Raw genomic sequence first — 50192 nt, 5'->3', positions numbered from 1 at the left:
GTAGTTATTGAGATCTTTCCAGTCCCAATCCTGATGGTAATAGACAATCTTAGGGAGTTCATCGACTTTGAACTTTTGATATTTGGGAGAATGAGAATCATCGAAAGCCCACTGCTTTAGAGGTATATATCTGCAGATGAAATTAATCAGCCAGCAGTTTTGCTGATAGAGTTGTTGAATGATTTGAAGTAAATAAAGTATAATGTTCACGAGCATTGTCTCCGGGTTATTTTGTGAGTTTGGTCGCTGACATTATACCAAAAAGGGAGGTCAATGCTCTTTTTATTTTGAACTCCCGATAAATCAAGGTTTTAGAACTAAAAATGGGTAGTTAATTTGACACTACCTATAGGTGGAAAGGGGGTAAAATATGATTATATGCGGCAGAGTTGAAGGGAAAATAATAGTTGCTGATAACACAGTTATGTACAACGTACTGCAGGGGCAGGAAAAGCATCATGTCAGATCTGTCGGTGGCCAGGCAGTAAAGGATGCAATTTTCCTGCGAGAGGGACAGAGTATAGAGGTGCAGGGCAGCACTGAAGACAAGATGCTTTTGGCGCAAGAGTCAAAAATAGATATTCGTAGAATAAAGAGCGGGGAATAAAGCTATAAAAGAAATTATAGAAATAGGAATGATATTAAAAAAAGGGATCGGAAAAATGAAAAGAACATCAATGATTTTAAATATTCTAATTTCAGGATTGATATTGGCAGGTTGTGGTGCGGATAAGACGGTGGCGCAGCAAACAGCGGGAGAATCTGCGCCTACGGAATCGGTCAGGGAGGAAATAAATGAGAACGCTTCAGATGATGAATATAATGAAGAGCAGAATGAAGAGTTTTATGAAGAGCCGATTGAAGATACAAATGAAGAAGCTTCTGAGAAAGTGGTACCGGAAGATACCGCAACTATAATTGATGAGATATGGATAAAAAATTTTGACAAAGAGTTCTTGGAAAGTGATGACTATAATCCGCTATTTCCGGAGAGATGCTTCTATGTCAAAGGCGTCAGAGTTCATATACCTACTACAGTTCGTGGATTCGAAAAATTGTTTGGGGTCACTTTTACGTCGAATACTTATACCGGGTATGAAACAGTTTTCAAAGATGATAATGGCATGCAGCTGAAAGTTGAATTTGTTAGTGATGAGAGGGCAAAAATCTGCGGAGATGAGGATTTTGATGAAAAAATAAAAGATCTTCCAATCATAGGTGTTTATAACGACATTACTGAAGGGAGTAAGAAATGGGGATTGCTTGGAGCTAATGACGTGACTTTTGAGGATGTCCCTGATGAAAATGATGACCAACCAGAAAATGACTATGGATATACTAAATGGGGCGGAAAATATGATGAAGGATATCGCTTTTATCCTGATTGCTATCAGGCTTATTATCTATATTTAAACGGAAGGCTTCCGGAAGAGTTCATTGAGGCGGAAACAGAGTATATTTCTGACTATTCTGATATTAAGTATAGTGATATAACGTTGGATGCGCTTGATGAGATGTTCCTAATCGCTGATTGGGGAATATGGGGATATACATATGACAAAAAGGACGCGAAACTGCGGAGAATTTTAACTGATGACAAGCCGGAGAATTATGGATCTCATGAAGGAATACTAATTTATAAAAATGATCCTGAAAGTTTGAAGTCCAGTGAACCGTATAACCATACTGAATATTATGTTTATAATCGGTACGGAGCAAGATGGCTGCTTACAACATTGGAGCGATGGCAGGATGAAAATTATACAGTTCATCATGTTAAGGATGAAGTAGAAATAGATGAAGATGCATATATTGAGGCGAGAAGAATATATGGGGTTGTACCTGTTTTTGAGGAGCGTGTAATCAGCAGTATTGTGTATGGTTTTAGAATGAATAAGGGAATCTATAGAACAATAATGAACCATAAAGATGAAATAGGCCTTGAGTCCATTGGGTACGATCCGGACCTAAAGCCTGATGGAATGGGTACTCCTTTATTCAGTACTGATTCAGAAACTGATTTGGATGATGAGATTGATCCTGAGGGAGGCCCTGATGGCGATTACGAAACTCTTCAGAACGCAATGAATGCTGCAGGGTATAATGTCGATGTGTATAACAATGAGGGCTTTACAGTTGTTGTGGATGCTCCTGACGGATATGTTAATGTCAGGGAAGGCTGTGGCACAGAATATGCCATTGTTGATCAGATTCCCAATAATACAATATTACATATAGGCGAATGCTATGTTGATTCGAACGGGACCATATGGGGAGAGCTTGTAGAGTCTGAAATAATGGGATATATAGCATTATCTCAAGCAAAACAAATAGAATAGCCTGAATAATAATAATCATAACTATAAAGCATACTTTTTGCATTGGAGGCAGAATAGATGAAAACAAGTGAAGAACTACAGCAACTTGTTACCGGATTACAAAATGGCGACAGCGATTCCTTTACCGGAATTTACGAAGATAGCTATAAATATCTTCATACTTGTGTAATCCATATTGTGAAAAACGAAGATGTTTCTCAGGACATCCTTCAGGAAACCTATGCGGAGATATATAAAAGCATAGGCCAATTAAAGGGTCCGGAAGGCTTCCTTTCCTGGGCTGCAACAATAGCCAACAGAAAGGCTTTTGCTTATCTGAAGAAAAATAAAGATGTGTTAGTTTCGTCTGAAGATGCTGAGTCTGATAACGAGTTTTTTGATTCAATACCGGATGACGAAGCAATTATCCCGGAGAATATAGTCGATAATAAGGAAAAAATAGCAATTATTCGTGGAATAATAGATGACTTAACTGATGTACAGAGGGCCTGTGTTATCGGTTTTTACTATAATGGGCAGAAACAGGATGAGATTGCAGATGATCTTGGAATTCCTGTTAATACTGTAAAATCGCATCTAAACAGAGCTAAAGGCAAAATCAAAGAGGCAGTAGGCGACGTTGAAAAGAAACAGGGAATAAAGCTCTGCTCCTTTACTGCATTTATGCTTCTTCTATTTGGCACGGAGACGAAAGCGTATGCTGCAAGTGCAAGAACACCGGAGATGGGAGCAAATCTCAAGGGCCTTATGGCAAAGGGAACAGTTTCATCATCAGGAAAAGCGGCAAGCGCAGTTATATCTACAGCTACTAAAGGTGCAGGAACGGTAGTAAAAACCAAGCTTATAGCAGGAGTCGTGGCAGGAGTGATAGGAGCAGGCGCATTATTTGGTGGTGTTACATACTATAAAAATACCAAAGAACGCGCGATTATCACTAATGAAGAGGCAGATACTGTTTTGGCTGATGTAGAAGAGAATGTAGTAGAGAGTGACGAAGTATCCGAAGTTGAAACTACATCTCAAGATGAGATTACAACTCAAGATGAAACTATAGAACAAACAGAAACGAATGAAAATGAAGATGCTGCCACTTCAACTAGTACTGTAGATGTGAATGATGATGAAAATCAGAATTCAGCTGATGATTCAACTACTGGAACGGATGAAGCAGAAGAATCGGATAGTGAGAATCCGGATGAACAGAATTCCGAGTCAGACAATTCAGAACAAGAAAACAATGATTCAGGAGAAATCTATATAACAGGTAGTTTTGATCTTGATAGCGTAATTGATAAAAATATGAATGCTTCAAAGATAATTGAAGTGAAAGAAATTGTTGAGACGGGGACAAATATATATTCAGCTTCAGGAAAATGGTGCTACTTTTTCTACTTTAATAGTGATGGTTCGGAATTAGGATATCGTCCGGAAATGACACCAAATTCAGTAATAGGAAAACTTGGAACAGGAATGGATGAAGACGGAATTAGTGCATTTAGCGATGAAGCGAAAACAATAATATCAAATACAAAAAGATGGAGGATGAATTGTTATTCATCTACTGATGGAGAATGTGATGTATATGTGGATTTGTATGTTGCAGAGTGATATAACTCATTAGAGATGAATTACGAAAATGAAGGCGTAATTAGTATGGAAAAAATATTTTTTTATCTGCAACTTTTTGAATAGATACGTTCTCTATATAAATGTAAAGGTCAAAAGATCTAAACAGAAAGAGAGGACATAGAAAATGAAAAGAACATCAATAGTAGCAATAATAATAGTGATTGTGGCAATTGCCGTTATGGGGTGTGGTAATTCAAAAGATGAAACACCTTTGCGGGAATATGTTAAAGAGACTAAAGAGGAGCCATTATCTACCGATGTGACAGATAATAATGAGAATTATGATCATGTAATAGAAGTTGATGGAGTTGAGATAGGACTAAAGGATATTGAAGGGTATAAGCCTTATATCGTACATTTTTTATATTCCAAAGAAGGTATTACTGATGGAAATTGTACTGATGGCAACGCATATTTTCAGGATGCAGGTAAAAATATACTAAGTCTTGATGATGCGAAGCGGCAGGATATTATAGCAGACTATGAATTTCATAAAAGTGATGAAATGTTAGTTCTATACGTTAATGAGAATAAAAATGGCCTTAGCTTAATGCCTGCTCCAAGCCCGGGGGATTTGAGACTGGAGTTTGAAGGAGACATTGATACATATGCAGTTTTATGGAATAGTGCAGCTATGGAGAAAATCGGATTAGGGAATGAATATAAAATGGTTGACTTATCTCCAAGTTCAGATTTTGATAATGATAAAATTGTATGCGTAAAAAATGTTCCATACGAAGATTTTTTTTATGGAGCACTGGGTGATAATGTAGGCAAATATTATTTGTTTATAAAGAACGTATATTACGGAGAATATAGTTTAATTAAATAGTATTCATAAAAATATAAGCAGGTATAGGATTACATAGGGGGAGACTATTAGCTAATGCAGTGGGGAAATAACAGATGAAGACAAGTGAAGAACTACAGCAACTTATTGGCGAATTGCAAAATGGCAACAGAGATTCATTTAACGAAATATACGAAGATAGTTATAAATATCTTTACACTTGTGTAATCCATATTGTAAAAAATGAAGAAATAGCCAAAGATGTCCTTCAGGAAACATATACGGAGATATACAAAAGCATAGGACAGCTGAAAAATCCTAAGGATTTTCTTTCATGGGCGTCTACAATAGCGAATCGAAAGGCCTTTGCTCTATTGAAGAAAAAGAACAGGGATATTCTTGTACTTGAAGATGCAAATGAGTCTGATTGCGATTTCTTTGATGACTTGCCTGATGATGAGAATATCATACCGGAGAATATAATTGATAATCGTGAAAAGATCATGATGATTCGCGAAATGATTGATGGTCTAACGGATGTCCAAAGAGCTTGTCTTATTGGGTTCTACTATAACGGACAAAAACAGGATGAAATAGCAGAAGAGCTTGGAATTCCGGTAAATACTGTTAAGTCACATTTGAACAGAGCCAAAGCAAAAATAAAAGAAGCGGTTGGAGATGTAGAGAAGAAGCAAGGTATAAAACTGTATTCTTTTGCTCCATTTATGCTCTATTTTTTCAGAAAAGAGATGGAACTATTTGCTGCCGATATTACTGTTCCAGCAATGAGTGCGTCGCTTAGTAGTGCTATAGCATCTCATGCAGTTGGTGGCATAGGGAAAAAAGTTGCTGTATTCTCTGCAAAAACAAAGTTGATAGCTGGCGCAACGACTACTGCGGTAGTGGTTGGTGCGGTGGCTGGAACTATAGCTTATAATAATCGGGCTACAAATTATGTAGATGTAAGAATAGAGCCATCTGTACTTGTTCAGGATATTAAAGTCTATGATATGGACTTGGAAGATCTAAGCTATGAAAAGATATTAGGGCATATGGAAGATATTGAAGCTCAGTATAATGCTAAGGCAGAACCTGAATATTATATCGAATATGACGGCAGCAACTACCAATTGGAAAGCTATGACGGACCCGTATCAGGTGCAAATATTGCTCATAAAAAAAGTTGGATGGCGGAGAATATGCGCTTTTCAAAATGGGAATATAATGATGGCATTGATATGAAGGAACATAAATCAGATTTTTTGCAGGATTACTTCCTTACAGGAAGAAGTGAAGAGGAGTGGATCCCTTTGTATGAAAACTGTAAGTATGAAAAGAATATAGTGAATAATACAAGTGGCTTAACGTTTGATAGCTTGACAGTTGAAGATAATGAAGAACGATTTTTATGGACGAAGTATTCTGATGAAAAAGAGTATATTAATATACAGGATATCAGAGATGAAGATGAGTCTATAAAACTAAATCCCGGTTCGTATGTGCCTGTAGGTGAATACATAATGTGCGGCTACATTGGGAATAATATTGAAGAAGTAACTAATTCTCTTTACCCGGGTCTTTATGAGCTGACTCTAAGTAACGAGACTGTAGACTTTCAAAACGGGACAGTACAATATGTAGAATCTGAAACAAGAGATGAAAATTGGCACTATGGAGAGGTTACATATATTGATAAAACTTTGAGGAATATAATAATCAAATTTTCAGATAGCACTAAAGAAGATTTCCATACCATACAATTTGTTTCGGATAATGACGAAGGAACTATTACAAAGGTTTATCTGCATAAATCTTCATAAAGATTATGTGGCAGGCTCTATGATGAAAGTAAATATTTGCGGCTTTTTTCCATTTTGGTATCAAGTATACCAAAACGCCGGAAACCGCATTTTATTTACTTTTTCTCATGGTGCTCCAAAATTAAGCAATTCTTAAGGAGACAATCATACCGGCCTAATATATAATATTTTCCTAGGGGGAAAGCTATATTTGGGAGGAAGGTATGAAGAGAGTAAAAGTTTCAACGTGTATAGTCATGCTATGCGTTTTTTTCTGCGCGTTCTGCATGGCTTCTTTTAATGTAAGGGCTCAAGGGGAGTTCTGTTTCACTGAGGTTACCCAGAATTCGATTTCGTTCGACTGGACTGAGGCAGCAGAAAGCTTTCTGGAATCGTATAAAAAGAGTGGAAAATCAGGCTCCTATGATTCTTTTCAGATTCAGGTTTTTGAAGTGGCTGAGGATGGCAGAAGTATGTCCTTGATAAAACCATATTCAGTGCCTGGGACAACTTACAACAGCACTGTTGAAGAGCTTAAGCCGGCGACGACCTACAGAGTTGATATTAAATTTCAAATCGAGGGATACAGTAGTTCTCCGAGTATATGGAATGTAGTAAGTACCAGAAGCGACAACTCATATACGATGAAAATGATAGGACATTCGGATACTACACTTTATGTGGATTTTTCAGATGCAGTTAAGCAGATGGAAGAGAAGGTAAAGAAAGCAGGCGGCAGCAATCTGTCTGTTCTAAGTGTCACAGGTTCAATTGTTGAGCAGTCAGGAAGCGAGAGCGATGCGCTTTCTGCTGCAAGAAATAACACAACAAAAATCGGAAGAAATTTCACTGAGAAATATACTTCTAAGAAATACACAGGCTTGAGACCTGATACTGCATATGCTGTTTCTGTTATGCTGACGTATGATTACAAGAAGGCAGATGGAAATAAATCTTCTTATGTTGATGAATTTATAGAGGCAGGAAGCCTTAGAACCGCTCCTGAAGGCGGTTATTCGGATGATGTGGGAGATAACACCCCCGGATATTCCGAAAATAACAGAGAGGATTCGTCACATACAGGTAAGCTGGTCTATACAAGCGGGGCAGGTTCTTCGAGGAAAAATGCTGAGTGTTCTGCTACCTCAGATGAAAACAGCATTACTCTGGACTGGACCAAGAATAATGTCATACCTTCTGCTGACAGACATCTGATCGAAATAGGTTGTGTTGAAGAGTCTAACTATGATGCTCAGGAAGACTGGGCAAAATTCGGATCCGACCATAATGAGGGACCGTATATGCGTCAGGCACTGCAAAAAGCCTACCAGGGAGATATTAAGGTAGATAAAGGTGCAAAGAGCTACAAGATCACAGGCCTTAAACCAGGAACTCAGTACAATATAGTAATGAGATGCGGCTGGCAGACACAGGGTGGACGTTGTGATACATGCTATGTTACATACAAGATTAAGACAAAGGGTGATTCCGGAAAAGTGGCAGCAGTCAAGGATATTTCCGCGAACAAACAGCCCGGATATATGTATGATTGCTATGCGAAAAGAGAAAACGGCACAATAGTACTGGATTGGACAGAGGGCTCAAAGGCTTTTATCAGCCAATCAGTGTTTGAAAAGTATTTTGGAAAGATGCAGAGGTCAGGAATTATTACTGTCAAATATACAGAGGTTCCGCAGAGTGACAATTCAAAAGACATAGAACATGCTTATTCAAAACTCGAAAATAGCAATAGCGGAGTGTACTCTGAAAGTGCTGATCTTCCCTGCACGAAGATGAGAGTATTTGGAATCGACAATTCCAAGAAGTATGTTTTTGCAATTGGGTACAGATATCAATATTTTGAGGATGGCAAGCTTCAAAGCGGTATAGAATACTTTTATGCTGATGAGACCGGCACAAACTATTTAAAGAAAAAGGCAACTGATCAGATCGATGGTAATCAGGAAAACAGTGAAGCAGGTGCAGGCGGCAAGGTTACCGAAAATGGTATGAATAACGAAAATACAGCTGCAGAGACAACCGATAAGAAACAGCCCACAGTAGATACTACCGATTCCGGAAAAACTACTGACGTGGAAACCGAAAAATCTACTGATACTAAAGCTGATGAAGAGCCTGAATCAAAGATCAAAGCTTCCAAGGACACCTTCAAGGTATCGGCTCTTAAGAAAAAGAATCAGAAAGTTACTTTAAAAGTGGCACCTGAGCTTAAGGGCAAGATCACAGTTAAGAACGTATCCGCAAAGAAACTTAAGAAATATGCCGATTTCAAGGTTAAGGGCAGAAAAGTCACCGTCACAATGAAGAAGGGTGCTCCCAAGGGAGTATATAAATTTAAAGTTACAGTTGCGGCATACGGAAAAACAAAGAAGACAACAGAGACAATAAAGATTACAGTGAAATAAAAAATCTTCTTGCGAAAGAGTTCACATTATGCTAAAATAAACAAGCTGTTGTGATTATGCAGCGATGTAACTAACGTATAATATTTTAAAAATATTAAGAATCATTGATATAAAAGAGGTGAGAAAATGAGACAGGATATTCAGCCCGAATACTATCAGGCAACAGTTACTTGCAACTGCGGTAACACATTTACAGTTGGTTCAACAAAGAAGGAAATCCACGTAGAAATTTGCTCTAAGTGCCATCCTTTCTATACAGGAACACAGAAGGCAACCGCTGCTCGTGGACGTATCGATAAGTTCAACCGTAAGTATGGTATGACTGCTAACAACGATTGATCACTGGAAATGCAAAGAGGTTGAGGCTAAGGTCTCAACCTCTTTTTATCATATAGAAATTACGATGTAATTTCTATATGATAAAAAGCGCTCCGCACACAATCACTTATACTAGGAGACGACATGGGAAAGAAAAAAATAACTCATTACTCAGGAATTGGCGGACAGGCAGTACTCGAAGGAGTTATGATGCGCAATAAGGATATGTACGCAGTTGCGGTCCGCAAGGAAAACGGGGAGATTGCAGTAGAGGTTGATCATTACCTTGGAAAGGGTGACAGCCTTGGACTTACACATATTCCTTTTATAAGAGGAGTTTTTGCTTTCTGGGATTCACTTGTCCTTGGCATGAAATCCCTTAACTTTTCGGCATCACTGTTCGGACAGGAGGAGATTGCACAGGCAAAGGACCCGATTGCCGCAGAGAGCAGGGAGAAAGTGGCGACGACTATCACAACAGTTGTGGCATTTGTGATTGCCATCGGAATTTTCATGGTACTTCCGTATTATTTAAGTTCACTCTTTAATGATTATATCAGGAATAATTCCGTGGTAGTTCTTATTGAGGGCGGAATCAGAATCGCAATTTTCATCCTTTATGTTCTTCTCATCTCACTTATGAAGGACATAAGGCGACTTTTCAGATATCACGGTGCTGAACATAAGTGTATCAATTGCCTTGAAAGGGGTAAGCCGCTGACACTCGAAAATGTAAAGGAGAGCACAAGACTTCACAAGAGATGCGGAAGCAGCTTCCTTTTGTTCGTAATGTTTGTCAGCATTATATTGTTCTTCTTTATCAGAGTTCAGTCGATACCGCTGAGAATCCTTGTAAGAATCGCACTGATTCCCGTAATAGCAGGTATTTCCTATGAGATAATCAGACTCGCAGGGAGAAGCAACAATATTATCATGAAAATTATTTCCGCACCGGGACTCCTTCTTCAGATGCTCACTACTAAGGAGCCTGATGATGAGATGATCGAGGTTGGAATTAAATCGGTTGAAGCAGTTTTTGACTGGAGAGAGTTCCTTGAGGACTCCTTCGGATATAAGTTTGAGGACGACGAAGAAATCGCAGAGTAATAATTATGGACTACGCATCACTTTATAAAGAGGGAGAGGAAAAACTGAATAATGCAGGCGTTCCGGAGAGTGCACTGGATGCCAGACTCCTTCTCGAGTATGTGTGCGGAACCGACCATAATACCCTCCTTTCGCACGGTGATATGGAGGTCTCAGAGGAGAACATTTTAAGGTACAGGGACTTTTTATCTAAAAGAGAGCAGAGAATACCTGTGGCTTATATTGTCGGAAACGCAGAGTTCATGGGGATAGAATTTGATGTTACAGGAGACGTCCTTATTCCAAACCAGGACACAGAGACTCTTGCGGAGGAAGCTCTCAGATATCTGCATGACGGGATGAATGTGCTGGATTTATGCACGGGCTCAGGTTGTATCGCGCTTAGCCTTCTTAAGTACAGCAACGATACCAAAGCTGTTGGCACGGATATGTCCGATGCCGCACTTTTGATTGCGGAGAAAAATTCCGAAAAGCTGGGATTATCTGACAGATTCAAGGCAGTAAAGGCCGATATTTTCCCGGAGCAGGTGGAGAAATATGATCTTATAGTATCGAATCCGCCCTATATTCCGACAGATGTCATAGAGACTCTGGCACCGGAAGTAAAGACCTACGAACCCTATATGGCACTTGACGGAAGCGCTGACGGGCTTTTGTTTTACAAGAGGATTGTACCCGGAGCAAAGGAATATCTGTTCAAAAACGGATATCTTCTTCTGGAGATCGGCTACGATCAGGGAGAGGCAGTAAAGGAACTTATGGAGTCAAACGGATACAAAGACGTTCGGGTCATAAAGGATCTTGGCGGCAATGACAGAGTTGTAAGCGGATGCTTCTATTAGCTGCGCTATTTTTGTAACTAATAATAATCGCAGTTAATTAGGAGAGAAATATTATGTTTAGCAGATTAGAAGATATGGTCCGCAGATACGAGGACATTACCATGGAACTGGGCGAGCCCGATGTGGCATCAGACCAGAACAGATTCAGGGCGCTCATGAAGGAACAGAGCGACCTTCTTCCGATTTTAGAGGAATATAACAATTATAAAAAGTGTAAAGAGACGATTTCAGATAGTGAGGAGCTACTGTCCTCCGAGTCTGATGAGGATATGAAGGAGATGCTGAGACAGGAGCTTTCAGAGGCAAAGGACGAGCTTCCTGAGATAGAGCAGAGACTTAAACTCCTTATGATTCCCAAGGATCCTAACGATGATAAAAATGTTATCGTGGAGATCCGTGCCGGTGCGGGCGGTGACGAAGCGGCTCTTTTTGCAGCTGATATGTATAGGGTTTACACCAGATATGCTGACAGACATGGTTGGAGAATTGAGACCATGAGTGTCGAGGATACGGGAATCGGCGGAATGAAGTCGGTTAGCTTTATGCTTTCCGGAACTGGTGCCTATTCAAGACTTAAATTTGAGAGCGGAGTTCACCGTGTTCAGAGAATACCCGCAACTGAGTCGGGTGGAAGAATCCATACATCAACAATCACGGTTGCCATTATGCCCGAGGTTGAGGACGTAGAGGTTGAGATCGATATGAACGACTGTAAATTCGATGTTTTCCGAGCTTCCGGTAACGGCGGACAGTGTGTCAACACTACGGATTCGGCTGTAAGACTTACACATATTCCCACAGGAATCGTAATCTCCTGTCAGGATGAAAAGAGCCAGATAAAGAATAAGGCTAAGGCACTTAAGGTGCTTCGTGCAAAGCTCTATGAACTTGAGCAGCAGAAGGCTCACGACTCCGAAGCAGCTCTAAGAAAGAGCCAGGTCGGAACCGGTGACAGATCTGAGAAGATAAGAACTTACAATTTTCATCAGGGAAGAGTCACTGATCACCGCATAAACCTTACGCTTTACAAGATTGACTCCATAATGGACGGAGACCTTGAGGAGCTTATAGATGCACTTACGACCGCAAGTCAGGCTGAGAAGCTGGCGGGCATGGCGCAAAATTAAGCAAAATGATATAATAAATATCAGCTATCGACATTTGCGGTGCAATGGAATAGCACTGGCAAATTTTTCTATGAGGGTTAATTTCATGAATGAACAGATGAAACAGGAACTTATTGACTGGGGTGTTAACTGGCCTGATGTTCAGGACAGATTTATGGGGAATGAGGATCTTGTTGAGAAATTCATGCTTAAATTCCTTAATGATCCCAGTTTTGCTGCTATGACAAAGGGACTTCAGGCAAAAAACGCAGAGGAAGCCTTTAAAGGCTGTCATACACTTAAGGGTGTGACCGGAAACCTGGCACTTGATGCTATGAGACCTGATGTACTTGAGCTTACTGAGATATTAAGAGCAGGATCTTTGGAAGGTTCGGACGAATTATATCAGAAGATCAAAGCCTCCTATGATTCACTTACAGAAATACTTAAGAAATATGCCGGATAAACCATAATAAAAAACAAAACTCTTCCCATGTAATCCAAAGGGAAGAGTTTTTTGTTTGCTTTTTTATGGCTATTAGCAGGTTACGACGATTCCGCCGTCTCCTGCATAGGTTGTGGCAACACCTGCTCCATCGACGATCAGGACGTTCTTGAAAGCTACCTTTGAAAGAATCAGATTTTTAACTACGGCAGCTCTCTCGTAGCAGTTGATATGTGTGATCATGAGTGTCTTTTCCTCGGGATCCTTGGTCCTTTTTGCGACAAGATCAGCCATTTTGATAAGAGCTTTTTTCATACCAATGCCTTGCCCGCACTGGGCTATTGTGCCTTCTATCGCATAGCAGACGGGTTTGATATTGAGAGTTGAAGCCACAATTGCTTTCATACCTGTGAGGCGGCCATTTTTCCTGAGAGTATCAAGAGAATCCAGAACAAAATAGGTATCCATTCCATCTCTGTAGGCCTCAACCTTTTCGACCACTTCGTTAAAGGGAAGACCGGCCTCGGCGTATTCCATAATCTTAAAGGCTACATTGGTCTGACCGCAGCAGGCTGAGAGCGAATCAAAAACATGAATGTTTTTCTTTCCTATATCCTCATGATAAATATCTCTTGCAAGAAGAGCACTGTTATAGCTTCCGCTGAGCTTCGAGGACAATGTTACAACATAGATATCATCGGCATCGCACTCGTAAGCTTTCATATATCTGTCGGGTGAGGGACATGCTGATTTGGCGCAGGTCTCACATTCGGCAACGCGTCTTATATAATCAAGCTGGTCAAAATTCTCATCATCAAGAACTGTATAATCGCCTACCTGAAGAATAAGCGGAATTATCTCAAAACGCTTATCAACATGGTATTCTGCAGGCAAATCGGTACAGCTGTCTACAACAATCTTATAACTCATATTCTATCCTATCCTCCGATGGGGGTTATGCATCAAAATTGCACATGGTTTTTTATACGACATATTCTAGCATGAAAACCAATATGGGTAAATAAAAAAGGAATTACGCACTGTGGTTTCCGCATGGCTTTAATTTTTCCGTCGTAAAGTGGATAAATTCTCACTTTTTTGATAAAATATTAAGTAAATATGGACACAAAAAACACGAAAAAAAACAAACTTTATAAGAGCTTCGGGTATGCATTTGAGGGCATCGGCAATACCATTCTTCATGAGCGGAATATGCAGATACATTGCACAGTCACTATATTGGTAGTGATATTTGGATTTCTGCTTCATATATCGCTAGTAGAATGGCTTTTTTGTATAGTGCTCTTTGCAATTGTACTAAGTCTCGAGCTGGTGAACACAGCGCTGGAGGCAGTGGTGGATCTGGTCACCGAGGAGAGGAAGCCCCTTGCGAAGAAGGCCAAGGATGCAGCCGCAGGAGCAGTGTTAATGAGTGCCATAATGGCGGCCATTATAGGCGGAATTATTTTCTTCCCTAAATTGTGGATGCTAATTTTTTAAAATTTTATGAGGAGGTTTTAACCATGGAAAATCTTACAGACGGATTGAAAAAATTACTGCTTGCAGGTGTTGGAGCGGTTGCTCTTACGACCGAGAAAGCCGGAGAGCTTTTAAACGAGATGGTTGAAAAGGGTGAGATTACCGTTGAACAGGGCAAGGCTCTCAATCAGGAGTTGAAGCGCACGGTAAAGGACAGCACCAAGAAGGATGAGAAGAAGGATCTTTCCAAGGTTGTTGATGGTCTTTCGGCAGACGAGCTCGCTAAGTTAAAGGAGCTTATTGCGGCAGCAGAAAATAAAGAGTGACTTAGATGGCTGATTTGACAGATCTGGTCAGTAAAATGAGGCAGGTTGCCGACGCCCAGGCTGATAAGGCGGAGGCTGAAAAGAACGGCAGCGCTTCAAAGGAGACCGGTAAAGAAAGAAGTGCCGAGGACAGTGCAAGATTCAAGGAAATCAAGGCTGTCCTCGCAAGAAATAAAATCACAAGGGGAATATCACCCGAGAAGCTCCGTGTAATCTTAGAGGAGCTTGGTCCCACATACATCAAGCTTGGTCAGATAATGTCGATGCATTCCGACATTCTGCCGAAGCGTTATTGTGATGAGCTCGCAAAGCTCAATTTTGACGTTCCGCCTATGCCCTTTAATGAGGTGATCGAGGTCATAGAGGACTCCTATGGAAGTCCCTGCACGGACATCTACGAGTGGATTGATGAAAAGCCCCTCGGTTCGGCTTCGATTGCGCAGGTGCACAGGGCCAGGCTTAAGAATGTATCATCAGAGGACAGCATCGGTGATGTCATCATAAAGGTCCAGAGAAAGGGCGTTTATGAGATCATGAGCCGCGATATCAGCCTCTTGCACAGACTTGTAAAACTCATGCCGCCGGTCGGAGATCTTAAGAATATCGTGGACCTTGATATGGTTTTAGATGAGATGTGGGCCGTAGCTAAAGAGGAGATGGACTTTTTTACGGAAGCCTGCAACATGGCTGAGTTTGCCCGCAACAACAAGGATGTCAGATATGTTGGATGTCCCAAGATGTTTCCGGAGTACTCGACGGACAAGGTTCTTGTCATGGAGTACATTGACGGATGCTCGATTGATGATGTTGAGTATCTCACTGCACATGGGTATGATCTCGATGAGATTGGTGAAAAATTCGTCAACAACTTTATCAAACAGGTTATGAATGACGGCTTCTTTCACGCGGATCCTCATCCCGGCAATGTCAAAGTAAGAGATGGCAAGATCATCTGGATTGACATGGGGATGATGGGCAGACTATCAGAAAGAGACAGACGACTGATGGTTCGCGGCGTTCGAGGTATTGCCCTCCATGATATACAGGCTGTGGAAAATGCGGTTCTCGATCTCGGACAGGTGAGCGGAACTCCCGACAGAGATAAGCTCTATATTGATTTGAAAGGCTTCATTGAGCAGTATGGCTCGGTATCTTTCGGAAGTCTTGATATTGCTGCAGCGCTCCAGTGCCTCATGGATATTATGAAGGAAAACGGAATCGCGCTTCCACACGGAATGACGCTTCTATGCAGAGGGCTTGCGCACATGCAGGGCGTACTTGCAACCATAAGTCCTGAGATAAATATGCTCCAGATTGCGACTGCCAGAATAACCGATGAGTTTATTGAGAATCTCGATATCAAGGAAGAACTCATGAAATACGGCAGGGCACTTTATCGTGCTGCGGATAAAGGAATTGAACTTCCTTCGCTGACAGCGCAGGCGATGAAGGAATATCTCGCCGGCCAGAGTAAAGTGAATATCACGATAAGCTCATCCAAGGAAGTGGATGAACTAATCTATTCATCTATCAGAAATGTGGTTATAGGTCTTGGAGTTGCCGCTCTTCTGATCTCATCCAGTATAATGTGCCTTACAGAGATGAAACCTCAGGTTTTCGGAATCCCTGTTCTTGGTGCGCTTGGATTTGTCTTTGCCATGGTGGTCAGCGGCTTTTTGGTAATAAGAAATATAGCGCTAAAGATTGCCTACAGAAGGCGGCGCAGAAGAAAGAATAAACATTTATGATTGCTTTACAGATAAAAAACACAAGACAGTTTATGTCTGTGCTCCTTGCATCTGAGGTTTTTGATGAATTTTTGCTTGAGAGCGCAGAGCTGCAGATTGCGAATACATACACAATTGACGGACATGTGAATAGGGAGTTTTTCGGGGGTGACAGCGAAAAGCCTGAATATGAGCTTTCCAAATGGAGCGAGCTTAAACCTGTCTGCTATGAACTGATAAAGGGTAAAAACACCCCGGTTTCCTTCAAATTCATCATGTGCGTCGCACCACCCAGGAAGGATGAACTTTTGCCTGATGACCTGCGGCAGATTGTGTCGTCTTTAGTTTTTATCTTGAAATTCAAGGAGGGGCATATCACCATCACTACAGGAGCAGCCCTCTCGGGCTTCACTCTGGACAAATCCTACGAAAAGATTTGGGACGACTATATGAAGCGCTTTCTTGACAGCGTCGGCATCAGCTATGAAGAACTATAAGATGCCTTCCCCTGAGGGGGAAGGTGGCGCGAAGCGCCGGATGAGGGGAAATACCAGGAGGACATCATGATTAAACGACCAGACTATATCAAACCCGGTGACACAATAGGAATTACGGCGCCTTCTTTTGGCCCATCGAGCGAGCCATATCACTCGATGTATTTTTTCGCAAAGAAAAATCTGGAAAACAAAGGCTATAAGATAGTAGAGGGCGATACACTTTTCAAAAACGACGGCATAGGGATAAACACCGATCCGAAGGTGGCAGCAGCTGAGCTTGTGGATTTTTATAAAAGAGATGATATTGATGCAATCATTTCCGCAGGCGGTGGAGAGCTCATGAATGAGACCATAACAAACGTGGATTTTGAGGCTCTTGCAGGCGCTAAACCCAAGTGGTACATCGGATATTCCGACAATACCAATTTTATTTTTCCGCTTGTTACGATCTCGGGTGTGCAGGGAATCTACGGACCTTGCATTTCCGGTTTTTCCAAGAAATGGGAGCTCCCCGAAGAGGATGCCATGGCACTTCTTGAGGGGACAAAGACGGAGTTTTCGGGGTATGAGAAATTTGTAGATCCGGCAAAGGAAGAGAATCCGCTCCCCCGTGATCTGGATCCTTCGGAATATTCGAAAATTGATTTTGATATACCCTATGAATATAATTCGGAAAAAGTGCTCACAAGCTTTTTGTGTAAAAACGGAAAGGCAGAAAAGGCAGGTACCGATACCGAGATAAAAATGAGTGGAATATTGCTTGGAGGCTGCGTTGACGTTCTTGCCAATATGGTGGGTACAAGGTTTGATAAGGTAAAGGAGTTTAACCGGGACCATAAGAATGTAATCTGGGTGCTTGAAGCCTGCGACCTTACTCCGATGAGTTATCGAAGGGCAATATGGAACATGAGAGAAGCGGGATGGTTCGACAGCGCAGCAGGCTTTGTGATTGGAAGACCGCTTACAGCATTCGGACAGGAGATGATGGGAGCAGATCAGTACAATGCAGTGACGGATGTGGTTTCCTGCCTTAATGTTCCTATTATCATGGATGCCGATATAGGCCATATAGATCCGATGCTTCCGGTTGTAATGGGAGCGGAAGCTCTGGTTTGCGCTAAGGGGAATGACTTGAGATTTAAATATGAATAAAAAATCGTTTCGTAAAGAACGGATTGTTTGCTTACGATAGGATTGAAAGGGCTGACTTATATGAACAGAAAAGAATCCGAAAACTTTTTTGACTTCATTCGTTATTTTGCCGCATTTTGTGTGATGTATCTCCATTATACCGGTCATGTTGGCTATTATTATACGTCGCAGTCCGCGAATCAGGTCGCTACTCTGCGCGGAATATCAACTTTCTTCCAACCGACTGTTGTTTTGCTTACCATAGCCGGATTTCTTGCTTCAGCATCTTTTGAAAGATATGGAGAAAGAGTAGGTGTATTTTTAAAAAAGAGGATTGCCAGAATATACATTGATATGTGGCTCAGCATGGCTGTATATGTTGCGGTGTTCTATTTTGTTGTAGGAAAACGCTACGACAGCTCGATGATAAAGTGGGCTATTATTCAGGGCCTCGGATTTGCCAATACGCCTGACTGTCTGAAAAACTTTGCAACCGGCAGCATGAATGGCACTATGTGGTTCTTTACCGTAATTATCCAGCTCTATATAGTGCTGCCTTTTGTAAAAAAGGCTCTGAAGCGATATGGGAAAAACCTGACAGTTTGGCTTGTTGTTGTGGCGGTTTTGGGAGTACTTAATATAGCATCCGGATTTTTGGCACCGCAGCTTTCCGAGACCTGGCAAAAACTGCTCGAGCGCACCTTTATTCCGTATGCATTCTGGTTCTTCGTAGGAGTTATGTTTCACACCTGCGAATTATATAAGAAAGATCATATCGGAAAAGCGGCAATTGCTCTTTTGGCAGTGCAGATCGGGCTAAACTTCCTGCCTGCAAGCGGAATCGGATACTACACCGATTTCCTTCGCGGCACAGTTACATGCCTTTTGACTATAGCTGCGGCATATTCGCTGCCTGCAAAAAGAGCCAGAATAGATGTCACCTATGGGATGTACTTGTATCACTGGCTTTTTATAAATCTGATAATCCACTTTAAGCATTATGAGAGATTCGGATTTGTCATGAACGTTCTGACATTTACGGCAGGAACACTCGTATGCTCTAACATTTTCAGATTATATGCAAGAATAAAAGATAAAATTAGATGAACAAAAGAACCTTCAGTGAGATGATTACTTTCACTGAAGGCTCTTTTGTTTATTGCGCCGCCGCTTTTTATGCATTAAAATATCATTCATGGACTCACTAAAATTTTTATTATCTTATATAGGAATCATAAATATCATCAGTTTTATCTCGATGGGGAATGATAAAAGGAAGGCCAAGAGAAATTCCTTCAGGACACCAGAATCCGTACTGTTTATCTTGGCGCTTATGGGCGGAAGTATCGGAAGCATTCTTGGTATGTATATTTTCAGACACAAGACCAAGCACTGGTACTTTGTGGTAGGAATGCCGCTTATTCTCATCGCTCAGATTGGAATTGTGGTGGCGATAAAAATGTCTCCGCTTGAGATACTTTTCAGATAAGTTTTTTGAGGTTTTGTAATGCATATAGCAGTTTTTGATGACAATATAGCTGACAGAAAGCAGATGGAGCGCCTCTTGCGCCGCCAGTCAGATCGCTATCAGAAGGAAGGAAAAGAGCATTTTTACATCGATCTGTATGGTAATATCCCCGCACTTTTAAGGTTCCCGCAGGTATACGATATCATTTTCATAGATATGGCCAATCCCGATGAAGATGATGAGCGGTTCAAGACAGGCATGGATGTTGCCAAGCTTCTGTTTGAGATAGGTGGGATGAAGAATGTGGTTATGTGTTCTTCTTGCCATGATTACAAAACTCTTGCAAAGGAAGCAGGCATCTATGATGAGCTTCTTTTTATTGATAAGCAGATCCGCGTAAAGGATCTTGAGGAGATTCTGACAGAGTGTGAAAAGAGACTCGGCGATCCGATTCCAACCCTTGAGATGCGCGGCGAGAGACAGACAATCTATGCCAGAGAAAATGACATAATCTGCGCAGAGATGATAGGAGAGAACCAGCTTACTGTTTATCTGACAGAAAACAGAAGCATCAACCTTATCACCGATATTTACAACCTTTTTGAGCAGTGTGCCATATTCACAGCCATCTGTCCTATTTCACAGGATGCAATGATAAACGTAAATCACATAAAGGACGAAGGCTTTGGCTGGGTTATCATGGATACCGATAAAAAACTCAAAGTAGCCTTTGCCTACAGAGGCAACATAAAAGAGATACGAAGACGCCTCGCAGCGAAACAGAAAAACTGAAAAAGAATAATGTTGGATTATGAAGGAATCCCCCATATATATGTATAGAGACTCGTTCGATTATGCGTTTTTCGCAACGAGAACGAGAATCTATACATATATATGGGGGATGGTGTTTATTATTCAGTATTATTTATTTTTCTCAACTTCCTGCATCTTCATGGCGCGAACCTTGCATGAGAGACCGAAGAGATTGATGAAGCCCTCGGCGTCGTGGTGATCGTAGAGGTCACCTGTTTTGAAGGAAGCGATTGACTCATTGTAGAGTGAGTAGGGTGATGAAGTGCCGGCCTTGATGATGTTACCCTTGTAGAGACGGAAGGTAACTTCTCCTGTTACGTACTTCTGGGTTGACTCGATGAAAGCCTGTTCTGCCTCACGAAGAGGAGTGAACCATTTTCCTTCATATACAAGATCTGCGAACTTATTGCCCATATCCTTCTTCATGGTGTAAGTATCACGGTCAAGGATAAGCTCCTCAAGCTGCTGATGAGCCTCATACAGGATTGTTCCGCCGGGTGTCTCATAGACGCCGCGGGACTTCATACCTACAACACGGTTCTCAACAATATCTACGATACCGATTCCGTTTTCACCGCCAAGCTTATTGAGAGTGCGAATGATGTCTGAAACCTTCATCTCTTTTCCGTTGACTGACTTGGGAACACCGCCTTCAAATGTCATGGTTACGGTTGTGGGCTCATCGGGAGCATCCTCGGGTGTGCAGCCGAGAACCAGAAGGTGCTTATAATTTGGAGCCTGTCCGGGATCCTCGAGCTCAAGTCCCTCGTGTGAGATGTGCCAGAGGTTACGGTCACGGCTGTAGCTGCTGTCAGCTGAGAAGGGAAGATTGATGCCGTGCTGTTTGCAGTATTCAATCTCTGATTCACGGGAATCCATGTTCCACTTATCACTTCTCCATGCAGCGATAATCTTGATGTCGGGTGCAAGAGCCTTGATTCCGAGCTCGAAACGGATCTGGTCGTTACCCTTACCTGTAGCGCCGTGGCAGATAGCAACTGCGCCTTCTTTTCTTGCAATTTCAACAAGCTTCTTGGCAATAAGAGGACGAGCCATGGATGTTCCAAGAAGGTACTTATTCTCATATACAGCGTGAGCCTGAACACAGGGAACAACGTATTCATCACAGAACTCATCGATAACATCCAATATGTATAACTTGGAAGCTCCGCAGCTCTTAGCTCTCTCATCAAGTCCGTCAAGTTCTTCTTCCTGTCCGCAATCTATGCAGACACAGATTACTTCATAATCATAATTTTCCTTAAGCCACGGGATGATCGCTGTTGTATCAAGTCCTCCCGAGTATGCAAGTATAACCTTATCCTTAGCCATGTTTTCCTCCTTAATAAATGCGTGATGTATAAAAATCTGAACGATTTATAAGGAATATACACCACCTTGTGATTAAATGCAAGTGTTTTATGCATAAAAATTTATAAAATGCAGGTTTAAGTGCATAAATATAAATAATGCTTGCATAAAACAGTTTTGTTGATTATACTAAAGTGCAAAGCATATAATAAATGATACGGGGGAAACGAGATCTTTTAAGAAAATCCTGTATGCATAATAATATGCATAAGATTCAGAAACGCTGAATGAATAATACATTATAAGGAAGGCGCAGAAATGATTAAGGTAGGAATTATCGGAGCTACAGGTTATGCAGGAGCGGAGATCGCAAGACTGATTTACAGCCATCCGCAGGCGGAGATCGTGTGGTACGGCTCCAGAAGTTATATAGATGAGAGATTCAGTTCCGTTTACGGAAACTTCTTTAATATAGTAGATGAGAAATGCCTCGACGATAACATGGACGAGCTTGCAGAGAAAGTGGATGTTATTTTTACGGCAACTCCCCAGGGCCTTTGCGCAGGACTTGTTAATGATGAAATTTTGAGCAAGGTTAAGATAATCGATCTGTCGGCTGACTTCAGAATTAAGGATGTTTCCGTATATGAAAAGTGGTACGGCATCGAGCACAAGTCGCCCCAGTATATAGAGGAAGCGGTTTACGGACTCTGTGAGATCAACAGGGATAAGATAAAGGGAGCGAGACTGATCGCTAATCCCGGATGCTACACAACCTGCTCGATTTTAACAGCTTATCCTCTTATTAAAGAGAAGCTCATTGATCCTAAGACACTCATAGTCGATGCGCTTAGCGGTACTTCCGGAGCAGGCAGAGGGGCGAAAACACCGAACCTTTTCTGTGAGGTTAATGAGAGCGTAAAGCCCTACGGCGTGACCAATCACAGACACACACCCGAGATTGAGGAGCAGCTTGGATATGCGGCAGGTGAGGAATTTACAATCAACTTCACACCTCATCTGATTCCCATGAACCGAGGCATTCTTGCGACAGAGTACGCATCACTTATGAAAAAATCGGACGGATCGCTTCCCACTGCAAGTGACATAAGGGCTGCTTATGAGAAATATTATAAGGATGAGAAGTTTATCAGACTTTTACCTGATGGTGTATATCCGGAGACAAAATGGGTTGAGACAAGCAATTTCGTTGATATAGGTTTCAAGATAGATGAGCGCACAGGTCGAGTCATCATGATGGGAGCAATAGATAACCTGGTAAAAGGTGCTGCCGGTCAGGCTGTTCAGAACATGAACATTATGTTTGGCTTTGAGGAAAGCATGGGACTTGATTTCGTTCCGGCATTCCCGTGATGAGAGAACCTGGCGAGGACCTTATATATTAAGTGCTTTTGGAGGAAACGTCATGGTACGGGTAATGACTATAGATGATTATGAAGAAGTTTACGCTCTTTGGAATTCGATAGAGGGTTTCGGAATAAGAACTCTTGATGACTCACTGGAAGGAATAACAAGATTTATCAATCGAAATCCAAATACATGTGCGGTGGACATTGAAGACGACAAGATAGTCGGAGCCATTCTTTGCGGACATGATGGGAGACGAGCATGTTTCTATCATGTTTGTGTTAATAAAAATTACAGGCGTCATGGAATCGGCAAAAAGATGGTTGAGTTCTGTATTGAGAGATTAAAGGAAGAGAAGATCAACAAAGTCTGCCTTAATGCGTTTGTTACCAACAAGGTCGGGAATGCTTTCTGGCAGCGAATGAACTGGATGCTTCGCTCGGACATGAACTATTACGACTTTACATTAAATGAAAATAACTTCACTGAATTTGTTGGAATTTAAGACCTAATGCCTTCCCCTGGGGGTGAGAAATATTAAAGCCTTCCCCCTAAGGGGGAAGGTGTCAGCGAAGCTGACGGATGAGGGTAGATAAGGAGAAAACCATGAAAATAATAACAGGTGGTGTTACAGCTGCTAAAGGTTTCAAGGCAGCAGGCGCAGAAGCAAATATAAAATATAAAGATCGCAAGGACATGATGCTTATTTACAGCGAGTCACCTTGCACGGCAGCAGGCGTTTTCACAAGCAACGTGGTAAAAGCGGCTCCGGTCCTTTGGGACAAGGAAATATGCAGTGGAATTCAACCCGTACATGCAATAGTAGGTAATTCGGGAATTGCCAATGCCTGTACCGGTGAGGAGGGCAAAAAGGTTTGCGCTGATACAGCTGCTGAGGTTGAGCTGCTTCTAAATCTTCCTGAGAATTCTGTTCTGGTCGCATCTACGGGTGTAATCGGTATGCAGATGAACATGGATGCAATAAAGCGCGGCATTGTGCAGATGGTTCCGCAGCTTTCGGATTCAGAAGAAGCCGGGACAGATGCAGCGAAGGCAATAATGACAACAGATACTTATCCCAAACAGATGGCTGTCACATTTGAAGTGGGTGGTAAGCAGTGCACCATGGGAGCCCTGGCAAAAGGATCCGGGATGATTCATCCTAACATGTGCACAATGCTTTCATTTATAACAACAGATGTTTCGATATCACATGAACTTCTTCAGAAGGCCTTGAAGACAGTGGTTGTGGATACCTTTAACATGATTTCCGTTGACGGAGACATGTCAACGAATGACTCTCTCATGGTTCTTGCAAACGGAGAAGCAGGAAATCTGGAGATCACGGAAGAAAATCAGGATTACGAAGCCTTTAAGGAAGCTCTTTTTACTATCTGTAAGGAGATGGCGAGAAAGCTTGCGGGTGACGGAGAAGGTGCAACCGCACTTTTCACAGCACATGTTATGAATGCGGACACAAAAGAAAATGCCAGGACACTGGCAAAGTCTGTTATCTGCTCATCTCTTACAAAGGCTATGATATACGGACACGATGCTAATTTCGGACGCATTTTATGTGCACTTGGCTACTCGGGTGTACTGTTTGATCCGGATAAAATCGAGCTTTCGGTTGAGAGCTGCGATGGAAGCCTATTGTTATTTAAAAACGGAGAGCCGCAGGCTTTTGATGAGGAATATGCATCTAAAGTACTTTCGGCAAAAGAGGTTATCGCGAAGGTGGATATGCATTCGGGAAGTGAGGAGGCCTGTGCCTGGGGCTGCGATCTCACCTATGACTATGTAAAAATCAATGCTGATTACAGAAGCTGACACCCGGTATTTAAAGAAAAAGGAGAGGAACCATGGATACAGATATGCAGGAAGTAATGAAAAAAGCTGAGGTGCTGATCGAGGCACTTCCATATATTCAGAAGTTTAACCGCAAGATCATCGTCGTAAAGTATGGCGGAAGTGCTATGGAGAGTGAAGAATTCCAGAAGAATGTCATCAAGGATGTGACACTGTTAAAGCTCGTCGGCTTCAAGCCCATCATCGTCCACGGCGGCGGAAAAGCAATCAGCAAGTGGGTAGGCAAAGTCGGAAAGGAAGCGGAGTTTGTAAACGGCCTTCGCGTTACCGATGAAGAGACCATGGAGATAGCGGAGATGGTTCTTAATAAGGTGAACAAGTGCCTTGTAAGAATGGTTCAGGAGCTTGGCGTTAAGGCAATCGGAATAAGCGGCAAGGATTCCGGACTTTTGAAGGCTAAGAAGAAGTTTTCAGGAGGCCAGGATATCGGCTTTGTCGGGGATGTCGAGAAGGTAGATCCCAAGATCCTTTACGATCTTATGGACAATGATTACCTGCCTATCATCGCACCTGTAGGAATGAATGAGAACTTTGAGACCTTCAATATAAATGCGGATGATGCGGCCTGTGCCATAGCTAAAGCCGTAAATGCCGACAAGCTTGCTTTCCTTACGGATATTGAGGGAGTTTACAGGGATATCAATGATCCATCCTCGTTTATTTCAAGACTTACCTGCTCTGAGGCGGATGCGCTTATTGCGAGCGGTAATATAGGCGGAGGAATGCTCCCCAAGCTTGAAAATTGCTCAAATGCAGTAAAAGAGGGAGTTCACAGAGTGCATATTCTTGACGGGAGAATACCGCATTGTCTGCTGCTTGAGTTCTTTACCAATAAGGGTGTCGGAACCATGTTCATGCCCGACGGAGAGGAGATTTGAAAATGGCAACCATGAAAGAATATATTGATGAAGCCGAGCGTGATCTGCTTCACACCTACAACAGATATCAGGTGGTACTTGATAAAGGCGAGGGTGTTCATCTCTATGACATAGAGGGAAAAGAATATCTGGACTTTGTATCAGGCATAGGAGTTTTTGCTCTGGGATACGGTAATAAAGAGTACAACGATGCTCTTAAGAACCAGATTGATAAGGTTATTCACACCTCAAATTATTATTACAACGTGCCCGCAATAGAAGCGGCCAAAAAGCTTAAAGAAGTTTCCGGTATGGACCGTGTTTTTTTTACAAACAGCGGGGCAGAGGCTGTTGAGGGTGCGCTCAAGGCAGCAAGAAAATACGGCTTTTTAAAGGACGGAAGGACAGATCATGAAATAATCGCAATGAATCATTCCTTCCACGGAAGAACCTTCGGGGCACTTTCCGTTACCGGAAATGCTCACTATAGGGACGCTTTTCAGCCTATGATAGGTAACATCCGTTTTGCAACCTACAATGATTTTGAGAGCGTTAAAAAGCAGGTTACAGATAAAACAGTTGCCATAATAATGGAAACCGTTCAGGGTGAGGGTGGAATTTATCCTGCAACTGAGGATTTCTTAAAGAATGTAAGAGCACTTTGCGATGAAAAGGATATTCTTCTTATTCTTGACGAGATACAGTGCGGTATGGGAAGAACAGGCTATATGTATGCATGGCAGAAGTTCGGTGTTAAGCCCGATATCATGACAACAGCCAAGGCGCTTGGATGCGGAGTGCCGGTAGGTGCTTTCTTGATGACTGAAAAAGTGGGACAGAATTCACTTGTGGCAGGTGATCATGGTACTACTTACGGTGGTAATCCCCTTGCCTGTGCGGCAATCGACAAAGTCCTTGATTTATTCGAGACTAACCATATAATAGATAACGTGAGACAGGTTTCGGAATATCTCGAAGAGCGTTTGGACGATCTGAAAAATCGCTATGATTTCATCGTGGATCGCAGAGGCAGCGGACTTTTACAGGGACTTGAACTTGATCGTCCCGTAGGAGAGATTATCGGAAAAGCGCTTGATAAAGGACTTATTCTTATAAATGCAGGAACAAATGTTATCAGATTCATTCCTCCGCTTGTAATAACAAAGAAGGATGTTGACGATATGCTGGATATTTTGGAAGCTTGTCTTTAAGTAATCACTAAAAATTTTTATGTGAGGTTATCTATGAAGATAAGATTCAGGCTGCTTGGAGCGGTTCTGGTTATAGCACTGCTCGGAGCAGCTTTTTATTATTCCAGGTCAGGAATAAATCTCCATGAGGAGCGTTCGATTTTCGGCGCAAATGACAAGACAACCATAAGACTGTGGTACACTGATGATTCCATGACGGATTATCTTACCGGTAAGGCTGTTGAGTACAATAAGAAGAGTAAGACCACCAGAGCTGAGATACAGCTGGTTTCCGGCCTTGAGTATCTTGAGGAGATAAGTAAGGCATCGGTTCAGGGAGATAATTATCCCGATGTTTTCATCATGACACACGACAGCCTTGAGAAGGCTTATCTTGCAGGACTTGCGGAGGAAATAAAAAAGCCGGAGCTCCTGGAGGATGAGACTCTTGGTTTTAGTGATGCTGCGAAGAATTCGATCACCTATAAGGGAAAATATATCGCATATCCCTACTATTTTGAAACAAGTTCACTTTTATATAACAGAACTTATCTGGAAGACGAGGTACGCGCGCGCAGACAGGCTGAGCTTGATGCTGCGGAGGGCGAACTTGCGCAGGCAGCTGCGGATGCCGGAGAGATAGAGGGCGAGGATATCACGCAGGCCGAGGATGCACCTGTGCCTGAAATCAGTGAAGATGCCGAAAATGCAGATGGCGCAGAGTATGTGGAAGAATCCGCGATTTCCGCTGAAGAGGTAGAGGCGGGTGTTAATGAGATGCTTCCTTCCACTATCGAAGATATTCTTCTTTTCGCAGATAATTATAATGCCCCTGATACTGTTGAATCGGTATTCAGATGGGATGTTACCGATATTTTTTATAATTATTTCTTTGTGGGTAATTATCTTAATCTTGGTGGACAGTCTGGAGACGATACCAGTCAGATCAATGTCTACAATGAAGATACTATCAACTGCATGAGCTTTTATCAGCAGCTCAATCAGTTCTTTGCCATAGATGAGAGTGTGGTTACTTATGAGAATGTTTTGCAGGACTTTATTGACGGCAAAACAGTATTTACCGTTGCGACAACCGATGCTGTAGCTAAAATAGAAGAGGCTAAGGCTGCCGGCAACTGCAGCTTTGAGTATGGGGTGACCACAATGCCGGCTCTTAACGATACCTATGGAACAAGAACCATGTCCGTTACTGAGTGTCTGGTGGTTAACGGATACTCGGAGCATCAGGAGAAAGCGAATGATTTTGCAGCTTTCCTTTGCAGTGAGAACACAGATACTTGCTATACAATGAGTGGCAAGCTTATCGCGCACGAGGGGATCCCTTACGGAAATGATTCGCTTGATTCCTTTGTCAGCGTTTATGCCAAATCGGTTCCCATGCCCAAGCTTATGGCTACCAGTAATTTCTGGGTACAGCTTGAGATTGCCTTTTCCAATATATGGGAAGGTGCAAATGTTAACGATACCTTAAAAACATTGTCTGAAAATGTTAAGCTTCAGATAGGCGGAACAGAGGTTACTGAGGAGCGGCTTCCGGATGCTTCTATCGTTATTACCGAGGGGCAGGAAGAATAAATGTTTACAAATTAAACAAAAGAATACTCTTTATGGCTGTCTTTTTTGTAATTGTTACGAAAATATTACAGCCATCTTGTTTTTAAAAATCTTTTCCGTTATTATGTTTATTGGACTTAACTAAGTCTATGCGTGGTGGGGCCTCCACATTGTGGAGGAAACATGCATAAAAATATTACGAAAAGCTTTATAATTTCAATTTTGACCGGGATGCTTATATTATCCGGATGCAGCAGGAAAAATGCTGAACTGGTGCTCACAGAGCCGGACAGAACCTCTGAGACTGTTTCAGTACAGGATGATAGGCCGGTGTCTGATGCTTCAGGGAGCGAATCTGCCGAAACTCAAAATTCTTCATCAGCAGATTCAGTTAGCTCTGCGGAGGCGGATACAGCCTCAGATACGACAGTAAAAGAGGAAAAAAGCAATCTTCCCGAGACAATCATGGTTCATGTGTGCGGAGCAGTTCTCTGCGAGGGAGTGTATGAACTTCCGGGTGGCAGCAGAGTTGTTGATGCTGTTAAGGCAGCAGGTGGCTTTTCAGAGGAAGCGGACAGCGATTATATAAATCAGGCGTTGGTGCTTTCCGATGGTGTTAAAGTCAAAATTCCGACTCTGGAAGAAACTGCAATTTCTGCGCAAAACGGGAATGTTCAGACAGATATTTCCGTTGAACCGGGTAGTGATACAGCGGGTGTGACCGGGATGAATGAGGACAGTTCTTCTTCCTCTGAATCCGAGGGCGGCAAGGTCAATATCAATACAGCTGATGAGACCCAGCTGTGCACAATTCCGGGCATAGGACCGGGCAGGGCAAAAAATATTCTTGCCTATCGTGAAGAAAACGGTAAATTCGGAACAATCGATGATATCAAAAAAGTTTCAGGTATCAAAGATAAGTTCTTTGCAAAAATAAAAGATTATATAACAGTTTAAAGAATTAAATGGAGTGGAAGAAATGGCGAAGAAGGTACTGGTTGTTGATGATGAAAAGACAATTGTAAAAGGAATACGTTACAGTCTTGAGCAGGATGGTATGAAGGTTGATAGCGCTTTTGATGGTGAGGAAGCCTTGCAGCTTGCACATGCCAATACCTATGACATTATTCTACTCGATGTTATGCTTCCGAGAATGGATGGTTTTGAAGTTTGTCAGCAGATAAGGGATTTTTCGTCCGTACCGATTGTTATGCTTACAGCTAAGGGTGATGATATGGACAAAATCCTTGGCCTTGAGTACGGAGCTGATGATTATATTACAAAGCCTTTCAATATACTCGAGGTTAAGGCCAGAATAAAGGCAATCATGAGAAGAACCACTAAACCTGAGACACAGGCTAAAGTGCTTACATTTGGAGATCTTACGATCAATGAAGAGTATAGAAGAGTATATGTTGGCGACAGAGAGATAAATCTTACCAGCAGGGAATTTGATGTTCTTGAGTTCCTGGTATCTACTCCGGGCAAGGTTTACAACAGAAGTGAACTTCTGCACGCTATATGGGGAGAGGATTTCCCCGGAGATGAGAGAACGGTTGACGTTCATGTTAGGAGACTCAGGGAAAAGCTTGAGGTTAATCCCAGCGAGCCAAGGTATGTAAGAACAAAGTGGGGATCAGGCTATTACTTCCAGGCATAAATGAGATTCAGGCAAAAATTTTGGAGCCAAGATGATATACAACCCATTTAAAAGTCTTAGATTTAGAATATTTTTGATTGTTTTTCTCACGGGGCTTGTTTCATGCCTCGTGATTCATTCTGCAATTCTTGAAAGCTACGAGGATCGTGCTGTCAATGTCAGAGAATCGGAAGTGTCTACGCAACTGATGATTCTGGCTAATCACCTGATAAATTACAATTATTTTTCGGATACGACTTCTGATGTCATAAACGCAGAGCTTGACCTTATTGCGAACCTTTATGATGGAAGAGTTATTGTCATTGACAGTGATCTGAAAATTCGCAAGGATACATACGGCATAAGTGAGGGAAAAACCATAATTTCCGACGAGGTAGTCAAGTGTCTGAAGAATGGTACCTCAGGATCAACTGCCGTTTATGACAAGAATAACGGCTATATTGAGATGACGGCGCCGATCATGGAGACGCTGACCTATGAGACAGGAGATGTGGCCCGGAAGGAAGAAAAACAGGATGTTGTCAGAGGCGTTCTGCTGATAAGTGTTTCGACCGATTATATCAGTGCTACCATGGATATTCTGACAAGAAGAGCGATGACGATAGAGGTTATTGCCATAATTGTAATCCTTGTTATGGCCTTATATATGTCAGGAAGACTTCTTAAGCCTTTTGACAGAATTACATCTGCTATCAATGACGTTAAGGCAGGATTTACAAACGAACCTATAGCAGGATCTGATTATTATGAGACAGAACACATTATAAATGCGTTTAATCAGCTTCTCCTCCGAATGAATGCACTTGACGCCTCAAGACAGGAATTTGTTTCTAACGTTTCTCATGAGCTTAAGACGCCCATTACATCCATGAAGGTGCTGGCAGATTCTCTAATTATGCAGGAGGATGTTCCGAATGAGGTCTACAGGGATTTTATGGAGGATATAGCAGCTGAAGTAGACAGAGAGAATCAGATAATAAATGACCTTCTTGAGCTTGTCAGAATGGATAAGAAGGCTACAGCACTAAATATCACTTCAGTTGACGTGGTTCAGATGATGGAGATAATCCTTAAGCGAATCAGGCCTATTGCTCAGAAGCGTAACATAGAATTGACACTGGAAACTACAAGAGAGATAACAGCTGAAATTGATGAGGTTAAGCTTTCACTGGCACTTATGAACCTTGTCGAAAATGCGGTTAAATATAATAAGGACGACGGATTCGTCAAGGTTAAACTGGATGCAGACCATCAGTATTTTACCTGTGAAGTGAGCGATTCGGGAATAGGTATTCCTGAGGACAGTCTCGACAGGATTTATGAGAGATTCTATAGAGTCGATAAATCAAGATCCAGAGAGATCGGTGGCACAGGACTCGGTCTCGCAATTACTCACAGTGCGATACTGATGCACAGAGGAACAATAGAGGTTAAGAGCGAAGAAAATGTGGGAACTACCTTCACGGTTAGAATCCCTCTGATTTACATGCAGTCACTGGAATAACGGGAGATATGAATACTACATTAAAAAGATTAGTAAACTTAATATTGTGTCTTATGCTTGTTGTTCTGTGCATGACCAGCTGCGCGAATCAGGCTAAGGAAGATGATCCGAACAGGGTACAGGTATACTACCTCAAATCTGATGAGAACGGTATGGTATGCGAAGACTATCATGTTCTCTCTGATATGACAAACACAAAGGCAGTAATAGAAGAGCTTCTCGCAAAGATGAGAACAATGCCGGAAAAGCTCGAATATGAGGCACCTATTTACGGCCCGGTTAATCTTCTTTCGTATAAAATAAATGGTGATGTACTTACGCTTAATTTTTCAAGTACCTACACCACTACCGAGAAGACTACGGAAATTCTGGACAGAGCGGCAATGGTTCGTACACTGACACAGGTTCCCGGCATTCAATATGTGACTTTTACTGTTGAAAATACACCGCTTTTGGATAGTAATGGGAATATCATAGGCAACATGTCTGCAGATAACTTTGTTTATAACGCAGGTAATGAGATAAATACCTATGAGAAGGTTGAGCTCGTTCTCTATTTCGCTACGGATGATGGGGAGGAACTCATACCGGTTTACAGAAGTGTCGTGTATAACAGTAATATTCTTATGCAGAGACTTGCTATAGAACAGCTGTTGAAAGGACCAAATACAGATTTGGCACTTCCGACGCTCAATCCTCAGACAAAGATAAATTCCGTTTCTGTAAGAGACGGCGTATGCTATGTTGATTTTGATGAAGGAATCCTTACGCAGGTGGGCAATGTCAGCCCTAAGGCGGCGTTATACTCTCTTGTTAACACTATTTGTGAAACCGCAGATGTTAACAAGGTTCAGATATCTGTGAATGGGCAGACTTCTGCCACTTTCATGGAAAATGTATCTCTCGATACAATATTCGAGAGAAACCTTGATATAGTCAGGGAATAATCTGCTTTTTGCGGTTTTATATTTGTTGGGAATATATAAATGAAGCGACCGCTATGCGCTGTTGGGGGATTATTCGCAGCGGCTGTCTTTTTCCTGCTACTTGTAATACAGGTACAGGAAGGCTCAGAACTGCCTGATCGGGCAGTTGTTACAATTACCGGAACCATATGTGGTAAAGAAGAAAAAATCAGTTCCTATATAGGAGAAAAACAGATTGTTTTGTACCTGAAAAAGGAAGACGGAAGGAAGATTATGCTCTATCTGGATGATGCAGGGTATAAGCTTCCTATGGGATGTATCCTCAAGGTCTCAGGGAAAGTGAGAAACTTTCCGGAGAGTAGGAATCCCGGAGAGTTTGACAGTCGAAGCTATTACAGAATTTTGAAAATTGAATACAGTCTTACGGATGTGAAAATTCTTGGAATCGGTGGAAGAGAAAATGTGCCGGAGGAATTGTTGTACAGAGTTAAGCAGAGCTTTGAAGAGATTCTGGATAGAACAATGAATTCCGAAGATTCCGGAGTAATGAAAGCTATACTTCTGGGAGATAAGAATTGGCTATCAGATGATATTAAAGATGCATTCAAGAAAAACGGCATTATCCATATTATTGCGGTGTCCGGCGTGCACATATCAATTATTGGAATGTCTCTTTACAGGCTTCTTAGGAAAGTGGGCGTGAAAATTCCGGCAGCAGCTGCTATTTCGGTTATAGTAATGCTTATGTACGGAGTTATGTGCGGAATGAGTGCATCAGCATTCAGAGCAATTGTTATGTTTGCTGTCCATCTGGGAGCGGATATTATAGGCAGAACCTACGATATGTTGTCGGCTATGTCTCTTTCCGGAATAATGCTTCTTGTCTCATGTCCGTTATATTTGAAACACAGTGGTTTTTTAATGTCCTTTGGCGCTGTTATAGCGATAGGCTATGTGCTTCCTGCTATGCCTGACACTATCAGAACAGGTAAGCTTAAGTTTATGGCAGCAAGCCTTTCCATAGTGCTTGTTACCTTGCCGGTGAATATGTGCTTTTATTACACATATCCGGTTTATTCCATAGTCCTCAATCTGTTTGTTCTTCCGCTTATGTCTGTGCTGATCCTTTTGGGAATAGCGGCTATTATTTTTGGCTATGTATTTCTTCCCGCAGGGATAGTGAGCGGAATAGGATGTCACCTGATATTGAAATGGTTTCTGCTTTGTTGTAATACCGGAAGTTCAATACCCGGCAATACATGGTATGCGGGACATCCTGAGATTTGGCAGGTTTTGATTTACTTAATCCTTTTGGGAGCATTTGTTATTATTAAGCTCAAAACCCATAAGCCGGTTCCGAGTACAGATTCTGCAAAAAGACGATTGGATGAAATCAGAGAGCGGAAGTTTGACATAATAAGGCATGTTTTTTTGTTTGCAGGTTTATGCGTTTTGTGTCTGAGAATAAGGCCGGAACTGCGGATAACTGCTTTAGATGTCGGCCAGGGTGACGGAATAGTTATAGAGACTAAAACCGCCAATTATCTTATAGATGGCGGTAGTACATCCAAGAAGCAGGTTGCAAAATATCAACTGATACCATTTTTGTCATATCAGGGAATAGGCAGGCTTGATGCAGTGATCATGACTCATGAGGATGAAGATCATGTGAGCGGAATCCTCGAACTTTTTGATGAGGTGGAAAAATACAAGGGAGCCATAAAAATTGATAATTTGATTCTTCCTAAGGTTGGTGACAGCTCAAAGGGTGAAAAATACAGAACTCTTGAAGAAAAAGCAAGAGAGCTGGGGATAAATGTTGCATACATTGGAAGAGAAGATAAGATCAGAAACAGAGATGTTGAGATAGAATGTCTTGGTCCTGTGAAAAATATGATAACAGATGAACCCAATGCATATTCAACCGTTCTGTATGTAAAAAAGGGCAGTTTTAAAGGCCTTTTTACCGGTGACGTGGATGGCGTGGGCCAGGATAACCTGCGTGCCTATGTGGGAGCTCACAGAGATAAATTTGCGGACATAACACTGCTTAAAGTGGCTCATCATGGCAGCAGATATACTACGGATGAGGCTTTTCTTGATATAGTTCATCCCAAAGTAGCATTTATAAGCTGTGCACAGAATTCACAATATCATCATCCGCATAAAGAATTACTTGAAAGACTTGACAATATAGGTGCAAAGACCTATATAACCGCGCAAAATGGGGCAATTACAGCATTAGTGAATGATAAAAATGTGAAAATAAAAACGTACTTGGATTAATCTTATAATCGTGAGAATTATGATTTGGGCATAAAACGGCATTATTGTCAAGTACGAGTTATGAACAAAACTGTTCATTTTCCGTAAACTATAGACTAATTCATTCCTTTATAATGTGTGTTAGAGAAGGAAGAGATGAGGTGAGTAATGAAGAAATTTGTTGCGGGCGCCATGTTAGTATTTTTGGTGCTGCTGGGAACTTTTAGTTTCTCAGGAATAGTTCATGCTTCATCAGCTGAGAATTCAGCTGTTATGTATGAGACAACAGAAAATTCTGAAAATGCAGACTCAGACGATAGCGAGGGGGAGGAAGAGGCTGAGGTTCTCGGTGAGAAGCGAGATCAGTCTGATAAGTTTGTCCTCGGTATCGAAATTGCTATATCTCTGACCTTCGCAATTGGACTCATCGCTGCCAGTCATGGCGCAGATGTCAAGTGAGTCGGGTATGAAATTATATATATACTTGAAGACCGCAGGCTGGGGAGCCTGCGGTCTTATTCGTGTATAGCATTTTATATGTTATTAAATGGATTTGTATCCCTTGTTTACCAGGATATTCTCAACAGCGTAAATATCATCTGTATGCATAACCATGATGGGAAGACCTGATTCACGATTGAAGGACAGATAGATATAGTTAACATTGATATTGCTCTCGTAAAGTGACTTCAAAATGTTGTCCAGAGCTCCAACAGCATCGGGACACTCTATTCCAAGAACATGAGTGGTCTTGCAAATATAACCTTCATCACCGAGAACCTTGATGCATTTTTCCGGATCTGAAACGACCATTCTGATTATTCCGTATTCGGCAGAGTCATTCGTAACCGATCCGAGAATATTTATGTCATTTTTCCTGAGAATTCCTGTGATATTCTGAAAACACCCCTTTTTGTTTTCAGCGTAAATAGATACCTGCTTTAACATTATGACTCCTCCCATAAAAGATTAAGCCGAAAACTCGCTTATTATGTTATAATATACAACATATTGTGATTGTGGGGCAAGGAAATAATATGGCTGCAAAGAAGACGACAGATTATCCTGTCAAGCAAAAGCAGATAAATGAGGATATTCAGACAGGTAAATTCAGGCCATGCTATCTTGTATACGGCGAAGAGGCCTATTTGCGCAACCAGAACAGGGATAAACTTCGTGAGGCCCTTCTTGGCGGTGGAGATAAGATGAATCTCCAGCACTATGAGGGCGCAGGGATTAATCCCGCTGAGGTAATTGACATGGCCGAGACGCTGCCATTTTTTGCAGAGAGACGTGTCATAGTCATTGAGGATAGCGGATTTTTTAAAAACGGATGCCCCGAACTTGCTGATTATTTAAAGAACCCTGCCGAAACAACTGTTTTTTTATTCGTGGAATCGGCAGTTGACAAGCGAAAGGACATGTATAAGGCAGTAAGTAAGGCCGGCCTTGACATAGACTGCGAGACACCGGATGAACAGATGCTATATAGATGGATTACCGGGAAAATGAAGGCTGAAGGTAAAACGATTAGCGCCAGGGCTATTGCGTATTTTATCAGCCGTGTCGGAACCGATATGTCCAATATGGTCCACGAGATGGAGAAACTCATCAGTTACACTCTCGGAAGAAATGAGGTGACTGAAAAGGATATAGATGCTGTTTGCGCCAACTGGCTTACAAGCAGGATTTTTGAGATGACAGATGCTATTGTTATGAAAAATCAGGCGAAGGCGATGAACATCTACTATGAACTGCTTGCGTTAAAAACCGCACCGGAACAGATTCTTGCGCTCATTATGAGACAGTTCAACCAGCTCCTTCAGGTTAAGGAGATGACCGAGTATTCTGCCAATAAGGGCGATATAGCCAAGAAGCTGGGAATACATCCGTTTGTTGCGGAAAAGCTTATGGGATGGTCCAGAAGCTACCAAATGAAGGATTTAAAGGATTCGCTTGAGATGTGCCTTTCCAGCGACGAGGCTGTAAAATCAGGCAAGCTTGACAGAATCATAAGTGTTGAAATGATTATAGTTAAAGCGTCATCAAGATGAATGTAAGGAGGGAAATCATTTTGCATAGACCTAAACCACAGGAATTTTACAGACATTTTAAAGGAGGAAGATATCAGGTTATCACCATTGCAAGGGATGCGGATACAGGTGAAGAACAGGTAGTGTATCAGGCACTTTACGGTGATTACACTGTTTACTGCAGACCTCTTAGTGAATTTGTCTCGGAGGTTGACAGAGATAAATATCCTAATGCGGATCAGAAGATGAGATTCGAACTTTTTGCGCCCTATGAGAACAAGGCGGATGAGGAAATATCAGCTGCTCCCGTAAAAACGAAAGAAGTAACACCTGTTACTCCTGTAGAAACAAAAGAAGTAACACCTGCTTTTGAAAAAGAGGAACAAGATAATGTTATAAGGCCTCAGACGGATGTGATAAAAAAACGGGCGATTGATATGCTGAAAAGTGCCAATACTCCGATGAAAAAGGAGGAGAAGGAAGACAACACGTCTGATAAGGTGATTAAGCCGGACCCTGATAATGAGATTAACAGCAATTATATGAATCGCACGATCGAGGAGGAAGCCGAGGACTTTGGAATGAACCCTCTCGTGGTAAGATTCCTTGATGCAAGGAATTCCGCTGAGAGAATTGAGGTTCTCAATCTTATAAGACCGGTTGTTACCAATGATATGATTGATGTGATGGCAATGTCCATAGATACAGAGATTCCCGGGGATGATCCGGATGTAAGATGCGCAGAGCTCAGAGAGTGCCTTGTGACAAAGCAGCGATTTGAGGTTACCAGACTTCGCTGACAGGCTAGAATGCCGTTACGAAAAGATAAAAATGTAAATCCATATGATTTTTAAGGAGATATGAAAAGAGATGAAGTTATTAAGTATTGCAGTTCCATGTTACAATTCGCAGGATTATATGAGAAAGTGTATCGATTCACTTCTTGTCGGAGGCGAAGAGGTAGAGATTCTTATTGTGGATGACGGATCAAAAGACGATACGGCAGCAATAGCTGATGAGTATGCTAAGAAGTATCCCACAATCTGCAAGGCAATCCACAAGAAGAACGGTGGACACGGATCAGCAGTAAATACTGGACTTGAAAATGCTACAGGTCTTTATTTCAAGGTTGTTGACAGTGACGACTGGGTAAAAGAGATAGCTTACAGAAAAATACTTACAACTCTTGAGGAATTTGTTGTAAGTGGCGAGAGACTCGACCTTCTTATCAGCAATTTCGTTTACAACAAAGAGGGTGAGCAGCGCCATAAGGTGATGCGTTATAACAGAATGTTCCCCATTGAGGAGCTTTTCACCTGGGATGATGTTAAGAAGATATCCATAGGACATTATCTTCTTATGCATTCCGTAATATTCAGAACAAAGCTTCTTAGAGACTGCGGTCTTAAGCTTCCGGAGCACACATTCTATGTGGATAATATCTATGTATTTAATCCGCTTCCGTTTGTTAAGACGATGTATTATCTTGATGTCAATTTCTATTATTACTACATCGGAAGATCAGATCAGTCTGTAAACCAGGAGATCATGATCTCAAGACTTGATCAGCAGGTAAGAGTTAACAAGCTGATGGTTGATTATTATGTTGAAAATATCGGAATGATAAAGTCAAATAAGAAAAGACATCACTATATGTTTAATTATCTTGAGGTTATCACTGCTATTTCAACAATACTTATGGTTGTGTCCGGGACAAAGGAAAATCTTGAAAAGCGCAAGGAGCTCATGAAATACATCAGAAACAGAAGTTTTCTCTTGTATGCTAAGCTTCGCTATCGTATCGAGGGAATTTTTGTATATCTTCCCGGAAAGGGCGGAAGAAAGGTTACAATGGCAGGCTATAAGATTGCCCGGAAATTGTATAACTTCAATTAAAACTGTCGCAGTACAAGTTCAAATAAAAAAGCATGGCTGTTTTCATAAAGCCATGCTTTTATTGTTGTTGTTATAATTTACTGCAGCGCTCTTCTGGTCTTTTGCCTTTCGTCGAAATGGTGATATGCGTTCACGATAAGCTCACTCTTATATACTACCAGGTTGGAACATACTGCAAAGATGATTCCTCCAAGAACATCTATTACCGAATGCTGCTTAATGAACATTGTTGAAAGAATGATCAGTATGCAGAAGACGAGAGAACTGTTCTTGAGCCACTTCTCAAAACGCTTGGAATTGGAAATGGCAAGGTGTGTGCCGATTGCATTGTACACATGAATGCTTGGCCAGAGATTGGTCGGCGTATCCGTCTTGTACAGATTCTGAATCATGTGTGTGAAAATGTTATCCCTCGGCATTACCGCAGGTCGCATATACTGTATATTGGGCCAGATAGATGAAATGATCAAAAACAGCGTCATTCCGGTGAAGAAGAATGCTGCATTCTTGAAAAAGTCTTCCATATCGTACATTAGCAGGAACAGGAAGAAGAAGAATGAGCAATAAACAAACCAGCCCAAATACGGGATGATGAAAATCTCCAGGAACGGGATCTTGTCATCTAAAGCTGCGTGAATTTCTGTATAATGTAACTCCTTGGTACCTTCCAGATGGAAAAACCATGTGAAGTAAACAAATGCGTAAATTATTACCGGTATGAGGCATCTGATGGTATCTTCCAGTCGTTCTTTGGTCCAAGGCTTGTCAAACCACTTTGATGTTCTCTTTTTCATAAATAAATACACCTTTTAATGATAGAAACAAACTAATACTACCGATTTATACTATATCGCAGTGCAAATCTTTTATCAAACACAAAACTGTACAAAAATTATAAAAAAAGTATAAAATACTATACGTTTTTCACGATAAAAGGCTCAGTTTTTGCTGTAAACAGGTGAGCGTAATAGCATCGGATTTTAATAAAACCTCTCCGTCGGTATGAACCCATAAAGGAAGAGCGGTACGGATTTTTATTTCCTTTGCTCTTATATGGTGGATTCCTTTCTGACCATAGTGTTTGCCAAAAAAGGCCAGGGGCAGTGCTTTAAAGATCCGAAATGTGCTCATGTCGCCGCCTGCAATGAGATCAAAATAGCCATCCTGCAGATCCGCATCCGGGGCGAACTTAAAGCCGCCGCCTTCATAGTGGTGGATCATGGCTGCTGCAAAAATGAGATGGTCTATGTGAATGTGTTGATTATCATCCGTCTCAATATCACAGGAGGGCTGATCGGCGTGAAGTATTTGCCTGATTGCAATCGAACCGTAGGTGAGTTTACCAAGACCCAGCCTGTTCAGGAAATTCTTAGTATTTGAAGAAAGTGCTTCTTCACAAACCGCGGCGTCAAAACCTATTCCTGCACTGACATCAAAACGTCTGTCGGAAGCGATTCTCTCATCGTGAAGTCTGGAGAAGGTCTTTGTCATATGATCATAATGAACATTGCCTATATCCAGCTTTCTTACTACTTCTTCCTTCAAAATTCGATCTATCAGGTCTTCTGGATTTTTCGGAAAATCCAGATCGCGGACGAAATCATTTCCGGATCCAAGCGGAACAACGCCGAGGCGCACTCTGTCAAAATCCTGAATGCCGGATATTACTTCATTTAGGGTGCCGTCTCCACCCATTACAACAATATTTATAGGCTCTGAAGAATCTTCACCGATCTTCTTTTCAGTAAGCTTCTTCACAACGCTCATGGCGTGCCCGGGGCCTTTGGTAAAGACAACCTTGTAGGGTTTCCCCAGAGTCTTGCATTTTTCCTCAAAAATGTTGTAGATATTTTTGCCGTTCCCCGATCTTGCTGAAGGATTAACTATACAGTAAAACATTATTTCATACGCTCCCGAAATAAAACTCTTATTCATTTTATCAAATGATTTCTGTTTTGACACCTATATCATTATATGCTATGATACTTCACAATTGCTTTAACACATTAAAACGTCAAATTATCGAAGTGGAGGAAATGCCGGTATGTATTCATTGGATGAAGTAAAAAATGTCGATCCTGAGATCGCTGACCTCATCGTAGAGGAGATGGAGCGTCAGAACGATCATATTGAGCTGATCGCATCTGAAAACTGGGTAAGTAAGGCTGTTATGGCAGCTATGGGTAGTCCCCTTACCAACAAGTATGCGGAGGGCCTTCCGGGAAAACGTTACTACGGCGGATGCTATGTAGTAGATAAGGTAGAGAACATTGCAAGAGACAGAGCAAAAGAGCTTTTCCATTGTGACTATGCAAATGTTCAGCCTCATTCCGGAGCGCAGGCTAATCTCGCAGTTCAGTTTGCACTCTTAAAGCCCGGTGACACAATTCTCGGTATGAACCTCAGTCAGGGCGGACATCTTTCACACGGAAGCCCGGCTAATATATCCGGTACATATTACAATGTAGTGGCTTATGGTGTTGATGAGAATGGCTTCATCGATTATGAAGAGGTCAAGAGGCTTGCCAAGGAGCATCAGCCCAAGCTTATCATCGCAGGTGCATCTGCATACTGCAGAACAATTGATTTTGCAAAGTTCCGTGAGGCAGCTGATCTTTGCGGTGCTGTTCTTATGGCTGATATCGCTCATATTGCAGGACTTGTTGCAGCAGGCGTTCATCCGAGCCCGTTCCCGTATGCTGATGTTGTTACAACGACAACTCACAAGACCTTAAGAGGCCCCAGAGGTGGTCTTATTCTCTGGAATCAGGCAGCTCAGGATAAGTATAAGTTCAACAAGGCTGTATTCCCCGGAATTCAGGGTGGCCCGCTTGAGCACGTTGTAGCGGCTAAGGCAGTATGCTTCAAGGAAGCTCTTACTCCCGAGTTCAAGGAATATCAGCAGCAGATTGTGAAAAATGCAAAGGCACTCAGTGAAGGCCTTATGAGCAGAGGTGTTAAGATCGTTTCGGGCGGTACAGACAACCACCTCATGCTTATCGATCTTACAAATTTTGATCTCACAGGTAAGGATGTTGAGGCATGGCTTGATGATGCACACATCACTGCAAACAAGAATACAATACCCAATGAAAAGCAGTCTCCCTTTGTTACAAGCGGTATCAGACTCGGAACTCCTGCAGTTACTACCCGCGGAATGAACGAGGAGGATATGGATAAAATTGCGGAAGCAATTTCAATCGTAATCAAAGGAAAAGGCGAGAAAAATGATGAGGCAAGAGCAATCATCAAAGAATTGACTGCAAAATATCCGCTTATATAAAAAATTTAGCAAAATATTAGAGCTGACCTTAAATTTTTATATTTAGGGCCAGCTTTTTTCTTTTGATTTTATACTTTATTTCGAGAAGAGAATTCGGTATTTTGAATTGTACAAATATTATGACTATTACAAACAATTTATCAGATAATCGATATTTTTATACGAAATAATCTAATATCAAAAATATTTTTTAAAAAATGTATTGACAATTATATCCGGCATGTGTATACTACGATTAAAGATAAGAGAAAGAGAAAACTTCTTTCAGAGAATTCAGCAGGGTGCTGAAAGAAATGGAGGTACGGTCCAAAGGGAACTTAAGTTTTTACTCTAATTCTTAGTTATTAAATTTTTCGGAAAGGAAGGTACAGACCGCCGAACTATTTAACACCACAAACAATAGTGAATTTCCATCACAACGAGTCTTAGTACATGACATGGTGGCGTTTAGCATGATCGTCGTATCATCCGTCACAGCATACGAGTGCAAAGGTTAATGGAACGGGCAGAGTTGAGAAAGTGGAGGAAAGTCCATTGGACAACGAAACACAATTTGAACATGAGTAAGGGCGAATGCATAGATAGAAATGCACTCGCCCTTATTCGTTTTGCTGCGCAAAACGAATAAGGGAATTATGCACACGAGCGCATATTGAATTTGTTGCCTTCGGCAACTGCGCTCGGCGCAGGTATTTTGCAAGCAAAATTCCATCTCTAGCGTTTATAGTGGTCTTCTACATAATTCTACAATATTTTGTGTCCAACATCTTCCGAAGTGGTAGAAATTGTGGTTTTAGTATGATATACTAAATCTAAGTTTTTTAGGGGATTTTCCATGGGGAGGATATATGGAAGACAAAATGAATATTAGTAACGGTTCTGAAAGAGATGTTCGCAGAGAGCTTAGGAGACAACGCAGGATCAAGGCCCAGGTTACAGCATATGTTATAACCGGTGTTTTGGGTGTTTCTGTTGTTTCGGCCGCCTTTCTTGGCGTTAATAGCATCGTGAAGGCCGTTAAGGACTATAATGCTTCAGTGGAGGAGGCAGTGGCTGAAGCTAAGCAGGTGGGAGCAGAGCAGGCAGCAGTGGCTTCTCCTGAGGAGAATATCACTGAATCAGAGGTTCAGAGTACTGATGCTATGCTTGATAATATTGTGGATACCTGCATTTCCGAGATGCCGCTTGAGGACAGAGTGGCAGGCCTGTTTATGATATCACCCGAGCAGCTTACAGGCTCGGATGCTGTAGTTAAGGCCGGGACAGCAACACAGGATGCCCTTTCACAGTATGCAGTTGGTGGACTTTTCTATGTAACCAAGAATATTAAGGATGAGGCTCAGATCAAGGATATGCTTAGTTCTACCGCATCAATGAGCAAGTATCCGCTTTTCATATCAACCACAGAGGTTGGCGGAGAGAAGAGTCTTGTGGCAAATGGTCTTGGACTTGATCCGGTGGCGTCTCCCACAGAGCTTGGAGCTTCCGGTAATGCCGATGAGGCTTATAATACAGCTTCAAGAGTTGCTGACTATCTCAATGCCTACGGCTTTAATCTGAATGTTGGTGTAAATGCCAACCTGACTGATTCAGGCACATCATTCGGTACAGATCCGCAGAACGTATCGGCAATGGTTGCCAAGACGGTTGAGGGACTTCAGTCCTTTGGTGTATCCGCAGGACTTCAGTATTTCCCGGAGACTATTAACAGCGGCAATTCCATAGAAGGGCTTCAGGATGCACTTAGTCCCTTCAGAGCAGGAATTGATGCCGGTGCAAGTATGATTATGGTATGTACTGCGCCTTCGATGGGAATCACAGGTGATGAAACACCTTCATGCCTCAGTTCTGTTGTTGTACAGGATCTCCTTAGAGGGCAGCTTGGATTTGACGGAATAATAATTACCGATTCACTTTCAGATCTTGCAGACAGATATTCCTCTGCAGATGCAGCAGTAGCAGCCATCCAGGCAGGTGCGGATATGATTTTCCTTCCTGCGGATTTCGTTGATGCTTATCAGGGAGTACTTGCAGCAGTGCAGAATGGTACGATAAGTGAGGAGAGAATAAATGAATCTCTTCGCAGAGTATACAGAGTGAAATATGCTAACCGTGTTGAGGAGATTACCTCCGGCCAGTAATTTTTTTACAAATTTGAGCAATCAAATGCCGCCGCATCAGCCATAAGGCCGATAGCGGCGGCTATTCTTAAGTACGCCTTTCGGCGAACGTTCACCATTTCATCAGATAAAGGAATCCAAAATAGAGGATAGATCCGAATTCATGGTTCCTGCCTTTGAGTAGGTTGAAGAACTTGAAGCGGCTCTTGAAGCGGAGGTCTCAAGACTTGTTGCGGCCTGAGATACTTTATAACCAAAGCCTGCTTTCTGGGTAAAAATATTCTGTGTGGCTTCTGCTCCTGCAGCTTTAAGTTTATCTTTGTCGAGCGAGAGCTTGCCATCATCTTTGATACTGATTCCTATGGAGGAGAGTTCACTCTTATAGGAATTTGTAATCTTTCCGAGATAGCTTGCTCTTGTATCTGTTGTTACATCAGAAATATCTCCGGTGGAATCAATAAGCTTATTATAGCTGCTTACAAAGTTTGAAACAGCACTTGATATTTTTGACATGTCATAGTCATAAACCTTTGATTCAGCACCATCCTCATCTTTGACAGTCTGCCACGTCTTTTCGAAAACAGAGTTGTCGCCGGTCTTGGACAGAGTATCAAGTTTTGATGCAACATCCTTAGCATTGGATGAAATAGCTGAATATTGTTTTTTTTCTGCGGCTTTGGACTTTTCAGTCTCGGTGGTCTGCCGCGTGGATTCTTTTTCGGTTTTATCTGCAGAATCTGCTTTTTCGCTGTCTATTTTCTTGTAATATGCTGAAACCAGCTTTCCATAACTTCCGTTTTGGATGGAGGAGTAATCGGAAAGCATACTTGACAGTCCGGACATGAAGTTGGTCGATGAAGAACTACCGGACATACTGCTAAATAGGGTGGAATAATCCATGTTAACGTTTATTCCCATATACATCACTCCTTTGATCTTCGGGGCTATAGACACCCGGAAAAACAGCATCCATGCTGTTTGTATACTACTCCTACTTTATTTTTACACCCATACCCCTGATTTTTCAAATGAAAAGACCATTAACACTATAAAGAATGTGTAAAAATAAGCGGTTTTGCGAATGTTCTGAAGTGTTATTTACAAACATGATTGGGCTAGTGTAAAATATAGTGGATTTCAGATAGATTGAGAGGATTTGAACGATTTATGTCATCTATTATACAAAATGATCAGGTGTTTAATAATGAAGTTTCTTTTTGCAGAGTTTACAGCAAAGAGAGCAAGAGAATATTAGAAGAGCGTTTTCTGGCGAATCGTATTTCTTACTACATTGACTGGCAGGACAAGAGCTTCCTGCAGCGTCTGTTTGGTTCTGATAAGGATAAAATTATGTGCACAATCCGCATCAACAGAGCAGATGTTGAACGCGCGTTGGAACTTGTTTCCGGCCTCGAAGATGTCAAGATCAGAGATTTTGGCGATAGGAAGGGCAGAAACAGTAAGAACAAACCCAAGAAGAAATAATGTCAGACCTCCGGAATTGCCGGAGGTTTTTCAGACTATAGAGGGTATATGCTTTCTCCTTAAAGGAGAAGGTGCCAGCGAAGCTGACGGATGAGGGTATAAATAATGAATAAAGATATTACACCAAGAAAGAACGAAACAACTAAACGTCGCGTGGCTCCCAAGGGAGCCGGTGCTGCAAAGAAGCCTTCTGTCAAAAGGACACCCAGCAAGTGTCCTGTTTCCAAGAAGTGCGGCGGCTGTCAGATGATCGATGTGCCCTACAAGGAGCAGATCAAAAGAAAGCACAAAAGAGTTGAAGAACTGATCGGAAAATATGGAAAAGTTGAGCCCTTCATGGAGATGGAACATCCGGAGCATTACAGATGTAAAGTTCATGCGGTTTTCACTCATGACAGAAAGGGTAATCCTGTATCCGGAATATATAAAGAAGGGACTCATGATGTAGTCCCTGTTGACGCATGCTATCTTGAGAATGAAAAAGCAGATGCTATTATTGCAACCATCCGAGGAATGCTCAAGTCCTTCAAGATTAAAACTTATGATGAGGACAACGGATTTGGCCTGTTCAGACATGTTCTTATAAGAGTTGGACACAATACTGGAGAGATAATGGTTGTTCTTGTGTTGACATCGCCGATTCTTCCTTCGAAGAACAATTTCGTGAAGGCGCTGCTGAAAGAACATCCGGAAATAACAACAATTGTTATTAACGTCAATGATAAGCATACAAGTATGATTCTCGGCGATAAAGAGAAGGCAATCTACGGACCCGGCTTTATCTACGATACCGTATGCGGCATGAAATTCAAGATTTCACCCAAGTCCTTCTATCAGGTTAACCCTGTTCAGACAGAGAAGCTTTATTCCAAAGCGGTTGAACTTGCGGGACTTACCGGAAAAGAGACAGTCCTTGACTGCTACTGCGGTGTTGGAACTATTGGTATTATTGCAAGTCCGAAGGCCGGTGAAGTTATCAGTGTGGAAATCAACAAGGATGCAGTTCGTGATGCAAGATTAAATGCAAAAATGAATGAAATTAAGAATATCACGGTATATGAAAATGACGCCAGCAAGTTCATGGTGCAGATGGCAGAGGCGGGAGATCACGCAGATGTTGTCTTCATGGATCCGCCTCGTTCAGGTTCAACCGAGATTTTTCTCGGCTCCATGTTCAAGCTGAATCCCGACCGTGTTGTATATATTTCCTGCAGCCCCGATTCTCTGGCAAATGACTTGGAAATCATAACCAAGAATGGGTACAAAGCGGAGCGAATCATACCGGTTGATATGTTCCCGTTTACCAGGAGTTGTGAGACAGTAGTTCTCTTGACGAAGAGAAGCGTAAGCGCAGGCTGAGCCTAGAGCGGAACTTCCACGCGAAGTAGTTGTGGGAATTGAGATAATTTAGTTTAGGAGTGTATTAGAGACATTTCGTGATGGGATGTCTCTTTTTAATTTGCACTTATTTAAATTTGTTGCTATAATCTGTTTCATTCTGAACGAAGGCAGTGAGATGCGTATCGGAGACACTGCTGATTTCCATTTTGATAATAAAGATAATTGAATATAGTCCATTTATTTATGAGGATATGAGCTGCTTGATTCTTCTTTATCGTATTTTGAGGTGTTAAGCACCTTTTCTGTTGTGCCGGAGATATGTACAGGGTACCTTTGGCGAAATAGCACTGCTGAAAGATAAGTGATGAATGTTTGCGGCAGTTGTATTAACCATTACTGTACTGCTACAAAGTTTATTTTGAATAAATGCGGTAGTTAAAAAAGTATACCGCTACTGCCGCTATAAAAATATATGCATAGTGCGGCAGTGTCATATATGTATATTGAAATGCTACAAAAACAAATATTTGGATATGTGGCAGTACAGGAAGTAAAAAAATAACTGCCGCAACAAGACAATATGGGAGTTGTGACAGAAAAGATGGGGCGAAATGTGCTGCTATAAAACTGAAAATAATAGTTTGCGGTAGATGTAGTAAGCCTAAACATAATGCTGCAAAAGCTTGGTTCACAATATGCAGCAGAATAATTGAGATTAAGAAAGGAATATTTTATGCAAGGACTGGAAGAATTACTAAAGGAGGAACAAAAACGGCTAATGAAGATAAAGAAATGTGTAGAAGATAGGTTATCTTCAGCACCGGAAGGAACTCTAAGAATTACAAATTGCGGAAAGAGACCGCAGTATATGCTTTGTACAGGCAAGAATGAAAAGTGTAAAAGGCAGGGTGAGTACATAAGGCGAGAAAATAGCAATATAGTGAAGCCTCTTGCGCAGAAAGCATATGACAAGAGAATTAAAAGAATTGTTGACCGAAGACTTAAGCAACTGGAAAACATTTGCAATGAATATAAAGACGATGAACTACTGGAGATATACAATTCACAAAGTGATATAAGGAAAAACATGGTAGAACCTGTTGAAACCCCATTCGAGCAGAGAATTCAGAAGTGGAAGGAGGTTCCATATCAAGGGAAAGGATTTGCTGAAGGGGCTCCGGTGATACTTAGCAAAAAAGGAGAACGAGTACGATCAAAATCAGAGAAAATTTTGGCGGATACATTTTATGATATGGGAATTGAGTATAAATATGAGTGTCCACTGTTACTGAAAGGATATGGTACCATATATCCGGATTTTACATTGCTTAGTAAAAGAACCGGGAAAGAAGTATACTGGGAACATGATGGGAGAATGGATGATCCCGATTATGCAGATAAAGCTATTAGAAAAATAGATTCATATATTGCTAATGGAATAATTCCCGGAGACAGATTGATAGTAACCTATGAAACATCAAATTTTGTTTTAAGGGATAGGACAGTTAAAGAACTTATACATGCTGCCATATTATAAATACATAACAGTAAAACATTCTGATTCAACGCTAAGTTGTATTTTCTCCGAGAACAAGTTGTTAGGAATCCTCTTTGGTTTCTGCTAAATTGAAGTTATCAAAGATGCATCTATTGAAAAAACTGAAAAGAGGTAAATGCATATGTCGCTAGGAAACAATATAAAAAAATATCGTCATGATTTAGGATATACGCAGGAAGAACTGGCAGGTATTCTTTGCATTACAAGCCAGGCCGTTAGCAAATGGGAGAGCGGGTCAGGGCTTCCTGATGTTACTCAGATAGTTCCGTTGGCACAGGCTTTAAACGTATCAACAGATGCATTGTTTGGATTTAATACTGAGATCTATGATGTGAATTTCGCAGAGGAAGTGGAGCAGAAAGCTAATACTCTTCGAGATAGTGGAGAACAGTCTCAGGGAGCTTTAAATGCAGTTCAATATTTGGATCAACAGTGCGAAGAGAATATATTTAATTATGGTATTATGACTAGCTTTGTTCAGGCTGTTGGGCATATGAGCCGCTATGTAAATCCAAATAATTCTTATTACTCCGGGCTTATGGAGAATGATGGTAAGGAATGGAAACAGCTTATTAGGAGAACTGAAAACAGAGCGATGCAGGTTATTCGATACTCAGGAGATAAGGCGCTTGTGGATAAATGCCACTTTTCACTTGCATGGCTTTGCTGGCACTCAGGTGAATGGGAAAAGGGCATGCAGCATGTTGAAGCCCTTCCTTCTATCAGCAACAATATGCTTAAGGAAACGCTTCTACCATACTTTATAAGCATTGACACGGAAGAAGGCAGGGAGAATTGGAAGGGACAAATCTGTGACAATTATCAAAACTTCATAAGAGCTTTAAACAAGCAGATTTTATATACTGCTGAAAGTATGATGTGGGTCAGTCCATTAAATGAAGTCGAGGAAAAATGTTTTTGGGGATTATCCATCATGGACAAATTTATGGAAAATGAAAAGATGAAAGCGCATTGTCAGGGATATTATCGAGATACCTATAAGTTTTTAGTTGCAGCATATTTGAGGAATGATATGCCGGGGAAAGCTGCCGAGGAATGGAAGAAGCTATTAGGGAAAATTGATGAATATGTTGAATTCTGTTCTGAAATAAATAAGAAGGAACCCAAAGAAGTAGTGCGCATTTATGGCAATGCCGCCGCTCGCAATATGGAAATTTATACCAGAGAGTGGATAGACAGTAAATTACAGTTTATGCTTGGCCAACTTCGAAGCTGGAGTAAAGAAGATGTATTTTCTGAATTTGAAAAATTAGTCTAACGTTGTGATAAACGCCGCACATATTATATGTTGACTGTGTTATTATAAAGGCATGTGTTTTCTGGTGGGAAAACATATGCCTTTTATTGTGTAGCATCTTTAATAAAACCCCCTGCTATGCAGGGGGACAACAGCTGCTTCAGCTTACAGTAAAAAACCTCCCGTGCTAGAATTACTACGGTTCGCCAACCAAAGTAAAGCACAGGAGGTAGTCCAAAATGGACATGAATAGTTTATCACACACTAGATGGGAGTGTAAGTATCACATAGTATTTGCACCTAAGTTCAGGAGAAAGGTTGCGTATGGTCAGATCAAGCAGGACATTGCAAATATTCTCAGTACATTATGCAAGAGGAAAGGTGTAGAGATAATAGAGGCAGAGGTATGCCCCGATCACATACATATGCTGGTAAGGATCCCACCGAGTAT

47 protein-coding genes and 1 pseudogene are annotated in these 50192 nt (G+C 41.6%); 41 read left to right on the top strand and 7 right to left on the bottom strand.

The features are described from left to right. A pseudogene (locus G596_RS26000) lies at positions 1-210 on the bottom strand (transposase); the annotation flags it as partial. Between the two features lie 160 nt (positions 211-370). Between G596_RS26000 and G596_RS0116285 the strand changes: the two are divergent. The 11 genes from G596_RS0116285 (at position 371) to G596_RS0116235 (ending at position 12822) form a co-directional block, all read left to right on the top strand. Further along, complete coding sequence (locus tag G596_RS0116285; RefSeq protein ID WP_022762889.1) at positions 371-607, top strand: hypothetical protein; 237 nt, start codon at positions 371-373, stop codon at positions 605-607. A gap of 55 nt (positions 608-662) precedes the next feature. After that, positions 663-2339, top strand: a complete 1677-nt coding sequence (locus G596_RS0116280; protein ID WP_155829330.1) for a hypothetical protein — start codon at positions 663-665, stop codon at positions 2337-2339. A 57-nt stretch (positions 2340-2396) separates the two neighbouring features. Beyond that, positions 2397-3947: an RNA polymerase sigma factor gene (locus tag G596_RS0116275; RefSeq protein ID WP_022762887.1), complete on the top strand. Its 1551-nt coding sequence runs from the start codon at positions 2397-2399 to the stop codon at positions 3945-3947. A gap of 145 nt (positions 3948-4092) precedes the next feature. Continuing rightward, on the top strand, positions 4093-4800 hold the full coding sequence (locus tag G596_RS0116270) for a hypothetical protein (RefSeq protein WP_022762886.1): 708 nt from the start codon (positions 4093-4095) through the stop codon (positions 4798-4800). Positions 4801-4874: 74 nt separating this feature from the next. Continuing rightward, entirely contained in the window at positions 4875-6578 is a 1704-nt protein-coding gene (locus tag G596_RS0116265; RefSeq protein ID WP_022762885.1) for an RNA polymerase sigma factor, read from the top strand. A 203-nt stretch (positions 6579-6781) separates the two neighbouring features. Beyond that, a complete protein-coding gene (locus tag G596_RS0116260) occupies positions 6782-8983 on the top strand; it encodes a fibronectin type III domain-containing protein (protein WP_022762884.1) in 2202 nt (733 codons plus the stop codon). A 126-nt stretch (positions 8984-9109) separates the two neighbouring features. Further along, the gene (gene rpmE, locus G596_RS0116255; RefSeq protein WP_022762883.1) at positions 9110-9322 is read left to right on the top strand and encodes a 50S ribosomal protein L31; all 213 of its coding nucleotides are present in this window, start codon (positions 9110-9112) and stop codon (positions 9320-9322) included. Positions 9323-9445: 123 nt separating this feature from the next. Beyond that, entirely contained in the window at positions 9446-10408 is a 963-nt protein-coding gene (locus tag G596_RS0116250; protein ID WP_022762882.1) for a DUF1385 domain-containing protein, read from the top strand. Positions 10409-10413: 5 nt separating this feature from the next. Further along, positions 10414-11250: a peptide chain release factor N(5)-glutamine methyltransferase gene (gene prmC, locus G596_RS0116245; RefSeq protein ID WP_026671392.1), complete on the top strand. Its 837-nt coding sequence runs from the start codon at positions 10414-10416 to the stop codon at positions 11248-11250. A 53-nt stretch (positions 11251-11303) separates the two neighbouring features. Beyond that, positions 11304-12377, top strand: a complete 1074-nt coding sequence (prfA, locus tag G596_RS0116240; protein ID WP_022762881.1) for a peptide chain release factor 1 — start codon at positions 11304-11306, stop codon at positions 12375-12377. Between the two features lie 85 nt (positions 12378-12462). Continuing rightward, the gene (locus tag G596_RS0116235; RefSeq protein ID WP_022762880.1) at positions 12463-12822 is read left to right on the top strand and encodes an Hpt domain-containing protein; all 360 of its coding nucleotides are present in this window, start codon (positions 12463-12465) and stop codon (positions 12820-12822) included. A 72-nt stretch (positions 12823-12894) separates the two neighbouring features. Here the strand turns inward: G596_RS0116235 and G596_RS0116230 are convergent, their stop codons facing one another. Beyond that, a complete protein-coding gene (locus G596_RS0116230; protein WP_022762879.1) occupies positions 12895-13731 on the bottom strand; it encodes a DegV family protein in 837 nt (278 codons plus the stop codon). A gap of 189 nt (positions 13732-13920) precedes the next feature. Here G596_RS0116230 and G596_RS0116225 point away from each other — a divergent pair, with 189 nt between their 5' ends. From G596_RS0116225 to G596_RS0116190, 8 genes are all read left to right on the top strand, one after another. Continuing rightward, positions 13921-14301, top strand: a complete 381-nt coding sequence (locus G596_RS0116225) for a diacylglycerol kinase family protein (RefSeq protein ID WP_022762878.1) — start codon at positions 13921-13923, stop codon at positions 14299-14301. Between the two features lie 23 nt (positions 14302-14324). Continuing rightward, positions 14325-14606, top strand: a complete 282-nt coding sequence (locus G596_RS0116220) for a phasin family protein (protein WP_026498057.1) — start codon at positions 14325-14327, stop codon at positions 14604-14606. A 5-nt stretch (positions 14607-14611) separates the two neighbouring features. After that, positions 14612-16354, top strand: a complete 1743-nt coding sequence (locus tag G596_RS22585) for an ABC1 kinase family protein (protein ID WP_242829206.1) — start codon at positions 14612-14614, stop codon at positions 16352-16354. Beyond that, complete coding sequence (locus G596_RS0116210; protein WP_022762877.1) at positions 16351-16830, top strand: DUF5721 family protein; 480 nt, start codon at positions 16351-16353, stop codon at positions 16828-16830. Before G596_RS22585 ends, G596_RS0116210 begins: the two co-directional genes overlap by 4 nt. Positions 16831-16896: 66 nt before the next feature. After that, positions 16897-17982 (top strand): S66 family peptidase, encoded by a 1086-nt coding sequence (locus tag G596_RS0116205; protein WP_022762876.1) that lies wholly within the window; start codon positions 16897-16899, stop codon positions 17980-17982. Between the two features lie 60 nt (positions 17983-18042). After that, positions 18043-19068 (top strand): acyltransferase family protein, encoded by a 1026-nt coding sequence (locus G596_RS24055; RefSeq protein ID WP_022762875.1) that lies wholly within the window; start codon positions 18043-18045, stop codon positions 19066-19068. 88 nt (positions 19069-19156) lie between these two features. Continuing rightward, positions 19157-19450, top strand: a complete 294-nt coding sequence (locus G596_RS0116195; RefSeq protein WP_022762874.1) for a DUF1294 domain-containing protein — start codon at positions 19157-19159, stop codon at positions 19448-19450. An 18-nt stretch (positions 19451-19468) separates the two neighbouring features. Next, on the top strand, positions 19469-20221 hold the full coding sequence (locus G596_RS0116190) for a hypothetical protein (RefSeq protein WP_022762873.1): 753 nt from the start codon (positions 19469-19471) through the stop codon (positions 20219-20221). 129 nt (positions 20222-20350) lie between these two features. On the opposite strand, the gene G596_RS0116185 is transcribed toward G596_RS0116190, so the two are convergent. Further along, positions 20351-21574: an argininosuccinate synthase gene (locus tag G596_RS0116185; RefSeq protein WP_022762872.1), complete on the bottom strand. Its 1224-nt coding sequence runs from the start codon at positions 21572-21574 to the stop codon at positions 20351-20353. A 297-nt stretch (positions 21575-21871) separates the two neighbouring features. Here G596_RS0116185 and argC point away from each other — a divergent pair, with 297 nt between their 5' ends. The 12 genes from argC (at position 21872) to G596_RS0116125 (ending at position 35226) form a co-directional block, all read left to right on the top strand. Beyond that, positions 21872-22927 (top strand): N-acetyl-gamma-glutamyl-phosphate reductase, encoded by a 1056-nt coding sequence (gene argC / locus G596_RS0116180; protein WP_022762871.1) that lies wholly within the window; start codon positions 21872-21874, stop codon positions 22925-22927. A gap of 52 nt (positions 22928-22979) precedes the next feature. Further along, positions 22980-23426: a GNAT family N-acetyltransferase gene (locus G596_RS0116175; RefSeq protein WP_022762870.1), complete on the top strand. Its 447-nt coding sequence runs from the start codon at positions 22980-22982 to the stop codon at positions 23424-23426. 101 nt (positions 23427-23527) lie between these two features. Beyond that, positions 23528-24751, top strand: a complete 1224-nt coding sequence (argJ, locus tag G596_RS0116170; RefSeq protein WP_026671389.1) for a bifunctional ornithine acetyltransferase/N-acetylglutamate synthase — start codon at positions 23528-23530, stop codon at positions 24749-24751. 32 nt (positions 24752-24783) lie between these two features. After that, on the top strand, positions 24784-25668 hold the full coding sequence (argB, locus tag G596_RS0116165; RefSeq protein WP_022762868.1) for an acetylglutamate kinase: 885 nt from the start codon (positions 24784-24786) through the stop codon (positions 25666-25668). A gap of 11 nt (positions 25669-25679) precedes the next feature. Further along, positions 25680-26858, top strand: coding sequence for an aspartate aminotransferase family protein (locus tag G596_RS0116160; protein WP_081646780.1), 1179 nt, complete (start codon positions 25680-25682; stop codon positions 26856-26858). A 33-nt stretch (positions 26859-26891) separates the two neighbouring features. Beyond that, the gene (locus G596_RS22575; RefSeq protein WP_022762866.1) at positions 26892-28433 is read left to right on the top strand and encodes a sugar ABC transporter substrate-binding protein; all 1542 of its coding nucleotides are present in this window, start codon (positions 26892-26894) and stop codon (positions 28431-28433) included. Positions 28434-28595: 162 nt separating this feature from the next. Continuing rightward, positions 28596-29369: a helix-hairpin-helix domain-containing protein gene (locus G596_RS0116150; protein WP_022762865.1), complete on the top strand. Its 774-nt coding sequence runs from the start codon at positions 28596-28598 to the stop codon at positions 29367-29369. A 22-nt stretch (positions 29370-29391) separates the two neighbouring features. After that, the gene (locus G596_RS0116145; protein WP_022762864.1) at positions 29392-30072 is read left to right on the top strand and encodes a response regulator transcription factor; all 681 of its coding nucleotides are present in this window, start codon (positions 29392-29394) and stop codon (positions 30070-30072) included. 31 nt (positions 30073-30103) lie between these two features. Beyond that, entirely contained in the window at positions 30104-31576 is a 1473-nt protein-coding gene (locus G596_RS0116140) for a sensor histidine kinase (RefSeq protein ID WP_022762863.1), read from the top strand. Between the two features lie 8 nt (positions 31577-31584). Next, positions 31585-32523 carry a GerMN domain-containing protein gene (locus G596_RS0116135; protein WP_022762862.1) on the top strand — a complete coding sequence of 313 codons (939 nt, stop codon included), beginning with the start codon at positions 31585-31587 and terminating at the stop codon, positions 32521-32523. A gap of 39 nt (positions 32524-32562) precedes the next feature. Then, positions 32563-34788 carry a DNA internalization-related competence protein ComEC/Rec2 gene (locus G596_RS0116130; RefSeq protein WP_022762861.1) on the top strand — a complete coding sequence of 742 codons (2226 nt, stop codon included), beginning with the start codon at positions 32563-32565 and terminating at the stop codon, positions 34786-34788. Positions 34789-34935: 147 nt separating this feature from the next. After that, positions 34936-35226, top strand: a complete 291-nt coding sequence (locus G596_RS0116125; RefSeq protein WP_022762860.1) for a hypothetical protein — start codon at positions 34936-34938, stop codon at positions 35224-35226. 84 nt (positions 35227-35310) lie between these two features. On the opposite strand, the gene G596_RS0116120 is transcribed toward G596_RS0116125, so the two are convergent. Beyond that, on the bottom strand, positions 35311-35715 hold the full coding sequence (locus tag G596_RS0116120) for an acetolactate synthase (protein ID WP_022762859.1): 405 nt from the start codon (positions 35713-35715) through the stop codon (positions 35311-35313). Positions 35716-35804: 89 nt separating this feature from the next. Between G596_RS0116120 and holA the strand changes: the two genes are divergently transcribed. From holA to G596_RS0116105, 3 genes are all read left to right on the top strand, one after another. After that, positions 35805-36821, top strand: coding sequence for a DNA polymerase III subunit delta (gene holA / locus G596_RS0116115; protein ID WP_022762858.1), 1017 nt, complete (start codon positions 35805-35807; stop codon positions 36819-36821). Between the two features lie 20 nt (positions 36822-36841). Continuing rightward, complete coding sequence (locus G596_RS24050) at positions 36842-37600, top strand: DUF1653 domain-containing protein (RefSeq protein WP_022762857.1); 759 nt, start codon at positions 36842-36844, stop codon at positions 37598-37600. 70 nt (positions 37601-37670) lie between these two features. Further along, entirely contained in the window at positions 37671-38696 is a 1026-nt protein-coding gene (locus G596_RS0116105; protein ID WP_022762856.1) for a glycosyltransferase family 2 protein, read from the top strand. A gap of 77 nt (positions 38697-38773) precedes the next feature. Here G596_RS0116105 and G596_RS22565 read toward each other — a convergent pair whose 3' ends face one another. Together G596_RS22565 and G596_RS0116095 are read right to left on the bottom strand one after the other, a co-directional pair. After that, complete coding sequence (locus G596_RS22565; RefSeq protein WP_022762855.1) at positions 38774-39490, bottom strand: phosphatase PAP2 family protein; 717 nt, start codon at positions 39488-39490, stop codon at positions 38774-38776. 130 nt (positions 39491-39620) lie between these two features. Beyond that, complete coding sequence (locus tag G596_RS0116095) at positions 39621-40631, bottom strand: diacylglycerol/lipid kinase family protein (RefSeq protein WP_242829205.1); 1011 nt, start codon at positions 40629-40631, stop codon at positions 39621-39623. Between the two features lie 109 nt (positions 40632-40740). Between G596_RS0116095 and glyA the strand changes: the two genes are divergently transcribed. Further along, entirely contained in the window at positions 40741-41979 is a 1239-nt protein-coding gene (gene glyA / locus G596_RS0116090; protein WP_022762853.1) for a serine hydroxymethyltransferase, read from the top strand. An 848-nt stretch (positions 41980-42827) separates the two neighbouring features. Further along, positions 42828-44120, top strand: coding sequence for a glycoside hydrolase family 3 N-terminal domain-containing protein (locus tag G596_RS22560; protein ID WP_022762852.1), 1293 nt, complete (start codon positions 42828-42830; stop codon positions 44118-44120). Positions 44121-44222: 102 nt separating this feature from the next. Here the strand turns inward: G596_RS22560 and fliD are convergent, their stop codons facing one another. Continuing rightward, positions 44223-45017, bottom strand: a complete 795-nt coding sequence (gene fliD / locus G596_RS0116080) for a flagellar filament capping protein FliD (protein ID WP_022762851.1) — start codon at positions 45015-45017, stop codon at positions 44223-44225. Positions 45018-45266: 249 nt separating this feature from the next. On the opposite strand from fliD, the gene G596_RS0116075 reads away from it, so the two are divergent. The 5 genes from G596_RS0116075 to tnpA all read left to right on the top strand — a co-directional run. Continuing rightward, a complete protein-coding gene (locus G596_RS0116075) occupies positions 45267-45584 on the top strand; it encodes a hypothetical protein (protein WP_022762850.1) in 318 nt (105 codons plus the stop codon). A gap of 105 nt (positions 45585-45689) precedes the next feature. Then, complete coding sequence (gene rlmD, locus G596_RS22555) at positions 45690-46943, top strand: 23S rRNA (uracil(1939)-C(5))-methyltransferase RlmD (protein ID WP_022762849.1); 1254 nt, start codon at positions 45690-45692, stop codon at positions 46941-46943. Positions 46944-47703: 760 nt separating this feature from the next. Further along, on the top strand, positions 47704-48462 hold the full coding sequence (locus tag G596_RS0116060) for a hypothetical protein (protein ID WP_049944874.1): 759 nt from the start codon (positions 47704-47706) through the stop codon (positions 48460-48462). 142 nt (positions 48463-48604) lie between these two features. Further along, a complete protein-coding gene (locus G596_RS24045; protein WP_022762846.1) occupies positions 48605-49762 on the top strand; it encodes a helix-turn-helix domain-containing protein in 1158 nt (385 codons plus the stop codon). 218 nt (positions 49763-49980) lie between these two features. Then, positions 49981-50192, top strand: a 212-nt coding sequence (tnpA, locus tag G596_RS0116050) for an IS200/IS605 family transposase (RefSeq protein ID WP_022762471.1), incomplete at its 3' end; no start/stop codon positions are given.

Source organism: Butyrivibrio sp. AD3002, from assembly GCF_000420905.1.
Lineage (GTDB): Bacteria > Bacillota > Clostridia > Lachnospirales > Lachnospiraceae > Butyrivibrio.
Note: the sequence above shows the minus strand (reverse complement) of the source record. Positions and strands in the feature narration are given on the sequence as shown.

Coding starts and splice junctions, on each gene's coding strand:
- G596_RS0116270 (WP_022762886.1), top strand. CDS start 4,093: ATGAAAAGAACATCAATAGTAGCAATAATAATAGTGATTGTGGCAATT.
- G596_RS22575 (WP_022762866.1), top strand. CDS start 26,892: ATGAAGATAAGATTCAGGCTGCTTGGAGCGGTTCTGGTTATAGCACTG.
- prfA (WP_022762881.1), top strand. CDS start 11,304: ATGTTTAGCAGATTAGAAGATATGGTCCGCAGATACGAGGACATTACC.
- argC (WP_022762871.1), top strand. CDS start 21,872: ATGATTAAGGTAGGAATTATCGGAGCTACAGGTTATGCAGGAGCGGAG.
- G596_RS0116120 (WP_022762859.1), bottom strand. CDS start 35,715: ATGTTAAAGCAGGTATCTATTTACGCTGAAAACAAAAAGGGGTGTTTT.
- G596_RS0116075 (WP_022762850.1), top strand. CDS start 45,267: ATGTCATCTATTATACAAAATGATCAGGTGTTTAATAATGAAGTTTCT.
- G596_RS0116220 (WP_026498057.1), top strand. CDS start 14,325: ATGGAAAATCTTACAGACGGATTGAAAAAATTACTGCTTGCAGGTGTT.
- prmC (WP_026671392.1), top strand. CDS start 10,414: ATGGACTACGCATCACTTTATAAAGAGGGAGAGGAAAAACTGAATAAT.
- G596_RS0116175 (WP_022762870.1), top strand. CDS start 22,980: ATGGTACGGGTAATGACTATAGATGATTATGAAGAAGTTTACGCTCTT.
- argJ (WP_026671389.1), top strand. CDS start 23,528: ATGAAAATAATAACAGGTGGTGTTACAGCTGCTAAAGGTTTCAAGGCA.
- G596_RS0116210 (WP_022762877.1), top strand. CDS start 16,351: ATGATTGCTTTACAGATAAAAAACACAAGACAGTTTATGTCTGTGCTC.
- fliD (WP_022762851.1), bottom strand. CDS start 45,017: ATGGGAATAAACGTTAACATGGATTATTCCACCCTATTTAGCAGTATG.
- G596_RS0116250 (WP_022762882.1), top strand. CDS start 9,446: ATGGGAAAGAAAAAAATAACTCATTACTCAGGAATTGGCGGACAGGCA.
- G596_RS22585 (WP_242829206.1), top strand. CDS start 14,612: ATGGCTGATTTGACAGATCTGGTCAGTAAAATGAGGCAGGTTGCCGAC.
- G596_RS0116160 (WP_081646780.1), top strand. CDS start 25,680: ATGAAAGAATATATTGATGAAGCCGAGCGTGATCTGCTTCACACCTAC.
- G596_RS0116190 (WP_022762873.1), top strand. CDS start 19,469: ATGCATATAGCAGTTTTTGATGACAATATAGCTGACAGAAAGCAGATG.
- holA (WP_022762858.1), top strand. CDS start 35,805: ATGGCTGCAAAGAAGACGACAGATTATCCTGTCAAGCAAAAGCAGATA.
- G596_RS0116280 (WP_155829330.1), top strand. CDS start 663: ATGAAAAGAACATCAATGATTTTAAATATTCTAATTTCAGGATTGATA.
- G596_RS0116260 (WP_022762884.1), top strand. CDS start 6,782: ATGAAGAGAGTAAAAGTTTCAACGTGTATAGTCATGCTATGCGTTTTT.
- G596_RS24045 (WP_022762846.1), top strand. CDS start 48,605: ATGTCGCTAGGAAACAATATAAAAAAATATCGTCATGATTTAGGATAT.
- G596_RS0116060 (WP_049944874.1), top strand. CDS start 47,704: ATGAAGATAAAGAAATGTGTAGAAGATAGGTTATCTTCAGCACCGGAA.
- G596_RS0116275 (WP_022762887.1), top strand. CDS start 2,397: ATGAAAACAAGTGAAGAACTACAGCAACTTGTTACCGGATTACAAAAT.
- G596_RS0116130 (WP_022762861.1), top strand. CDS start 32,563: ATGAAGCGACCGCTATGCGCTGTTGGGGGATTATTCGCAGCGGCTGTC.
- G596_RS0116185 (WP_022762872.1), bottom strand. CDS start 21,574: ATGGCTAAGGATAAGGTTATACTTGCATACTCGGGAGGACTTGATACA.
- G596_RS22565 (WP_022762855.1), bottom strand. CDS start 39,490: ATGAAAAAGAGAACATCAAAGTGGTTTGACAAGCCTTGGACCAAAGAA.
- G596_RS0116230 (WP_022762879.1), bottom strand. CDS start 13,731: ATGAGTTATAAGATTGTTGTAGACAGCTGTACCGATTTGCCTGCAGAA.
- G596_RS0116225 (WP_022762878.1), top strand. CDS start 13,921: ATGGACACAAAAAACACGAAAAAAAACAAACTTTATAAGAGCTTCGGG.
- G596_RS0116265 (WP_022762885.1), top strand. CDS start 4,875: ATGAAGACAAGTGAAGAACTACAGCAACTTATTGGCGAATTGCAAAAT.
- G596_RS0116145 (WP_022762864.1), top strand. CDS start 29,392: ATGGCGAAGAAGGTACTGGTTGTTGATGATGAAAAGACAATTGTAAAA.
- G596_RS0116150 (WP_022762865.1), top strand. CDS start 28,596: ATGCATAAAAATATTACGAAAAGCTTTATAATTTCAATTTTGACCGGG.
- rlmD (WP_022762849.1), top strand. CDS start 45,690: ATGAATAAAGATATTACACCAAGAAAGAACGAAACAACTAAACGTCGC.
- rpmE (WP_022762883.1), top strand. CDS start 9,110: ATGAGACAGGATATTCAGCCCGAATACTATCAGGCAACAGTTACTTGC.
- G596_RS22560 (WP_022762852.1), top strand. CDS start 42,828: ATGGAAGACAAAATGAATATTAGTAACGGTTCTGAAAGAGATGTTCGC.
- G596_RS0116205 (WP_022762876.1), top strand. CDS start 16,897: ATGATTAAACGACCAGACTATATCAAACCCGGTGACACAATAGGAATT.
- G596_RS0116135 (WP_022762862.1), top strand. CDS start 31,585: ATGAATACTACATTAAAAAGATTAGTAAACTTAATATTGTGTCTTATG.
- G596_RS0116195 (WP_022762874.1), top strand. CDS start 19,157: ATGGACTCACTAAAATTTTTATTATCTTATATAGGAATCATAAATATC.
- G596_RS0116125 (WP_022762860.1), top strand. CDS start 34,936: ATGAAGAAATTTGTTGCGGGCGCCATGTTAGTATTTTTGGTGCTGCTG.
- G596_RS0116095 (WP_242829205.1), bottom strand. CDS start 40,631: ATGAATAAGAGTTTTATTTCGGGAGCGTATGAAATAATGTTTTACTGT.
- argB (WP_022762868.1), top strand. CDS start 24,784: ATGGATACAGATATGCAGGAAGTAATGAAAAAAGCTGAGGTGCTGATC.
- glyA (WP_022762853.1), top strand. CDS start 40,741: ATGTATTCATTGGATGAAGTAAAAAATGTCGATCCTGAGATCGCTGAC.
- G596_RS0116235 (WP_022762880.1), top strand. CDS start 12,463: ATGAATGAACAGATGAAACAGGAACTTATTGACTGGGGTGTTAACTGG.
- G596_RS0116105 (WP_022762856.1), top strand. CDS start 37,671: ATGAAGTTATTAAGTATTGCAGTTCCATGTTACAATTCGCAGGATTAT.
- G596_RS24055 (WP_022762875.1), top strand. CDS start 18,043: ATGAACAGAAAAGAATCCGAAAACTTTTTTGACTTCATTCGTTATTTT.
- G596_RS0116285 (WP_022762889.1), top strand. CDS start 371: ATGATTATATGCGGCAGAGTTGAAGGGAAAATAATAGTTGCTGATAAC.
- G596_RS0116140 (WP_022762863.1), top strand. CDS start 30,104: ATGATATACAACCCATTTAAAAGTCTTAGATTTAGAATATTTTTGATT.